General features: G+C 54.7%; 55 protein-coding genes, 1 tRNA gene and 1 pseudogene (1 of these 57 only partly in view). 32 read left to right on the top strand and 25 right to left on the bottom strand.

Features of this window, described 5'->3' with window-relative positions; all coding sequences use genetic code 11:
* The 3 genes in view from lldR to trmL are tightly spaced (at most 38 nt apart) and all read left to right on the top strand, a layout consistent with a single transcriptional unit that may run on beyond the window.
* Positions 1-99, top strand: the end of a protein-coding gene (lldR, locus tag ACHHZ6_RS16700; RefSeq protein WP_182273087.1) for a transcriptional regulator LldR. 675 nt of this gene lie to the left of the window's left edge; the window shows 99 of its 774 coding nt (coding positions 676-774); its start codon lies beyond the left edge, outside the window; the stop codon is at positions 97-99.
* Entirely contained in the window at positions 96-1283 is a 1188-nt protein-coding gene (gene lldD / locus ACHHZ6_RS16695; RefSeq protein ID WP_182273088.1) for an FMN-dependent L-lactate dehydrogenase LldD, read from the top strand. The genes lldR and lldD overlap by 4 nt, the downstream gene beginning before the upstream one ends.
* A gap of 38 nt (positions 1284-1321) precedes the next feature.
* The gene (gene trmL / locus ACHHZ6_RS16690; RefSeq protein WP_182273089.1) at positions 1322-1795 is read left to right on the top strand and encodes a tRNA (uridine(34)/cytosine(34)/5-carboxymethylaminomethyluridine(34)-2'-O)-methyltransferase TrmL; all 474 of its coding nucleotides are present in this window, start codon (positions 1322-1324) and stop codon (positions 1793-1795) included.
* 54 nt (positions 1796-1849) lie between these two features.
* Here the strand turns inward: trmL and cysE are convergent, their stop codons facing one another.
* From cysE to ACHHZ6_RS16665, 5 genes are all read right to left on the bottom strand, one after another.
* Positions 1850-2671 carry a serine O-acetyltransferase gene (gene cysE / locus ACHHZ6_RS16685; RefSeq protein ID WP_182273090.1) on the bottom strand — a complete coding sequence of 274 codons (822 nt, stop codon included), beginning with the start codon at positions 2669-2671 and terminating at the stop codon, positions 1850-1852.
* A 78-nt stretch (positions 2672-2749) separates the two neighbouring features.
* Positions 2750-3769, bottom strand: coding sequence for an NAD(P)H-dependent glycerol-3-phosphate dehydrogenase (gene gpsA, locus ACHHZ6_RS16680; protein ID WP_182273091.1), 1020 nt, complete (start codon positions 3767-3769; stop codon positions 2750-2752).
* Complete coding sequence (secB, locus tag ACHHZ6_RS16675) at positions 3769-4236, bottom strand: protein-export chaperone SecB (RefSeq protein WP_003860835.1); 468 nt, start codon at positions 4234-4236, stop codon at positions 3769-3771. The genes gpsA and secB overlap by 1 nt, the downstream gene beginning before the upstream one ends.
* Before the next feature lie 32 nt (positions 4237-4268).
* Complete coding sequence (gene grxC, locus ACHHZ6_RS16670) at positions 4269-4520, bottom strand: glutaredoxin 3 (RefSeq protein WP_014068373.1); 252 nt, start codon at positions 4518-4520, stop codon at positions 4269-4271.
* 11 nt (positions 4521-4531) lie between these two features.
* Positions 4532-4963, bottom strand: coding sequence for a rhodanese-like domain-containing protein (locus ACHHZ6_RS16665; RefSeq protein ID WP_182273092.1), 432 nt, complete (start codon positions 4961-4963; stop codon positions 4532-4534).
* A 248-nt stretch (positions 4964-5211) separates the two neighbouring features.
* Between ACHHZ6_RS16665 and gpmM the strand changes: the two genes are divergently transcribed.
* From gpmM to ACHHZ6_RS16650, 3 genes are read left to right on the top strand one after another with little or no spacing between them, the layout of a single operon-like run.
* Positions 5212-6756 (top strand): 2,3-bisphosphoglycerate-independent phosphoglycerate mutase, encoded by a 1545-nt coding sequence (gene gpmM, locus ACHHZ6_RS16660; RefSeq protein WP_182273093.1) that lies wholly within the window; start codon positions 5212-5214, stop codon positions 6754-6756.
* Between the two features lie 33 nt (positions 6757-6789).
* On the top strand, positions 6790-8049 hold the full coding sequence (gene envC, locus ACHHZ6_RS16655) for a murein hydrolase activator EnvC (protein ID WP_230857881.1): 1260 nt from the start codon (positions 6790-6792) through the stop codon (positions 8047-8049).
* A gap of 3 nt (positions 8050-8052) precedes the next feature.
* Positions 8053-8985 (top strand): divergent polysaccharide deacetylase family protein, encoded by a 933-nt coding sequence (locus ACHHZ6_RS16650; protein ID WP_182919213.1) that lies wholly within the window; start codon positions 8053-8055, stop codon positions 8983-8985.
* A gap of 33 nt (positions 8986-9018) precedes the next feature.
* On the opposite strand, the gene ACHHZ6_RS16645 is transcribed toward ACHHZ6_RS16650, so the two are convergent.
* The 6 genes from ACHHZ6_RS16645 to kbl form a co-directional block, all read right to left on the bottom strand.
* Positions 9019-9933, bottom strand: coding sequence for a capsular polysaccharide synthesis protein (locus tag ACHHZ6_RS16645; protein ID WP_232105438.1), 915 nt, complete (start codon positions 9931-9933; stop codon positions 9019-9021).
* Between the two features lie 15 nt (positions 9934-9948).
* Entirely contained in the window at positions 9949-10797 is an 849-nt protein-coding gene (locus ACHHZ6_RS16640) for a glycosyltransferase (protein WP_395122755.1), read from the bottom strand.
* Positions 10798-10868: 71 nt separating this feature from the next.
* A complete protein-coding gene (locus ACHHZ6_RS16635) occupies positions 10869-12131 on the bottom strand; it encodes an O-antigen ligase family protein (protein WP_330165449.1) in 1263 nt (420 codons plus the stop codon).
* 65 nt (positions 12132-12196) lie between these two features.
* The gene (locus ACHHZ6_RS16630) at positions 12197-13777 is read right to left on the bottom strand and encodes a phosphoethanolamine transferase (RefSeq protein WP_395122754.1); all 1581 of its coding nucleotides are present in this window, start codon (positions 13775-13777) and stop codon (positions 12197-12199) included.
* A gap of 178 nt (positions 13778-13955) precedes the next feature.
* Complete coding sequence (gene tdh, locus ACHHZ6_RS16625) at positions 13956-14981, bottom strand: L-threonine 3-dehydrogenase (RefSeq protein WP_395122753.1); 1026 nt, start codon at positions 14979-14981, stop codon at positions 13956-13958.
* 9 nt (positions 14982-14990) lie between these two features.
* The gene (kbl, locus tag ACHHZ6_RS16620) at positions 14991-16187 is read right to left on the bottom strand and encodes a glycine C-acetyltransferase (RefSeq protein WP_395122752.1); all 1197 of its coding nucleotides are present in this window, start codon (positions 16185-16187) and stop codon (positions 14991-14993) included.
* A gap of 340 nt (positions 16188-16527) precedes the next feature.
* Between kbl and rfaD the strand changes: the two genes are divergently transcribed.
* The 5 genes from rfaD to ACHHZ6_RS16595 are packed head-to-tail and all read left to right on the top strand — an operon-like array spanning position 16528 to position 21711.
* Positions 16528-17460, top strand: a complete 933-nt coding sequence (gene rfaD / locus ACHHZ6_RS16615) for an ADP-glyceromanno-heptose 6-epimerase (RefSeq protein ID WP_182273100.1) — start codon at positions 16528-16530, stop codon at positions 17458-17460.
* Between the two features lie 12 nt (positions 17461-17472).
* A complete protein-coding gene (gene rfaF, locus ACHHZ6_RS16610) occupies positions 17473-18519 on the top strand; it encodes an ADP-heptose--LPS heptosyltransferase RfaF (RefSeq protein ID WP_182919210.1) in 1047 nt (348 codons plus the stop codon).
* A gap of 3 nt (positions 18520-18522) precedes the next feature.
* Positions 18523-19509, top strand: a complete 987-nt coding sequence (gene rfaC / locus ACHHZ6_RS16605) for a lipopolysaccharide heptosyltransferase RfaC (RefSeq protein WP_182273102.1) — start codon at positions 18523-18525, stop codon at positions 19507-19509.
* Positions 19502-20605: a putative lipopolysaccharide heptosyltransferase III gene (rfaQ, locus tag ACHHZ6_RS16600; RefSeq protein ID WP_182273103.1), complete on the top strand. Its 1104-nt coding sequence runs from the start codon at positions 19502-19504 to the stop codon at positions 20603-20605. The genes rfaC and rfaQ overlap by 8 nt, the downstream gene beginning before the upstream one ends.
* A complete protein-coding gene (locus tag ACHHZ6_RS16595) occupies positions 20602-21711 on the top strand; it encodes a glycosyltransferase family 4 protein (protein WP_395122751.1) in 1110 nt (369 codons plus the stop codon). Before rfaQ ends, ACHHZ6_RS16595 begins: the two co-directional genes overlap by 4 nt.
* Here the strand turns inward: ACHHZ6_RS16595 and ACHHZ6_RS16590 are convergent.
* A complete protein-coding gene (locus tag ACHHZ6_RS16590; RefSeq protein ID WP_395122750.1) occupies positions 21690-22793 on the bottom strand; it encodes a glycosyltransferase family 4 protein in 1104 nt (367 codons plus the stop codon). The two genes, ACHHZ6_RS16595 and ACHHZ6_RS16590, sit on opposite strands and share 22 nt — an antisense overlap.
* 157 nt (positions 22794-22950) lie before the next feature.
* On the opposite strand from ACHHZ6_RS16590, the gene ACHHZ6_RS16585 reads away from it, so the two are divergent.
* The 4 genes from ACHHZ6_RS16585 (at position 22951) to coaD (ending at position 26529) form a co-directional block, all read left to right on the top strand.
* Positions 22951-23934, top strand: a complete 984-nt coding sequence (locus tag ACHHZ6_RS16585; RefSeq protein WP_182919205.1) for a glycosyltransferase — start codon at positions 22951-22953, stop codon at positions 23932-23934.
* 67 nt (positions 23935-24001) lie between these two features.
* Complete coding sequence (gene waaA, locus ACHHZ6_RS16580) at positions 24002-25276, top strand: lipid IV(A) 3-deoxy-D-manno-octulosonic acid transferase (RefSeq protein ID WP_182273107.1); 1275 nt, start codon at positions 24002-24004, stop codon at positions 25274-25276.
* Positions 25276-26046, top strand: coding sequence for a glycosyltransferase family 2 protein (locus ACHHZ6_RS16575; RefSeq protein ID WP_395122749.1), 771 nt, complete (start codon positions 25276-25278; stop codon positions 26044-26046). The genes waaA and ACHHZ6_RS16575 overlap by 1 nt, the downstream gene beginning before the upstream one ends.
* Positions 26047-26049: 3 nt before the next feature.
* Positions 26050-26529: a pantetheine-phosphate adenylyltransferase gene (gene coaD, locus ACHHZ6_RS16570; protein ID WP_182273109.1), complete on the top strand. Its 480-nt coding sequence runs from the start codon at positions 26050-26052 to the stop codon at positions 26527-26529.
* A 39-nt stretch (positions 26530-26568) separates the two neighbouring features.
* On the opposite strand, the gene mutM is transcribed toward coaD, so the two are convergent.
* The 4 genes from mutM to radC all read right to left on the bottom strand — a co-directional run bounded on the left by mutM (position 26569) and on the right by radC (position 28763).
* Positions 26569-27378 carry a bifunctional DNA-formamidopyrimidine glycosylase/DNA-(apurinic or apyrimidinic site) lyase gene (gene mutM, locus ACHHZ6_RS16565; RefSeq protein ID WP_182919204.1) on the bottom strand — a complete coding sequence of 270 codons (810 nt, stop codon included), beginning with the start codon at positions 27376-27378 and terminating at the stop codon, positions 26569-26571.
* A 74-nt stretch (positions 27379-27452) separates the two neighbouring features.
* On the bottom strand, positions 27453-27620 hold the full coding sequence (gene rpmG / locus ACHHZ6_RS16560; protein WP_003024094.1) for a 50S ribosomal protein L33: 168 nt from the start codon (positions 27618-27620) through the stop codon (positions 27453-27455).
* Positions 27621-27642: 22 nt separating this feature from the next.
* The gene (rpmB, locus tag ACHHZ6_RS16555) at positions 27643-27879 is read right to left on the bottom strand and encodes a 50S ribosomal protein L28 (protein ID WP_002436699.1); all 237 of its coding nucleotides are present in this window, start codon (positions 27877-27879) and stop codon (positions 27643-27645) included.
* Positions 27880-28097: 218 nt separating this feature from the next.
* Complete coding sequence (radC, locus tag ACHHZ6_RS16550; protein WP_182273111.1) at positions 28098-28763, bottom strand: DNA repair protein RadC; 666 nt, start codon at positions 28761-28763, stop codon at positions 28098-28100.
* Positions 28764-28936: 173 nt separating this feature from the next.
* On the opposite strand from radC, the gene coaBC reads away from it, so the two are divergent.
* The 3 genes from coaBC (at position 28937) to slmA (ending at position 31300) form a co-directional block, all read left to right on the top strand.
* A complete protein-coding gene (coaBC, locus tag ACHHZ6_RS16545) occupies positions 28937-30148 on the top strand; it encodes a bifunctional phosphopantothenoylcysteine decarboxylase/phosphopantothenate--cysteine ligase CoaBC (protein WP_182274596.1) in 1212 nt (403 codons plus the stop codon).
* Positions 30126-30584 carry a dUTP diphosphatase gene (dut, locus tag ACHHZ6_RS16540; protein WP_182273112.1) on the top strand — a complete coding sequence of 153 codons (459 nt, stop codon included), beginning with the start codon at positions 30126-30128 and terminating at the stop codon, positions 30582-30584. Before coaBC ends, dut begins: the two co-directional genes overlap by 23 nt.
* 119 nt (positions 30585-30703) lie before the next feature.
* A complete protein-coding gene (gene slmA / locus ACHHZ6_RS16535; RefSeq protein WP_182273113.1) occupies positions 30704-31300 on the top strand; it encodes a nucleoid occlusion factor SlmA in 597 nt (198 codons plus the stop codon).
* 81 nt (positions 31301-31381) lie between these two features.
* On the opposite strand, the gene pyrE is transcribed toward slmA, so the two are convergent.
* Both pyrE and rph read right to left on the bottom strand, forming a co-directional pair.
* A complete protein-coding gene (pyrE, locus tag ACHHZ6_RS16530) occupies positions 31382-32023 on the bottom strand; it encodes an orotate phosphoribosyltransferase (protein ID WP_152082717.1) in 642 nt (213 codons plus the stop codon).
* 68 nt (positions 32024-32091) lie between these two features.
* The gene (gene rph, locus ACHHZ6_RS16525; protein WP_182273114.1) at positions 32092-32808 is read right to left on the bottom strand and encodes a ribonuclease PH; all 717 of its coding nucleotides are present in this window, start codon (positions 32806-32808) and stop codon (positions 32092-32094) included.
* A gap of 125 nt (positions 32809-32933) precedes the next feature.
* Here rph and ACHHZ6_RS16520 point away from each other — a divergent pair, with 125 nt between their 5' ends.
* Positions 32934-33797 carry a YicC/YloC family endoribonuclease gene (locus ACHHZ6_RS16520; RefSeq protein WP_182273115.1) on the top strand — a complete coding sequence of 288 codons (864 nt, stop codon included), beginning with the start codon at positions 32934-32936 and terminating at the stop codon, positions 33795-33797.
* Between the two features lie 29 nt (positions 33798-33826).
* Here the strand turns inward: ACHHZ6_RS16520 and ACHHZ6_RS16515 are convergent, their stop codons facing one another.
* On the bottom strand, positions 33827-34831 hold the full coding sequence (locus tag ACHHZ6_RS16515; protein WP_395122748.1) for an NAD(P)-dependent alcohol dehydrogenase: 1005 nt from the start codon (positions 34829-34831) through the stop codon (positions 33827-33829).
* 102 nt (positions 34832-34933) lie between these two features.
* On the opposite strand from ACHHZ6_RS16515, the gene ACHHZ6_RS16510 reads away from it, so the two are divergent.
* Positions 34934-35842, top strand: coding sequence for a LysR family transcriptional regulator (locus ACHHZ6_RS16510; protein WP_182273124.1), 909 nt, complete (start codon positions 34934-34936; stop codon positions 35840-35842).
* Positions 35843-36046: 204 nt separating this feature from the next.
* The gene (locus tag ACHHZ6_RS16505) at positions 36047-36664 is read left to right on the top strand and encodes a trimeric intracellular cation channel family protein (RefSeq protein ID WP_182273125.1); all 618 of its coding nucleotides are present in this window, start codon (positions 36047-36049) and stop codon (positions 36662-36664) included.
* A gap of 2 nt (positions 36665-36666) precedes the next feature.
* Here ACHHZ6_RS16505 and ligB read toward each other — a convergent pair whose 3' ends face one another.
* Positions 36667-38337, bottom strand: coding sequence for an NAD-dependent DNA ligase LigB (ligB, locus tag ACHHZ6_RS16500; RefSeq protein WP_395122747.1), 1671 nt, complete (start codon positions 38335-38337; stop codon positions 36667-36669).
* A 251-nt stretch (positions 38338-38588) separates the two neighbouring features.
* Here ligB and gmk point away from each other — a divergent pair, with 251 nt between their 5' ends.
* From gmk to recG, 5 genes are read left to right on the top strand one after another with little or no spacing between them, the layout of a single operon-like run.
* Positions 38589-39212 (top strand): guanylate kinase, encoded by a 624-nt coding sequence (gmk, locus tag ACHHZ6_RS16495; RefSeq protein ID WP_182273127.1) that lies wholly within the window; start codon positions 38589-38591, stop codon positions 39210-39212.
* A 54-nt stretch (positions 39213-39266) separates the two neighbouring features.
* Positions 39267-39542, top strand: coding sequence for a DNA-directed RNA polymerase subunit omega (rpoZ, locus tag ACHHZ6_RS16490; protein WP_000135058.1), 276 nt, complete (start codon positions 39267-39269; stop codon positions 39540-39542).
* A 19-nt stretch (positions 39543-39561) separates the two neighbouring features.
* Positions 39562-41676: a bifunctional GTP diphosphokinase/guanosine-3',5'-bis pyrophosphate 3'-pyrophosphohydrolase gene (spoT, locus tag ACHHZ6_RS16485; RefSeq protein ID WP_182919190.1), complete on the top strand. Its 2115-nt coding sequence runs from the start codon at positions 39562-39564 to the stop codon at positions 41674-41676.
* 4 nt (positions 41677-41680) lie between these two features.
* Complete coding sequence (trmH, locus tag ACHHZ6_RS16480) at positions 41681-42370, top strand: tRNA (guanosine(18)-2'-O)-methyltransferase TrmH (RefSeq protein ID WP_182273129.1); 690 nt, start codon at positions 41681-41683, stop codon at positions 42368-42370.
* Between the two features lie 3 nt (positions 42371-42373).
* A complete protein-coding gene (gene recG / locus ACHHZ6_RS16475; RefSeq protein ID WP_182273130.1) occupies positions 42374-44455 on the top strand; it encodes an ATP-dependent DNA helicase RecG in 2082 nt (693 codons plus the stop codon).
* Between the two features lie 2 nt (positions 44456-44457).
* On the opposite strand, the gene gltS is transcribed toward recG, so the two are convergent.
* Positions 44458-45660 (bottom strand): sodium/glutamate symporter, encoded by a 1203-nt coding sequence (gltS, locus tag ACHHZ6_RS16470; protein WP_182919189.1) that lies wholly within the window; start codon positions 45658-45660, stop codon positions 44458-44460.
* A 224-nt stretch (positions 45661-45884) separates the two neighbouring features.
* On the opposite strand from gltS, the gene xanP reads away from it, so the two are divergent.
* Together xanP and ACHHZ6_RS16460 are read left to right on the top strand one after the other, a co-directional pair.
* Entirely contained in the window at positions 45885-47276 is a 1392-nt protein-coding gene (xanP, locus tag ACHHZ6_RS16465; RefSeq protein WP_182273131.1) for a xanthine/proton symporter XanP, read from the top strand.
* A gap of 119 nt (positions 47277-47395) precedes the next feature.
* Entirely contained in the window at positions 47396-49111 is a 1716-nt protein-coding gene (locus tag ACHHZ6_RS16460) for an AsmA family protein (protein ID WP_395122743.1), read from the top strand.
* 54 nt (positions 49112-49165) lie between these two features.
* Here ACHHZ6_RS16460 and yicI read toward each other — a convergent pair whose 3' ends face one another.
* Together yicI and ACHHZ6_RS16450 are read right to left on the bottom strand one after the other, a co-directional pair.
* A complete protein-coding gene (yicI, locus tag ACHHZ6_RS16455; protein WP_395122741.1) occupies positions 49166-51484 on the bottom strand; it encodes an alpha-xylosidase in 2319 nt (772 codons plus the stop codon).
* Between the two features lie 12 nt (positions 51485-51496).
* Positions 51497-52888, bottom strand: coding sequence for a glycoside-pentoside-hexuronide family transporter (locus ACHHZ6_RS16450; protein WP_395122739.1), 1392 nt, complete (start codon positions 52886-52888; stop codon positions 51497-51499).
* Positions 52889-53176: 288 nt separating this feature from the next.
* On the opposite strand from ACHHZ6_RS16450, the gene ACHHZ6_RS16445 reads away from it, so the two are divergent.
* Positions 53177-53271 (top strand) — tRNA-Sec (locus ACHHZ6_RS16445).
* Between the two features lie 93 nt (positions 53272-53364).
* Positions 53365-53991, top strand: coding sequence for a DUF6680 family protein (locus ACHHZ6_RS16440; protein ID WP_395122737.1), 627 nt, complete (start codon positions 53365-53367; stop codon positions 53989-53991).
* Between the two features lie 5 nt (positions 53992-53996).
* Here the strand turns inward: ACHHZ6_RS16440 and ACHHZ6_RS16435 are convergent, their stop codons facing one another.
* Positions 53997-54188 carry a toxin-antitoxin system HicB family antitoxin gene (locus ACHHZ6_RS16435; RefSeq protein WP_395122735.1) on the bottom strand — a complete coding sequence of 64 codons (192 nt, stop codon included), beginning with the start codon at positions 54186-54188 and terminating at the stop codon, positions 53997-53999.
* A 128-nt stretch (positions 54189-54316) separates the two neighbouring features.
* Between ACHHZ6_RS16435 and ACHHZ6_RS16430 the strand changes: the two genes are divergently transcribed.
* Both ACHHZ6_RS16430 and ACHHZ6_RS16425 read left to right on the top strand, forming a co-directional pair.
* Complete coding sequence (locus ACHHZ6_RS16430) at positions 54317-54658, top strand: SymE family type I addiction module toxin (protein ID WP_182273140.1); 342 nt, start codon at positions 54317-54319, stop codon at positions 54656-54658.
* 58 nt (positions 54659-54716) lie between these two features.
* Positions 54717-55745: pseudogene (locus ACHHZ6_RS16425) on the top strand (virulence RhuM family protein).
* Here ACHHZ6_RS16425 and ACHHZ6_RS16420 read toward each other — a convergent pair.
* Positions 55735-56190: a GNAT family N-acetyltransferase gene (locus ACHHZ6_RS16420; RefSeq protein WP_395122733.1), complete on the bottom strand. Its 456-nt coding sequence runs from the start codon at positions 56188-56190 to the stop codon at positions 55735-55737. The pseudogene ACHHZ6_RS16425 and the gene ACHHZ6_RS16420 sit on opposite strands and share 11 nt — an antisense overlap.
* Positions 56191-56418 lie beyond the last annotated feature (228 nt).

Genomic DNA, 56418 nt, shown 5'->3' with positions numbered 1-56418 from the left:
CACACCACCATTAAACGCTTCGATGAAGATCAGGCCCGACAGGCGCGTATTACCCGTCTGCCTGGCGACAACGATATTTCCAGGGAGAACAAAGCATGATTATTTCCGCAGCCAGTGACTATCGCGCCGCGGCGCAGCGCATTTTGCCGCCATTCCTGTTCCACTATATCGACGGCGGTGCGTATGCCGAACATACCCTGCGCCGCAATGTGGAAGATCTGTCAGACGTGGCCCTGCGCCAGCGCGTGCTGAAGAATATGTCCGATCTGAGCCTGGAGACAACGCTGTTTAATGAAACGCTCTCCATGCCGGTGGCCCTCGCCCCCGTCGGTTTGTGCGGCATGTACGCCCGTCGTGGTGAAGTGCAGGCGGCCGCAGCGGCAGATGCCAAAGGGATCCCCTTTACCCTCTCCACCGTTTCCGTCTGCCCGATTGAAGAAGTCGCCCCCACCATTAAGCGCCCGATGTGGTTCCAGCTGTATGTCCTGCGCGATCGCGGCTTTATGCGTAACGCACTGGAGCGCGCCAAAGCAGCAGGGTGCTCAACGCTGGTCTTTACCGTCGATATGCCAACACCAGGCGCACGCTATCGTGATGCCCACTCCGGTATGAGCGGCCCGAATGCCGCCCTGCGCCGCTACTGGCAGGCTGTGACTCACCCGCAGTGGGCGTGGGATGTTGGCCTGAACGGGCGTCCGCACGACCTGGGTAATATTTCAGCCTATCTGGGTAAACCGACCGGGCTGGAAGATTACATCGGCTGGCTGGCGAATAACTTCGATCCGTCAATCTCCTGGAAAGACCTGGAGTGGATCCGCGAATTCTGGGACGGCCCGATGGTGATCAAGGGGATCCTCGATCCGGACGATGCCCGCGACGCCGTGCGCTTTGGTGCGGACGGTATTGTGGTGTCAAACCATGGCGGACGTCAGCTTGATGGGGTGCTCTCTTCTGCGCGCGCGCTGCCGGCCATTGCTGACGCAGTGAAAGGCGATATCGCCATTCTGGCCGACAGCGGTATCCGCAGCGGGCTGGACGTGGTGCGCATGATAGCGCTCGGTGCAGACAGCGTATTGCTGGGGCGCGCGTACCTCTATGCGCTGGCCACCCACGGCCAGGCGGGCGTGGCAAACCTGCTGAACCTGATCGAGAAAGAGATGAAGGTGGCGATGACGCTGACCGGCACGAAAACGATCGGTGAAATCAGCCAGGATTCACTGGTACAGGAGCTGAGTAAATTACCTGCATCGCTGGCAGCGCTTGCTCAGGGGGACGCAGCGTAATGAAAGTGCTATGCTGCCCGCGCAATTAAGGGGGCAGCATGCTTAACATCGTTTTATTCGAACCAGAAATTCCACCGAACACCGGCAATATCATTCGCCTGTGCGCCAACACCGGGTTTCGCCTGCATATCATCGAGCCGATGGGGTTTGCGTGGGACGACAAACGTCTGCGCCGCGCGGGGCTGGATTATCATGAATTTACTGCCGTGGTTCGTCATCACGATTACGCCGCATTTCTGGAAGCAGAGAAACCGCAGCGCATGTTCGCCCTGACCACTAAAGGCACGCCAGCACACAGCGCCGTAAGCTATCAGGACGGTGATTATCTGATGTTTGGCCCGGAAACCCGTGGTCTGCCAGCAACCATTCTGGACGCCTTGCCCGCGGAACAAAAAATCCGGATCCCGATGATGCCGGACAGCCGCAGTATGAACCTGTCAAATGCGGTGTCGGTCGTCGTGTATGAAGCATGGCGTCAGTTGGGTTACCCTGGCGCGGTACTACGCAGCTAATTTCTCGGGTGGCGCTGCGTTAATCGATACGATTGCAGCGCCTCAGGCGTGTTCTCAAATACCGTCGCCGTATTCAAAGGTATGGCGAATACCATTGAAGTGCTGATCCATATCCATCGACGGTTTATCACTGTCTGGCTTGCCGACAATACGCGCCGGTACACCCGCGACAGTCGTGTGCGGTGGAACGGGCTGCAGTACCACGGAACCCGCGCCGATCTTCGCGCCGCGTCCGACTTCGATATTGCCGAGGATTTTCGCCCCTGCACCAATCATCACCCCTTCACGAATTTTCGGATGACGATCGCCGCTGGTTTTACCGGTACCGCCCAACGTGACCGACTGCAGAATTGAGACGTCATCTTCAATCACCGCCGTTTCACCGACCACAATACCGGTGGCGTGGTCGAGCATGATCCCACGGCCAATTTTCGCTGCTGGGTGAATATCCACCTGGAAGGTGACGGAAACCTGGTTTTGCAGGAAGATAGCCAGCGCGCGGCGGCCTTCGTTCCACAGCCAGTGGCCGATGCGATAAGCCTGTAAGGCGTGGAAACCTTTCAGATACAGCAGCGGCGTGGAGTATTTATCCACTGCCGGGTCACGCGTGCGCACGGCCTGGATATCGCAGGCAGCGGAGGCGATCATTTCAGGGTCTGCGGCGTAGGCCTCTTCCACCACTTCACGAATAGCGATAGCAGGCATGATGGAGGAAGCCAGTTTGTTGGCGAGCATATAGCTCAGGGCGCTGCCGAGGTTTTCGTGCTTGAGTAGCGTCGCGTGATAGAAGCTGGCCAGCATAGGCTCGCAGTCGGCCAAAGCCCGGGCTTCGGCTTTAATATTGTTCCAGACGATATCCAGTTCTTCACACGGCATTGCATACTCCAGACGATATGTTAATGACCAGCCAGTTCTGCGCTGGCTGGGTCATATAGCTAACAAGGATCCCTGCGACTAGTTGCTGCTGCGCTCGTCCTTGCGCGCACGACCTAATAAGGTCAATGCTGCCTCGCGCGCATTTTTTCCGCAATACAATACCTGATAAATTTCCTCGGTTATTGGCATTTCGACACCAAAACGGTGTGCCAATTCGCGGACTTCTTTGGTATTGCGGTAGCCTTCAACCACCTGACCAATCTTCTCCTGCGCGCCTTTCACATCCATGCCCTGTCCGAGCATCATGCCAAAACGGCGGTTACGCGACTGGTTGTCGGTACAGGTCAGTACCAAATCGCCCAGACCAGCCATCCCCATAAAGGTGGCCGGGTCAGCGCCCAGCGCCGCACCAAGACGGGACATCTCGGTCAACCCACGGGTGATCAGCGCCGTACGTGCATTCGCGCCAAAACCAATACCGTCTGACATCCCGGCACCAATAGCAATCACGTTCTTCACCGCACCGCCCAGCTGCACACCGATAAAATCGGGGTTGCTGTAGACACGGAAGCTCTTGCCGCAGTGCAGCAGATGCTGAAGATCGTCAGAGAAAGTCGGGTCGGTTGATGCCAGCGAGATTGCCGTCGGCAGGCCGGCAGCCAGCTCTTTAGCAAACGTCGGTCCGGAAATAACGGCCAGCGGAATGGCATCGCCCAGCGCTTCACGAGCAACGTCCTGCAACAGGCGTCCCGTTTCAGCTTCCAGCCCTTTCGTCGCCCACACAATGCGCGCATCCGGGCGCATCAGCGGCTTAATCTGACGCAGGACTTCGCCAAACACATGGCTCGGCACCACAATCAGAATATTGCGACTGGCCGCCAGCGCGGTCGCAAGGTCGCTTTCCAGGTGCAAAGAGTCAGGGAACGGAACGTCCGGGAGAAACGCCACGTTGCAGCGGTCGTGTTGCAACGTCGCGACATGTTTAGGGTCGTGGCCCCACAGGACCACGTCGTGACCATTTCTTGCCAGCGTGATGGCAAGAGCGGTGCCGTATGAACCGGCACCGATCACAGTCATTGACGCATTAACAGTGCTCATCAGGCATCCTGATGTTGTTCAGCACCTTCGCCAGCCTGCTGCTGCAGATAGTTCATGAACAGCGCATCAAAGTTTACAGGTGCCAGGTTCAGTTGCGGGAAAGTACCGCGAGAAACCAGGCTGGTGATGCATTCACGCGCATACGGGAACAGGATGTTCGGGCAGTATGCACCCAGGCAATGCGCCATCTGGTTACCTTCGATGCCGCCGATGGAGAAGATGCCACCCTGTTGTACTTCGCACAGGAATGCAGTTTCTTCGCCCAGAGAAGCAGTAACGGTCACACGCAGTACGACTTCGTACACATCATCCGCCAGCTGAGTGGATGCGGTATCAAGATCAAGTTTAACCTCTGGCTGCCAATCTTTCTGGAAAACGTGTGGCGCATTTGGCGCTTCGAAAGAGACATCCTTGGTGTAGATGCGCTGGATCTGGAAAGTCATTTCGGTGTTGTTTTGTTCTGACATGGAAAAACCCTTTTTAATTGTCCTAAAGTCTCTTAGCGCAGCAGGGGATCGAGTCCACCACGCGCGTCGAGCGCATACAAGTCATCACAGCCGCCAATGTGCTGCGCATCAATAAAAATCTGCGGAACCGTCGTGCGACCACTACGTTGAATCATCTCTTCGCGTTTTGTTGCGTCACCATCGATCGGCAATTCCTGGAACGTTACGCCTTTGCTGTTCAGCAGCGCTTTCGCACGGTGGCAGAACGGGCAGGTCGCTTTGGTGTAGATCTCAATATTGGCCATCACTGAACTCCTTATTTACCGCGAACCAGAGGAAGGTTTTCCCCGCTCCAGCCGGAAATGCCTTCTTTCAGTACAGAGACGTTTTCGAAGCCTGCTTTATGGAGCGCGCTGGCAGATTCCTGCGCCTGCATGCCGGTACCGTCCACAACGATAATTGGCTGGGCTTTATGCTTATCCAGCTCACCGATGTTGTTCGCTTTGATTTCAGCAGGCAGCAGGTTGATAGCACCTGCAATGTGACCTTTACGGAAATCGTCACGCTGACGCAGATCGACAATCACCGCCTCTTCTTTGTTGATCAGACGCGTCGCTTCACCACGGGTGATCACCTTAATTTTAGACGTCAGCCCCTTAAAGGTGGTGAACAGGACAGCGGCCAGCAGGCCAATCCACGCGATGCTCAGAACCGGGTGGCGGCTAACAAATTGCATAATTTCTTGCATGGGGGGTAACAACTCCCGACTAAGTGATTAAAAAAACCAGGACAGGAGTATACCTGTGCGTTGTGGCAAATACAGCCAGCGACAATAAGCTAATCCATTTTCTGCGGCATGCCACGAAAAAAAAGCCTCAAAATAACCGGGGAACTGCCTTGCCCCTACGCATTCTTTGATCTTCTGCGGCTATTTTATCGATTCAGCTGTAGTAAAATTACGCAAATTTTTTGTCTCTTGAGCATGAGGTTGTCGCAATGTCGGTTTCTAAAAAACCTATGGTACTGGTGATTCTGGATGGCTATGGCTACCGCGAAGATCAGCAGGATAACGCCATTTTCAACGCCAAAACCCCGGTCATGGATGCACTGTGGGCAAAACGTCCCCATACCCTGATTGATGCGTCGGGCCTGGAAGTGGGTCTGCCGGATCGCCAGATGGGTAACTCCGAAGTCGGTCACGTTAACCTGGGCGCAGGTCGTATCGTCTATCAGGATCTGACCCGTCTGGACGTTGAAATCAAAGAACGAGCGTTCTTCGCCAACCCGGTGCTGTCTGGTGCAGTGGATAAAGCCGTTACTGCGGGTAAAGCTGTACACATCATGGGCTTGCTCTCCGCTGGCGGCGTTCACAGCCACGAAGATCACATCATGGCAATGGTTGAGCTGGCAGCAGAACGCGGTGCTGAAAAAATCTATTTGCATGCGTTCCTGGATGGCCGCGATACGCCACCACGTAGCGCAGAAGGTTCACTGAAAGCCTTCGAAGATAAGTTTGCTGCACTGGGTAAAGGCCGTGTGGCGTCCATCATTGGCCGCTACTACGCGATGGATCGCGACAACCGCTGGGATCGCGTTGAACAGGCCTATGACCTGATGACGCTGGCAAAAGGTGAATTCCAGTTTGCGACTGCCGTTGCAGGTCTGGAAGCGGCTTACGCACGTGATGAAAACGACGAATTCGTGAAAGCGACCGTTATTCGTGCTGAAGGTCAGGCCGATGCCGCAATGGAAGATGGCGATGCGCTGATCTTCATGAACTTCCGTGCTGACCGCGCGCGTGAAATCACCCGCGCATTCGTAAATAGCGATTTCGACGGTTTCACCCGTAAAAAAGTGGTGAAACTCGACTTCATCCAGCTGACTGAATACGCAGCAGACATTAAAGCTCCGTGCGCTTACCCACCCGCGTCGCTGGCAAACACCTTCGGCGAATGGATGGCGAAGAACGATAAAACGCAGCTGCGTATTTCCGAAACCGAGAAATACGCGCACGTCACCTTCTTCTTTAACGGCGGTGTAGAAGAGCCGTTCAAAGGCGAAGATCGCATTCTGATTAACTCTCCAAAAGTGGCGACCTACGATCTGCAGCCAGAAATGAGCTCTGCCGAGCTGACCGAAAAACTGGTGGCGGCAATCGAAAGCGGCAAGTATGACACCATCATCTGTAACTATCCGAATGGCGATATGGTTGGTCATACCGGCGTGATGGAAGCCGCAGTTAAAGCCGTTGAAGCGCTGGATCACTGTGTTGAGCAGGTAGCAAAAGCGGTTGAATCCGTTGGCGGCCAGCTGCTGATCACCGCTGACCACGGTAACGCCGAACAGATGCGCGACCCGGCAACCGGTCAGGCACACACTGCCCATACCAACCTGCCTGTTCCGCTGATTTATGTGGGTGATAAAGCCCTGAAAGCGGTGGAAGGCGGCAAGCTTTCCGACATCGCGCCAACTATGTTGACGCTGATGGGTATGGAAATCCCTGAAGAGATGACTGGCAAGCCGCTGTTCATCGTGAAATAATCGATCCCCATGAGGGGAAAGGCGATTTTTTCAATCACATGGGCCGTGAAGCCGCTTAGGTTATCAGTCAGGCCTTTGCTTTACGCCAGCGCACTCAGCGCTGGCGTATTGCTGTGCGCCGCATCCGCCCACGCGGACGATCGCGACCAGCTAAAATCCATTCAGGCCGATATCGCCGCCAAAGAGCGGGCGGTACGCCAGCAGCAGCAGCAGCGCTCCTCACTCCTTGCGCAGCTTAAGCAGCAGGAAGAGGCCATCTCCGCCGCCGCGCGTAAGCTCCGTGAAACGCAGAACACGCTCGCCCAGTTGAATAAACAGATCGACGATATGAACGCGTCGATTGCCAAACTGGAACGCCAGCGTGATGCGCAGGAACGCAATCTTGCCGCGCAACTTGATGCCGCTTTCCGCCAGGGTGAACACACCGGTCTGCAGTTAATCCTGAGCGGCGAAGAGAGCCAGCGCGGCCAGCGTTTGCAGGCTTACTTTGGTTATCTGAACCAGGCGCGTCAGGAGACGATCGCGCAGCTGAAACAGACCCGCGAAGAAGTCACCACCCAAAAAGCCGAGCTGGAAGAGAAGCAGAGCCAGCAGCAGACGCTGCTCTACGATCAACAGGCGCAGCAGGCGAAGCTTGAGCAGGCACGTAACGAGCGTAAGAAAACGCTTTCCGGCCTGGAGTCCTCCATTCAGGAAGGCCAGAGCCAGTTAAGCGAAATGCGCGCCAACGAATCCAGGCTGCGCAACAGCATTGCGCGTGCGGAAGCGGCGGCCAAAGCGCGCGCCGAAAAAGAAGCCCGTGATGCACAGGCTGTTCGCGACAAACAGCAGGAAGCCTCCCGCAAAGGGACCACCTACAAACCAAGTGAAAGCGAACGTTCCCTGATGTCGCGTACCGGCGGCCTGGGCTCACCTAATGGTCAGGCTTTCTGGCCCGTTCGCGGTTCTATTCTGCATCGTTATGGCGAACAGCTGCAGGGTGAACTACGTTGGAAAGGGATAGTTATCGGTGCGTCTGAAGGTAGCGAAGTGAAAGCCATCGCCGATGGCCGCGTGATCCTGGCCGACTGGCTGCAGGGCTACGGGCTGGTGGTGGTGGTTGAGCACGGTAAAGGTGATATGAGTCTTTACGGTTACAACCAGAGCGCACTGGTCAGCGTGGGCACTCAGGTACGCGCCGGCCAACCCATCGCCCTTGTAGGCAGCAGTGGCGGTCAGGGCCGCCCGTCACTCTATTTCGAAATTCGTCGTCAGGGTCAGGCGGTCAATCCACAACCGTGGTTGGGAAGATAAGCTTTGCTTCAATTTCGTCGAATTATGCTCTCCGTCGCCAGCGCACTGGCGCTGGCTGCACCGGTATACGCGGGTAAACTCGCCATTGTGATTGATGACTTCGGTTATCGTCCGCAAACAGAAAACCAGGTGCTGGCGATGCCGTCAGCCATCTCTGTCGCCGTTCTCCCTAATGCACCACATGCGCGTGAGATGGCGACCAAAGCCCACAACAGCGGCCATCAGGTGCTTATCCATCTGCCAATGGCTCCGCTCAGCAAACAACCGCTGGAAAAAGACACCCTGCGCCCGGAGATGAGCAGCGATGAAATCGATCGCATCATCCGCGACGCTTACAATAAAGTTCCGTATGCCGTGGGCCTGAACAACCACATGGGCAGCGCGATGACATCCAGCCTGTTTGGCATGTTGAAAGTGATGCAGGCTCTGGAGCGCTATAACCTCTATTTCCTGGACAGTATGACCATCGGCAACAGCCAGGCCATGCGTGCCGCGCAGGGGACAGGCGTGAAGGTGATTAAGCGCAAGGTGTTCCTGGATGATACCCAGAACGAAGCGGACATCCGCATGCAGTTCAATCGTGCCGTGCAACTGGCCCGGCGCAATGGCTCGGCAATTGCCATCGGCCACCCGCATCCGTCTACCGTTCGCGTTCTGCAACAAATGTTGCCAACCCTGCCGTCCGATATCACCCTGGTGCGTCCGGGCGATCTGCTGAATGAACCGCAGGTTGATACGTCGACGCCGAATCTGGGGCAACCCGTCCCCACAGCACCACGTAACCCGTTCCGTGGTGTGAAGAGCTGCTTGCCGAAAAAACCGCCTGAACCAGTCTACGCGACCCGTTTCTTCTCCGTTATTGGCGAAAGCATCAGTGAAAGCACGCTGGTGAAATACGTCCAGCATCAATGGCAGGGATGGGGTAAAAAACCCTGATAGCAACAAGCCACCGTTAAGGTGGCTTTTTTGTCACTCAGGATGGAAGGAACCGTCCAGGATCTGGCTATAAACCGTTGGCTGACCGTTGTCCGAAGTGCGGTATTGTTCTTTGTGCGAAAGCTTATAAATGCCTACAGGATCATTATTCAGCACCACCATTGCCGCCCTGTCGGGTTTAGCCGAGATGTACTGGCGGATCAAAAAGCGGTTATTCCCGGTGACCGGCTGTCGATCCATCACCTGGCGAAGCTGCGGATACCTCTCACGTGCGTACAAGAAGCTGTAATCAATGAGGAAGTATTCAATCAGAGAATTGTGGTGCTGCCAGTAGCGATACAGGATATCCCGAACCAGCTTCACCAGCGAATTCCCCTTCCGGGCAGCAAGAAAATAGGCCGTCCAGTAACCCTGACTCAGCGCATTTTCAGGTGAATCAAAACGCAGTGATGAGAAGGCATTTTCATAGAACGACTCCGGTACCGGCTTCGTCATAAATACGGTGGCATCCATCCAGATCCCCCCGTACTGATACAGTAATGAACAACGAACAATATCGGAATATTGCGCCTTACTGATAAGCCCGGCCTGGTATTTGGTTTTGATATGTTCCGGGAGGGTGAGATAGTCAGGGATGTTCTCATCCGTCAGGATAATGACCTGCGCTTCTGGCGCATTACGCTGCACGGAAGCAATGCAACGCTTCACCAGCCCGGGTGCGCTATCAAGCCCCTGGAACCAACAGATCCAGATAATACGCGATTGCGCCGGTTCCGCTGCGTCTGCAGCATCAGGCTGGACCTTCAGATCGTCAATAACGCTAAAAATCGTCTCTTTTTTCTTCTGCTCAAAATGGCTGGCCGCACGCTGAAAAAGAGAAAAACCCGTTTTTTTGTGCCAGCGACGGGTTTTCTTGATGAGTTTATTCGTTACATTGAGATTCATCATTTCACCTTATCAAACTCAGAACAGTTCTTTTAACGTACGGCGAAACAGTTTCATTTTTAACTTGGCGTCTTTTTTATGCCCGCGTAATAAGCAGTTCATGCGCGTCGATTTAAACCCCCGGAACGACATGAGCTGAAAAAGGTTATTACTGCGCGTAACTTCAGACATATGCTGGCGATATTTAAAATAGAGTTTACGGTACGCATTATACTTTTTAATTTGCGACGTAATTCGGTTACTGCCGTGTTCAGCATCCACCATTGCCGTACTGAAACTGTATTTAATACCAGGGCCATATTTAAGGATCAATTTAATCCAGACATCACGATCCTGTTGCTGTTTGATCTCAGGGGAAAATCCGCCCACACCTAACAGCTTTTCTTTGGTCGTCAGTACCTGATTACCCACCACGTTTTCACACAGAATATCCTGTAACTCTATGATTCTTTTATCATCTGTGTCCGGGTAGGTACGGTGGTTTTTGTCCAGTCTGGCAGGGGTATCCGTCACGAAGGCATAGTTGTCATCGTAGCGCTCGGCGAGCTTTGTCAGGCGTTCTGGCAGGAAATAGTCATCATCATCCAGACCCGTTACAAACACCCCGTGCGAGAGCGCATAACCCCGGTTCCGGCTGAAGTTAGAACCGCTGTTCTTTTCATTACGTTCATAGGTGAAATGGACAAAACGCGCGTCACACTCCGCTCTCATCTGCTCGATGAGCTGCGCAGTTTTTTCGTCAGAACAATCATCAACAATAACCAATTCTACCGCAGAGTACGTCTGAGCAATAACTGAACGAATGGCACGTTCCAGTAAGTCCTCTCTGTTGTAAGTGGTGATGATTACTGAAATCAGTTCGTTCATGGCATGCTCGTCTGGTAAATGACATTTCTCCACCAGGAGAATACCTTTTTCCCGGTGGAGAATCAAAACGGTTACTTAATGACCGTGCGGTGTTTGTTCTGCTCCAGGAAAACAATCGACATTATCAGTGTAAGCATCCAGGCAACAGGTGTTGTTTTTGAATAAAGCATCACACCGCTCAGCCCGAACATAATTATCGAGACCAGGAACGCGAAAAGAATAATGCTTTTTTGTTTCCGCAATGCATACCAGCCGAGCGATATCACAAACAGAATATACAGAATTAATCCTGACGGACCTTTTAAGGACAGTGTTTCTACCACTTCATTATGTAGATGACCTTGAATATAGCCCAGCGCACCACTCAGACTCGGATCACGTTTTATTTCAGCCACTATTTTCGCATTGCGCTCATCAGTTGACTGCCACAGGTAGTTATCTTTAGCGGCAGCAAGCCCTGTTTTCCACATGGCAAAACGCGCCCCTACAGACGTTACGCTGTTGTTCTTATCATAGGCCACAATATCGCTGTTGAGGTCGTTATATCGTTGTTGCAAACTGTTTTTCATCATAAACGCCCCCGCCAGTAATGCGATCAGAAAAACAGCGACACCTTTCCAGGGAATATGCTTTTCCTTATAAAGTTTGACCATCAGCAGACCAAAGAAAATAATGGGATAGGTCAAAATAGCGGCCCGTGTTTCTGTCGCGACTAACACCAGGAAGGTCACGAAAAAATGGCCCAGGATGAAAAGCTCTTTCCATCTGGATGAGCTGTGCTGCAGCACCAGTATGGTGTAGAAGGAGATGAAAGCAATCGTATAGGCGGCCCCTGTTGCATCAGCCCCTCCAGCCAGAGACAGCGTCACCCTTGTGTTTTCAAGGAAGAGATACTGATAACCCGCATAGATAACAACCATTATCTGTACGGCAATGGCCAGCAACATATGAATTGTATTGTTGCCTATTTTTATCTGATGTCTGTTCACAAAGACGAAGATAGAGAACGCACCAAACAGCAATATTTTCCCCACTTCAAGGTATGCCCGATATGAGTTTATCGCCGTGCTGTTATCCACCTTATACATCCGATACCACACCAGATCGCAGATACCGATGACCAGCAGCACAAGACAGAGCCAAAATGCATCATTCTTTTTGAAGTTCCTGATATCCAGCAGGAAAATAACAAGTGCAGTGACACCCGCCACACCCAAAATTTTGGCAGAAAGATTGGGAGAAACGACAACGCAGCCGAAAGCTATCACGCACAGTCCAAAGAGTAATTGCAATAACGCAAACTGGACCTTATCTCGTTTTACACTAATCATCATGATTCCATTTACCAGAAGACATCGCAGGCTAACACACCGCTAAAAACAAGTTTATCGCGTCTGTGTTAACGAATATTGCGCCACTCATAGGACTTACCTGTCGTGTCCAGCACGGACACATTTTTATCATAACCGGCAAGCCAGGACTGTACAGTGTGAACAGGCTCTCCCTGGCGATGGATCCCAAGCCACAGTTCCGCGAGGGTATTAACATCATCAGCCGACCAGACGGTATTGTAGTCTCCGGTATATTTATGAGCAGAATCAACCTGATGCCCATACCAGATAAACACGGGAATATGCAGAGCCTCTCTCGGCGGATTGACATTCCCGTGGGAGTAAACCACTGCACGCTGCGGGTCGCGAATCAGGCCATGATCGGAGAAATACATTACCGATGAACGTGAGCTTTCCAGCATGTTAAACACTTTGCCCATCACCGTATCTGTGTACCGCACGGAGTTGTCATAGCAATCATCAGCCTCGCTCCCTCCGGTTAACACCGCCTGATTAGCCGGGAAACGTCGGCAGGCCGGTTCATGGCTACCATTTAAATGCAATACGATGATTTTTTTGCCCGGTTTCTTCAGTGCATCGCCCAGCAAGGGCAGCAGGCCTTCATCGTATCCCCCTTCCACCCACTCATGCTGTTTGGTATTCATGGCAATACCGGTGATAACGTTATTATGCGCACCGCCTTTGCCCTGACGGCTAAACCAGTAGGTGTCATACCCTGCTTTATTGGCGATATTAATGACGTTATCGCCATAATTACGGGGATCGCGCGCACCTACCGTATCCGCCGTCATGGCTAATGGCACCGCCATGATCGTGACAGGGGCAGGCGTTACGGCATTGCGGAACAGTAAAAGCTGCGACTGGTATTTCACCAGCTCAGGTGTGGTATCGCGTTGATAACCATAGATACCCATATTTGCCGTACGCTCGGACTCACCGATGATCAGCACATAGTTGTCGATACCGGTATCCGACAGGGTGAGTTTGTAATCAGGAATATTGTTGCCGATATTGGCCACCACCGCGTTATCTTCAATCGCCTGCATAAAGACTTTTGCCGTGCTGACAGGCGTCGCCTGAATTACACGCTGCGCCAGACTCTCAACGCTGCTTTTCCTGAGTTGGTGCTGCAGCGCCTGGCCATAAAAAGCAAGCAACGTCGCGGCCAGCGCAATAGCAGGCCAGCGACGAAAACGGGGTGCAACAGGCCACATTCCTGTATTCGCGGTATAAATAAACAGCGCGGACAGCGCGACAAACGTCAGGCAGTCACGCCAGTACAACCCGAGCATCGAACTGGCTTCACCCGGCGTGGTATTGAGCACACTTAACGCAAATCCATAACTAAACGCTGAGTCGAAATTATTCCATGCATATAACTGCAGCGTAATATCCGCTGCGATCGGAATGAGTAAAACAGCCGCCAGTATATTTCTGATTAATTTGTTATTAAGACATTTGAGCGTCAGTAATATCAGCAGAAATACCAGCGTTCGGTTAATCACCGCATTATATTTGGCATTAATAATATTAACACCAATGATTATTAGCAGGGAAATTACCACAGTAAAAAAAGCGGCAAGCCTTGAAGGGGTATCAACCAACTTTTGCGAAAACAGTGTGGACATAATGACCTGATTAGACTGACAAAAATCTTTCCTGACGTAATCATTATGACTGCAAGAATGAACGTGCGGAGAAGACAAAATGGAGAAAAATTCGCCAGAAGTTAACAAGTAACCCCTGGAAAGTCAAACCGCTAAAAAGCGTAAAGGCACCCGTCGGCGCGGGTGCCTGGAGGCAGGTTTAATCCCAGTTAAGGATAACTTTCCCGGACTGACCGGAACGCATCGCGTCAAAGCCTTTCTGGAACTCATCGACGGAGAAACGATGAGTAATAATCGGCGACAGATCCAGGCCGGACTGGATCAGCGCGGCCATCTTGTACCAGGTTTCGAACATCTCACGGCCATAGATACCTTTGATGAACAGCCCCTTAAAGATGACTTTATTCCAGTCGATGGACATATCTGACGGTGGGATACCCAGCATCGCAATACGGCCGCCGTGGTTCATGGTATCGAGCATGGTGCGGAACGCCGGTGGCGCACCGGACATCTCCAGACCAACGTCAAAACCTTCGGTCATGCCCAACTCTTCCATTACATCGCTCAGGCTTTCTCTGGAGACATCGACCGCGCGGGTTACGCCCATTTTGCGCGCCAGGGACAGACGGTATTCATTCACATCAGTAATCACAACATTACGCGCGCCCACGTGCTTCGCGACCGCTGCTGCCATAATACCAATTGGGCCTGCGCCGGAAACCAGCACGTCTTCGCCGACCAGATCGAAGGAGAGAGCCGTGTGTACCGCGTTACCAAACGGGTCAAAGATGGACGCCAGATCGTCAGAAATGTTGTCCGGGATTTTGAACGCGTTGAATGCCGGGATCACCAGATATTCCGCGAAGCAGCCAGGACGGTTGACGCCCACGCCGATGGTGTTACGGCACAGGTGCGTGCGTCCGCCACGGCAGTTACGGCAGTGGCCGCAGGTAATATGGCCTTCACCGGAGACGCGGTCGCCAATTTTAAAACCTTTCACTTCCTGGCCAATACCGACCACTTCGCCGACATATTCGTGACCAACCACCATGGGTACCGGAATGGTTTTCTGTGACCACTGATCCCAGTTGTAGATATGAACGTCAGTGCCGCAAATGGCGGTTTTACGAATTTTGATCAGCAGATCGTTATGACCGACTTCCGGCTCCGGCACGTCGGTCATCCAAATCCCTTCTTCCGCTTTCAGTTTGGATAACGCTTTCATCACACGTCCTCAGGCAATTACGCCCAGCTGTTTGCCGATGCGGGTAAAGGCTTCCACCGCACGTTCAATTTGTTCAGGCGAATGCGCCGCAGACATCTGGGTGCGGATACGCGCCTGACCTTTTGGTACCACCGGGAAGAAGAACCCGGTAACGTAAATCCCTTCTTTCTGCAGCTCGCGGGCAAAGTTCTGCGCTACCACTGCATCGCCCAGCATCACCGGAATGATCGCGTGGTCAGCACCGGCCAGGGTAAAACCTGCGGCGCTCATTTTTTCACGGAACAGACGCGCGTTTGACCACAGACGGTCGCGCAGCTCAGCGCCTGACTCCACCATCTCCAGCACTTTGATGGAGGCGGAAACGATGGCCGGAGCCAGGGAGTTGGAGAACAGGTACGGACGGGAGCGCTGGCGCAGCCACTCAACTACCTCTTTGCGCGCGGCGGTATAGCCACCAGACGCGCCGCCGAGCGCTTTGCCCAACGTACCGGTAATGATGTCCACACGGCCCATCACGTCACAGTATTCGTGGGAACCACGGCCATTTTCGCCAACAAAGCCCACAGCGTGAGAATCATCGACCATCACCAGCGCATCGTATTTATCGGCCAGATCGCATACGCCTTTCAGGTTGGCAATCACGCCGTCCATCGAGAACACGCCGTCGGTGGCAATCAGAACATGACGAGCACCGGATTCACGCGCTTCTTTCAGACGTGCTTCCAGCTCAGCCATATCGTTGTTGGCATAGCGGAAGCGCTTCGCTTTACACAGACGCACGCCGTCGATGATGGAGGCGTGGTTCAGGGCGTCGGAGATAATCGCATCTTCTGCGCCGAGCAGGGTCTCAAACAGACCGCCGTTGGCGTCGAAGCAGGAGGAGTACAGAATGGCATCTTCCATACCTAAGAAATTCGCCAGCTTTTTCTCAAGCTGCTTGTGGCTGTCCTGCGTACCGCAAATAAAGCGCACGGAGGCCATACCAAAACCGTGGGTGTCCATACCGTTTTTTGCAGCGGCAATCAGCTCAGGGTGATTCGCAAGACCTAAGTAGTTGTTCGCACAAAAGTTGATCACATGGCTGCCATCGGCAACAGTGATGTCCGCCTGCTGAGCAGACGTGATAATCCGCTCTTCCTTGAACAACCCTTCCGCACGTGCGGTGTCCAGGTCGTTGTTTAACTGTTTGTAAAAATCACCACGCATTGCAATTCTCCAGACTCGGCAAATTTCGGCACATATTACCCAAACCTATAGTTCATGACGAGATGACACATTATCTCTTCTCGTTTTTGCAGCATAAATCACGTGTAGTCTTTTTACACATACACAAAATCATTCACGTTGCATCAAGGCGGCAAGAGAAGAAATCCCCGGGAGCATAGATAACTATGTGACCGGGGTTTCTGAACGCAGCCAACGCCGAGGCGGCGTGAAGGATGAAGTGTATGTCGGTGAATGGCTGTAGGGTCGCCATACTAATGATATGATAGAAACATTAGCGTCCGGGATTGTCCCCGGACTCCACACTTCAAAGGTTACAGTTATGATTATCGTTACCGGCGGCGCGGGCTTTATCGGCAGCAATATTGTTAAGGCTCTCAATGACAAAGGCATCACCGACATCCTGGTGGTGGACAACCTGAAAGACGGCACCAAATTTGTAAACCTGGTGGATCTGAACATTGCTGACTACATGGATAAAGAAGACTTCCTTATCCAGATTATGGCAGGTGAAGAGTTCGGCGAGATCGAAGCTATCTTCCATGAAGGTGCATGCTCTTCCACCACCGAGTGGGATGGCAAGTACATGATGGACAACAACTATCAGTACTCCAAAGAGATCCTGCACTACTGCCTGGAGCGTGAAATTCCGTTCCTGTACGCCTCTTCTGCGGCAACTTATGGCGGTCGTACCTCTGACTTCATCGAATCCCGCGAATATGAACAACCGCTGAACGTCTACGGTTACTCTAAATTCCTGTTCGACGAGTACGTGCGTCAGGTGCTGCCAGAAGCGAACTCCCAGATTGTCGGCTTCCGTTACTTCAACGTTTACGGGCCGCGTGAAGGTCACAAAGGCAGCATGGCAAGCGTGGCATTCCACCTGAACACCCAGCTGAATAATGGCGAAAGTCCGAAACTGTTCGAAGGCAGCGACAGCTTTAAGCGTGACTTCGTCTACGTCGGTGACGTTGCCGCCGTGAACCTGTGGTTCTGGGAAAACGGCGTCTCCGGCATCTTCAACCTGGGCACAGGCCGCGCGGAATCCTTCCAGGCGGTGGCTGACGCAACGCTGGCATACCACAAGAAAGGCAGCATTGAGTACATTCCATTCCCGGATAAACTGAAAGGCCGCTACCAGGCATTCACGCAGGCCGATCTGACCAACCTGCGTGCTGCGGGCTACGACAAGCCGTTCAAGACCGTTGCCGAAGGCGTAACGGAATATATGGCCTGGCTGAACCGCAACGCGTAAGGCAAGCAACCGATGAGAATACTGGTGGTTGGCCCGTCCTGGGTGGGCGACATGATGATGTCGCAAAGTCTCTATCGCACGCTCAAGGCGCGCTATCCCCAGGCGATAATCGACGTGATGGCACCCGCGTGGTGCCGTCCGCTTTTATCGCGGATGCCGGAAGTGAATGAGGCGATCCCGATGCCGCTCGGCCACGGGGCGCTGGAAATCGGCGAACGCCGCAAGCTCGGCCATAGCCTGCGTGACAAGCGCTACGACCGCGCTTACGTGCTGCCTAACTCCTTCAAATCGGCCTTAGTGCCCTTCTTTGCCGGCGTACCGCATCGCACTGGCTGGCGCGGTGAAATGCGTTACGGCCTGCTGAACGACGCGCGCGTGCTGGATAAAGCCGCCTGGCCGCTGATGGTGGAACGCTACGTGGCGCTGGCCTACGACAAAGGCGTGATGCGCAGCGCGAAAGACCTGCCGCAGCCGCTTCTGTGGCCGCAGCTACAGGTTCACGAGGGTGAGAAATCCCAGACCTGTAATGCATTTGGCATTTCGTCTGAACGCCCAATGATCGGTTTCTGCCCTGGCGCAGAGTTCGGCCCGGCAAAACGCTGGCCGCACTATCACTACGCCGAACTGGCGAAGCAGCTGATCGACGAAGGCTACCAGATTGTGCTGTTCGGTTCGGCGAAAGACCACGAGGCGGGCAACGAAATCCTTGCCGCACTCAGTACCGAACAACAAGCCTGGTGCCGCAATCTGGCGGGGGAAACCCAGCTGGAGCAAGCGGTGATCCTGATTGCCGCCTGTAAAGCCGTGGTCACCAACGACTCCGGCCTGATGCACGTTGCCGCCGCGCTAAACCGCCCGCTGGTTGCGCTGTACGGCCCAAGCAGCCCGGACTTTACGCCGCCGCTGTCGAATAAAGCACGCGTCATTCGCCTGATCACGGGCTACCATAAAGTGCGTAAAGGCGATGCAGCTGAAGGTTATCACCAGAGTCTGATCGACATTACGCCGCAACGCGTTCTGGAAGAACTCAACGACCTGCTGTTGAGCGAAGAAGGATAACGAATGCGGGTATTGATCGTTAAAACCTCTTCGATGGGTGATGTGCTGCATACGCTGCCCTCGCTGACGGATGCCATGCAGGCCATTCCCGGCATTCGTTTTGACTGGGTGGTGGAAGAAGGCTTCGCGCAGATCCCCACCTGGCATGAAGCGGTCGACCGTGTGATCCCGGTGGCTATCCGCCGCTGGCGCAAAGCGTGGTTCTCCGCACCGATTAAAGCTGAACGTAAAGCCTTCCGCGATGCGGTACAGGCTCAGCATTACGATGCCATCATTGACGCGCAGGGGCTGGTCAAAAGCGCCGCGCTGGTGACGCGTCTGGCGCACGGCGTAAAGCACGGCATGGACTGGCAAACCGCCCGCGAGCCGCTGGCGAGCCTGTTCTATAACCGTCGGCACCATATTGCTAAACAGCAGCACGCCGTGGAACGCACCCGCGAGCTGTTTGCCAAAAGCCTCGGCTATGCGAAACCACACATGCAGGGCGATTACGCCATTTCTCAGCATTTTCTTCACGGTTCGCTGCCTGACAACGCGCCGTATCTGATTTTTCTCCACGCGACCACCCGGGACGATAAACACTGGCCGGAAGCACACTGGCGCGAACTGATTGGCCTGCTTGGCAACGCGGGACTGCGCATCAAACTGCCGTGGGGTGCACCGCACGAAGAGGCACGAGCCAGACGCCTGGCAGACGGGTTTGATTACGTGGACGTTCTGCCGCGCATGAAGCTGGATGGCGTGGCACAAGAGCTGGCAGGTGCCGCGGCAGTGGTTTCCGTCGATACGGGCTTAAGCCACCTGACGGCCGCGCTGGACAGACCTAATATTACGCTTTACGGCCCAACGGACCCGGGTCTTATCGGCGGCTACGGAAAAAATCAATATGTCTGCCGCCCGGAACATTCATCGCAGCTGAGCGACCTCAGTGCCGCTGCGGTATTTGCGCAATTAGAGCCTTTGCTGGCAGCAGAGAGAGCTTATGTCTGATTTTTTCTCAGCGGAGCGCCCACCAAAGCGCGTGCTGATCATTAAATTGCGTCACCACGGTGACGTTCTGCTTACCTCGCCGGTGTTTACCGTGCTGAAAAAGAACTGGCCGGACGTGGAAGTTGACGCGCTGGTCTATGACGACACGCAGGCGATGCTGACCAGCCACCCGCATATCGACCAGGTGCATACCATTGGGCGCAACTGGCGTAAAAAGGGCTGGTTTGAACAATTCCGTCTCTACCGTGCGCTGCTGAGTACCCTGAAAGGCCGTCAGTACGATGTACTGATTAACCTGACCGAACACTGGCACGGCGCACGTCTGGCGCGTCGCCTGAAACCGCGCGTCTCCGTGGGCTTTCGGCCTGATAAACGCGGTGGCCTGGCACGCCGTCGCTGGGTGAAATCCTTCACCACGCTCTACCCGGCGATTCAGGACAACAGCCGCCATATGGTCGAGGTGAACCTGGATGCCCTGCGCCGGATCGGCATTCACCCCCAGTCCGATGAAGATAAGCACACCCTGTTTGTACCGGGCGACGCGGCGGAAGCGTCTGTCGCCGAAAAACTGGCCGGATTCGGGCTCCAGAGTAAATCCTATATTCTGGTGCATCCAACGTCGCGCTGGATGTTTAAGGCCTGGGATATCAAAAAGCTGGCGGCCACCATCGATAACCTGGCGGCTCGCGGCCTGCCGATTATCCTCTCCGCTGCACCGTCAAAAGACGAGAAGGCCTACATGGATGAGTTGCGTGCCGCACTCACCCAGCCGGTGTTTGATTTAAGCGGTCAGCTGAACCTCAAAGAGCTGGGCGCACTGATGAAACACGCGCGGGTTTACTTCGGCGTGGACTCCATGCCAATGCACCTCGCGAGTGCCGTCGGTACGCCGACCGTTGCCATCTTCGGCCCAACCGGAGCCATTAAATGGGCACCGTGGGGCGTTAATTATCGCGTGATCGTTGCCGGGTTTACCTGCCAGCCGTGCGGTAAAGCGGGTTGCGGCGACGGCGGTGTCTCTGACTGCATCACGGCCATCACGCCGCAGCAGGTGCTGAGCGCCATCGACACAATGCTCCTGGAAAATCCTGCATGAAGCTGGCGATAGTCCGACAGACTTACAACCCCAACGGTGGTGCGGAGCGTTTTGTCTCCCGTGCGCTGAACGTGCTGGCACAGGACACGTCGCTCGACGTCACGCTGATCGCCCGCCAGTGGGAAGATGCTTCCGGCTGGAAAACGCTGACGGTGAACCCACCGTTTCGTAACCGCATCGCGCGGGAATCTGGTTTTGCCGCCGAAGCCGCCGCGCATTTCGCACAGTTCGATATTGTGCAAAGCCACGAGCGCATCCCGGGAGCAACCATCTTCCGCGCAGGCGATGGCGTTCACGCCACCTGGCTTGAGCAGTATGGCCGCATTCTGTCGCCACTGGCGCGCTGGGCGCAGTCGCTGAGCCGCTATCACCGCTATATTTTGCAGGCGGAAGCACAGATGTTTACCCATCCGCAGCTGCGCAAGGTGATCTGTAATTCGAAAATGGTGCGCGATGATATCGCCCGTCGTTTTGCCCTGTCGGATGACAAGCTGACGGTGATTTACAACGGCGTGGATACTGCGCATTTCAGCCCGGATGTCCGCGCGCTGTCGCAGCGCGATACGCTCGGTATCCCGCAGCATGCGCCGGTTCTGGCGTATGTCGGTTCCGGATTTAGCCGTAAAGGTGTGGCCACTGCGCTACGCGCCATCGTGCCTCATCCTGAGGTCTGGCTGCTGGTTGCCGGACGCGATAAGCATGCGCGTAAGTTTGAAAAGCTCGCCCGAACGCTGGGCGTGGCGTCACGGGTGCGTTTCCTCGGCCCGGTGGCAGATGTCCGTGAGGTCTACGGCACGGCTGATGCCCTGATCCTGCCGACGCTCTACGACCCGTTCCCGAATGTCTGCGTGGAAGCGCTGGCCTGCGGTCTGCCGCTGCTTACCAGCCACGGCTGTGGTGCTGCAGAGTGGATTGAAGAGGGCAAAAACGGCTGGGTATGCGACGCGCTGGATAGCGAAGGCTACCAGCAGGCCATCACTCAATGGCTGAAAGGCCGCAATCAGGGTGTCGATTATTCCGCTGCCGCACGCGCAACAGCGGAACCGTATACCCTGGACAGAATGGCCAAAGAGCTGCAGGCGCTTTATCGCGATTTACTGCGCTGAGCCGCATCGGAGAAAACCTTCTCCATCGCGTCCAGCATACATTCGCGGGTAAAGTGGGTGCTCAGGTAATCATACCCCTGCTGCGCCAGCGTCTCGCGGAGGGTGGCATCGTCACAGAGCTTCACAATTGCATCGCACAGCGCGTTTTCATCGCGCTGTGCGATCAAAATCCCCGTCTGACCATTAATCACCGCATCTCCCGTACCACCTGCGTCAGTGGCAATAGTGGCAATGCGGGAGGCTAATGATTGCAGCACGCCCTGCGGCACACCTTCCATATCGTGAGACGGGCTGAGCGCAATATCAAAGGCCGGGAACCAGCGTTCAGGGTCGCTGCGATGCCCCGCCATCACCACGCGCTGCTGCAACCCCAGACCCACAACCTCCTGCTCCAGCGTCGCTTTATGCGGCCCTTCACCGACAATCGCCAGTTTGAGGTGCGGGTTGTCGATCTTCGCCAGCGCGCGCAGCAAAACGCTGTGTCCTTTGTTCGGACGCAGGTGCGATACCACGCCAAGCCAGAAGTCATCCTGCGATAGCCCACAGTGCGCACGCGCCTCGTGCTTATCCCCCGGACGGAAACGCTGCGTATCCACGCCGCTTGGCACCGACGTGCTCTGGGACATCGGTACGCCAATATTCGCCACCTGGTGACGCAGCGCTTCGCCAGTCGTTACGATATGCGCGCAGGCGGTGCGAAACAGCCAGCGGGTGGTCCAGTTATTACGCGGCACGCCTGAGGCATGGCGGGTACGCACCAGCGGCACCGGGTTTGCGAGCGTCAGGTTCGCCAGTGCCACCAGCCAGGTATCGGCAGAGTTATGGCTATTGATGACATCAATGGACTGACGGTTAGCCTTCAGCCAGCGGCGCAGCAACTGCAGGTTTTTAAGGTTCTTACGCTTTAACGGCATGGTGACAACCGTTAACCCGGCATCACGCGCCAGCGCATGCAGCGGCGCGGTTTCCGGACAAAGAATGGTCACCTGATGGCCACGCTGAATCATCCCTAGCGATTCATTAATAATGCGCAGAGGCTGTCCGCCTTTGCCGCCGTCTGCTTCAGTGTGAACAATATGCATACATTTCCTGTTAAGAATCTCGCCAGCGTGACGCTAATTTGCCGCCTGACGGGATCTTTGTCCCTCCAGGCATATGTTTTTAGTATCCACCAGATATAATACAGCACGAATGGTATCACCAATATGGGTGGCCTGCCCTGAACACAACGGAGAAAGCATGTCCGACAAACCTTTATTGAGCCTTGTGGTCGCCGTCTATAACGGTGAAAAATTCCTGAGTGCATTTTTCGACAGCATCAAAGCTCAACATCTGGACAGTCTGGAGCTGGTCGTTGTGAACGACGGGTCAAATGACAACTCTGCGGCCATCATTGCGCAATACGCCAGTGAATTCCCGTTCTACAAGGTGATTGACCAGGCCAACCAGGGCGTATCCGCAGCCCGCAATACCGGCCTGGCAGAAGCGACGGGCGAGTATGTTGCATTCCCGGACATCGACGATGTGATCTATCCGGGCATGTATCCGCGCCTGCTTGAGATGGCTAAAAAGAACGATCTCGATGTCGCGACCTGCAACGGCACCTATATTTACGATGACGGAAGACCGTCAAAGAAAATCTTCCCGTCAGACAAACTGCAATCTACCGACGTGCTGGACGGCCCAACGTGGCTACAGCGCGCGCTGGCATCACGTAAATTCCTGCACGTCACCTGGCTGAATATTTATCGCCACGCGTTCATTAAAGAGCAGGGCTTCACCTTTGAACATGGCCTGCGTCATCAGGATATTCCGTGGACGACCGAAGTGCTGCTGACCGCCAGACGCGTGCAGTACACCGACGAAACCTTCTACGACTACCTTATTCACTCCGCCTCGGTGTCACACACGCCGGGTACGGATGACTCGCGCATGCGTAACGCACGCCACTACATGAAAATCCTTGAGATGCTGGATGTTATCAACCAGCGCTACCCGGATACCGTGCGCCGGGTTCCGGCTTGCCAGTGGCAAATCGCGAAAGAGGGGCTGGGCATTCTCCACGCCATTAACAACATTGGCGATCTCAGCAAAAAACGCGAAATCATCCGCGAACTGTTCGACCGGGGGATCTGGGCACTGATCTGGAAAAACGCCCGTGGGCTGCGCCAGCACTGGCGACTGGGCCGCCGTTATTTCCGTTTAAAACGGTATCTGGCATAAGAGATAGCTTTACCTGGCTTAAATGCTTAGAATTTGCCCGCCGAAACTAAAAAAAACGGATAATCGCTTGGAATTGTTGTATACCGCCCTGCTCTACATCATTCAGCCACTGGTGTGGCTGCGACTGTTGCTTCGTAGCCGTAAAGCGCCTGCGTATCGTAAACGCTGGGCTGAACGCTATGGTTACTGCCGCAATAAAGTCGCCCCGGACGGTATTTTGCTGCATTCCGTTTCTGTTGGCGAAACGCTGGCGGCGATCCCGCTGGTTCGCGCCCTGCGCCACCGCTATCCGTCACTGCCTATCACCGTCACCACCATGACGCCGACCGGCTCTGAGCGCGTGATGTCCGCATTCGGTAAAGACGTTCATCACGTCTATCTGCCTTACGATCTGCCCTGCGCCATGAGCCGTTTCCTGGACACCGTTCGCCCGAAGCTTGTGATCGTGATGGAAACTGAACTGTGGCCAAATATGATTTCCGCCCTGCATGCCCGTAAAATCCCGCTGGTGATTGCCAACGCCCGTCTCTCAGAGCGGTCGGCGAAAGGCTACGGCAAGCTGGGTAAATTTATGCGTCGCCTGCTCAGTAAGATCACGCTGATTGCTGCGCAGAACGAAGAAGACGCGGCGCGCTTTCTCTCTCTGGGCCTGAAACGCAACCAGCTTGCGGTGACGGGCAGCCTGAAGTTCGATATTTCCGTCACGCCTGAACTCGCCGCCCGTGCGGTGACGCTGCGCCGCCAGTGGGCACCGCGTCGTCAGGTCTGGATTGCCACCAGTACCCACGACGGTGAAGAAGCGGTCATCCTGCAGGCTCACCGTACGCTGCTGGAAAAATTCCCTGATTTATTGCTGATCCTGGTTCCTCGCCATCCGGAGCGTTTTAAAGATGCCCGTGAAATGGTGCAAAAAGGCGGTTTCAGCTTCACCCTGCGCAGCAGCGGTGAGATCCCGTCCGGCAGCACCCAGGTGGTGATTGGCGATACGATGGGCGAACTGATGCTGCTGTACGGCATTGCTGACCTCGCTTTTGTCGGTGGCAGTCTGGTCGAGCGCGGTGGTCATAACCCGCTGGAGCCTGCCGCGCATGCCATTCCGGTGCTGATGGGGCCACACACGTTTAACTTCAAAGATATCTGCGCTAAATTGCAGCAAGCCGATGGTTTAATTACCGTAACCGACGCGGATTCGGTGGTGAAGGAGGTTTCGACCCTTCTGACCGACGAAGATTACCGCCTGTGGTATGGTCGTCATGCCGTCGAAGTGCTGCATCAGAACCAGGGCGCACTGACCCGTCTGCTGCAACTTCTGCAACCTTATCTGCCTCAGCGGAGCCACTAATGTCAACGCGTCTGTCGGTCGTGATGATCGCCAAAAACGCCGCCGACCTGCTTCCGGACTGCCTGGCTTCTGTCGCCTGGGCTGACGAAATTGTCCTGCTCGATTCCGGTAGCACGGACAACACGGTGGAGGTCGCCCGCGCAGCGGGTGCAAAAGTGTATACCAACACCGACTGGCAGGGTTATGGCATCCAGCGCCAGCGCGCGCAGGAGTACGCCACCGGTGATTACGTGCTGATGCTCGACACCGACGAGCGCATCACGCCGGAATTGCAGCAAGCCATTCAGACCGTGCTCGCCGCACCTCATCCTGGCGCGGTATACAGCATTGCGCGTCGTAACTACTTCCTCGGTCGTTTTATGCGCCACAGCGGCTGGTATCCTGACCGCGTGATGCGCCTGTATGAGCGCGAGCAGTATCAGTACAACAATAATCTGGTGCACGAATCCCTGGCCTGTGACAACGCTCAGGTGATCCCCCTGACGGGCGATCTGCTCCACCTGACCTGCCGGGATTTCGCCAGTTTCCAGCGTAAACAGCTCAACTACGCCACCGCATGGGCACAGGAACGCCACCAGCGCGGCAAGAAGGCCACGCTGACCGGTATTTTTACCCACACGCTGGGCGCGTTTCTGAAAACGCTGCTGCTGCGCGGTGGGGTGCTGGACGGAAAACAGGGCTGGCTACTGGCGGTGGTGAATGCCCAGTATACTTTTAACAAATACACCGAGCTGTGGGCGCTCTGCCGCGGCTACTCAGAGAAAACGTGAGCCATGAGCACAAAAGCGATTTATCCGGGTACCTTCGATCCGATCACCAACGGTCATCTTGATATCATCACCCGTGCGACGAGCATGTTCGACAAGGTGATTCTGGCGATTGCCGCCAGCCCCAGCAAAAAGCCGATGTTCAACCTCAACGAGCGCGTTGCGCTGGCTACCGCGGCGATCTCGCACCTGCCGAACGTTGAAGTGGTAGGGTTCAGCGACCTGATGGCCAATTTCGCCCGCACCCAACAGGCCAATATCCTGATCCGTGGTTTACGCGCGGTGGCTGACTTCGAGTATGAGATGCAGCTGGCGCACATGAACCGCCACCTGATGCCGGAGCTGGAAAGTGTGTTTCTGATGCCATCCAAAGAGTGGTCGTTTATCTCCTCCACGCTGGTGAAAGAGGTGGCTCGTCATCACGGCGATGTGACCCATTTCCTGCCAGTGAATGTCCATCAGGCGTTGATGGAGAAACTGAAGTAAATCTTTTGCCCGGTGTCGCTGTGCTTGCCGGGCCTACGCTTACTTCTGGCACTGACGGCAGTAGAACGTGGCACGCTGGGCGTGTTTCGTTGCAATAATTGGCGTTCCGCAGACTCTGCACGGCTCGCCTTTACGGCCATACACCTGCAACTCCTGCGCAAAATACCCCGGCTTACCGTCGCTCTGCAGGAAGTCCTTCAGCGTCGTCCCCCCCTGCTCAATTGAACGCAGCAGCACCGCTTTAATCACCCTGACCAGCAGTTCGCACTCCTGTGCCGACAGCGAAGAGGCCAGCCGATCGGGATGGATCCCGGCAGCAAACAGCGATTCACTGGCATAAATATTCCCCACGCCGACCACCAGCTTGTTATCCATCAGCCAGGGTTTGATCGGGGTTTTCTTCTTCGCACACTTCGCTTTCAGGTATTCCGCGTTAAAGGCCTCTGAGAGCGGCTCTGGCCCCAGATGTGCCAGCACGCTATGTCCTTCAAGCTCTTTGGTCCATAGCCACGCGCCAAAGCGTCGTGGGTCGGTATAACGCAGCACTTTACCGTTACTCATCACCAGATCGACGTGGTCGTGCTTTTCCGCAGGCAGTTCTTCAGTAAGGATGCGCAGGCTCCCGGACATCCCCAGATGGATGATGATCCAGCCATCTGGCAGCTCCAGCAGCAGATACTTGGCACGGCGCTGGACGCTGAGAACGGGTTTGTCGCTCAGGGCATGGATCTCATCGGAAACCGGCCAGCGGAGACGACCATTTCGGATAACAGCATGAAGAATGGTCGCGCCGACCAGATGGGGCTCAATACCGCGACGGCTGGTCTCTACCTCAGGTAATTCAGGCATGGTTCCTCCGTTGAGAGATGCAGAATGCAAAAAACCCCGCAGTTGCGGGGTTTTTCAATACAAGGAGACTAAAATTATTTAATTTTAGCTTCTTTGTACAGTACGTGCTGGCGTACAACTGGATCGAATTTTTTCAGTTCCAGTTTTTCCGGCTTAGTACGTTTGTTCTTCGTGGTGGTGTAGAAGTGACCTGTACCAGCAGAAGAAACCAGCTTGATTTTCTCGCGAATACCTTTAGCCATGATTTATTTCCTCTTTAAGTACTTAGTACTTTTCGCCACGGGCACGCAGTTCGGACAGAACTGTATCGATGCCTTTCTTATCAATTACACGCATACCTTTAGCAGATACGCGCAGGGTGACAAAACGCTTCTCGCTCTCAACCCAGAAACGGTGAGAGTGCAGGTTCGGCAGGAAACGGCGTTTAGTCGCGTTCAGTGCGTGGGAACGGTTGTTACCGGTCACCGGACGCTTGCCAGTAACTTGGCAGACTCGGGACATGTCTATTCTCCAAAAATCAAATTAGCTCGAGCTTCGTATGGGGTATCGGCGCCTCGTCAGGCTTTACAGCCCGGTCATCGCATAGTTCTAAGTGAACTCTCGATTGCCAGGCCCAAATGCCAAACCCGAGATTCTCAAAGGTGGCGTAGTATACGCTGACTCGGCGGTGTGCTCAAGTCCCGAACAGACAAAGATCCCGATGGATCGCGTGAAATGGTCTAAATCCAACCATGTTCTGCAAAAGAAATGTACTCTCCGCGGCCAATTATCAGATGGTCCAGTACACGAATGTCCATGAATTGACAGCATTTGATAATGCGTTCGGTGATTTCTTTGTCAGCTCTGCTCGGTTGTGCACAGCCAGAGGGGTGATTATGCGCGAGGATCACGCCGGCTGCATTCACTTTTATCGCTTCCCGCACAATTTCACGCGGATGAACCTCAACATGGCTCAATGTTCCCGAAAACAGGTGACTATGTTTCAGTATCCGGTTCCTGTTATCGAGAAAGATCACCATAAAGATCTCGCGCTCCGCATCCGCCAGTTGGCTCTGCAGGAATTCACGCGCGCCTTCTGGCGTCAGAACCGGATCTTCTTCTTCCAGACGGACATTGTAAAAACGCCGTGCCAGTTCGGCAATGCCTCTTAACTGAGCGTACTTCGCGACCCCAATCCCCTCAACGTGTCGGAACGCCTCCAGTTCAGCCGTCAGCAAACCGTACAGTGAGCCAAAGTGGTCTATCAAATCGTTTGCCAGCGTAAACACCGTCTTCCCTTGCGTCCCGGTGCGCAAAAAGAGTGCCAGCAGTTCGTCATCTTTTAACAACGTGACGCCATAGCGCAGCAGTTTTTCACGCGGTAGCAGCAGTTCAGTCTCTTCCATGTGCTGTCTCCTTATGTTTGCCATTATGCTGCCACAGGTACATCCGGTGCTCGACGGCCATGTTTCGTTCTTGCGTAACGCCTCGCAAAGTGACTGAAGGACAAAAGCACCCCGATTTTTGGATTGTGATAAAATGCCCGCTCTCTGGTGAAACCCAACAGGAAAGAATCATGATGAGCCTGGCCGGTAAAAAAATCGTTCTTGGCGTGAGCGGCGGTATTGCTGCCTATAAAGCGCCGGATCTGGTGCGTCGTCTGCGCGAACGCGGGGCCGACGTGCGGGTCGCGATAACTGAAGGCGGCAAAGCCTTTATCACTCCTCTGAGCCTGCAGGCCGTTTCAGGGTACCCGGTATCTGACAGCCTGCTTGATCCAGCCGCGGAAGCCGCGATGGGTCATATCGAGCTGGGGAAATGGGCAGACCTGGTTATCCTTGCCCCCGCCACGGCAGATTTAATCGCCCGTGTAGCCGCGGGTATGGCGAACGATCTGGTCTCGACTATTTGCCTGGCGACGCCTGCCCCTGTCGCCGTCGTGCCCGCCATGAACCAGCAGATGTACCGCAATGCCGCCACCCAGCACAATCTGGAGACGCTGTCCTCTCGCGGCTTGTTGATCTGGGGGCCGGACAGCGGCAGCCAGGCCTGTGGCGATATTGGCCCAGGGCGCATGCTTGACCCACTGGCTATCGTCGATATGGCCGCCGCTCATTTTTCGCCTGTCAACGATCTGCAACATCTCAACATCATGATTACCGCGGGCCCAACGCGTGAGCCGCTGGACCCGGTGCGTTACATTACTAACCATAGCTCCGGTAAGATGGGCTTTGCCATTGCTGCCGCAGCGGCAAAACGCGGTGCGAACGTCACGCTGGTGAGCGGCCCGGTCTTGTTGCCTACCCCTCCATTTGTGCAGCGCATTGATGTCACTACCGCACTGGAAATGGAAGCCGCTGTACAGGCACATGCGCAAAATCAGCAGATTTTTATCGGCTGTGCCGCCGTCGCCGATTACCGCGCCGAGACAATTTCTGATGCCAAAATTAAAAAGCAAGGCGATGAATTAACACTAAAAATGGTGAAAAACCCGGATATCGTTGCCGGCGTTGCCGCACTGAAAAGCCATCGTCCTTACGTTGTTGGGTTTGCCGCAGAAACGAATAATGTGGAAGAATATGCCCGGCAAAAACGTACCCGCAAAAACCTCGATTTGATTTGCGCGAACGACGTATCGCTGGCCACACAAGGATTTAACAGCGACAGCAACGCACTGCACCTTTTCTGGCAGGATGGAGATAAAGTCTTACCGCTTGAGCGCAAGGAACTCCTGGGCCAACAATTACTGGACGAGATCGTTACCCGTTATGATGAAAAAAATCGACGTTAAGATTCTGGACCCGCGTGTTGGCGAGCAATTCCCGCTGCCAACCTATGCCACCTCCGGCTCCGCCGGTCTTGACCTGCGCGCCTGTCTCGATGACGCCGTAGAACTGGCTCCGGGTGCAACCACCCTGATCCCGACCGGTCTGGCGATTCACATTGCTGACCCATCACTCGCAGCGGTGATCCTGCCACGTTCTGGCCTGGGTCATAAACATGGCGTCGTGCTGGGTAACCTGGTCGGCCTGATCGACTCTGACTATCAGGGTCAACTGATGGTTTCCGTCTGGAACCGCGGTCAGGACAGCTTCACCGTCGAACCCGGTGAGCGCATCGCACAGATGGTATTCGTACCGGTGGTGCAGGCCGAATTTAATCTGGTGGCAGATTTTGACGCTACCGACCGTGGCGAAGGCGGCTTCGGCCATTCCGGGCGCAAATAATCGCCCGACTGTTACGCATCTCACAGCGCCATAATGCAATAACAAACCGCAAACCGTAGTTTGCGGTCGCTGTGTGGATGCCAGCCTGGCAGTGCTTATTTTCAGGGGTATTTTGTAACATGGCAGAAAAACAAACCGCGAAAAGGAACCGTCGCGAAGAAATACTTCAGTCTCTGGCTCTGATGCTTGAATCCAGCGATGGCAGTCAACGCATCACCACCGCAAAACTGGCGGCCTCTGTAGGCGTGTCGGAAGCGGCACTGTATCGCCATTTTCCGAGCAAAACCCGGATGTTCGACAGCCTGATCGAGTTTATCGAAGACAGCCTGATCACACGCATCAACCTGATTCTGAAAGATGAAAAAGACACCAGCGCGCGTCTGCGTCTGATTGTGCTGTTGATTCTGGGCTTTGGCGAACGTAATCCCGGTTTAACCCGTATCCTGACCGGCCACGCGCTGATGTTCGAACAAGACAGGCTGCAGGGTCGCATTAACCAGCTTTTTGAGCGTATTGAAGCCCAGTTGCGACAGGTACTGCGCGAGAAGAAAATGCGTGAAGGTGAAGGTTACAACACCGATGAAACGCTGCTGGCGGGCCAGCTGCTGGCGTTTTGCGAAGGGATGCTCTCCCGCTTTGTGCGCAGTGAATTCAAATACCGACCAACGGACGATTTTGACGCCCGCTGGCCGTTAGTGGCTGCCCAGTTGCAGTAACACTGTTGCCGGATGGCGTCTTCGCCTTATCCGGCCTACGGTTATGTAGGCCCGGTAAGCGCAGCGCCACCGGGCAGTACATTACACGCCAAACTCTTCCCGATATTTACGCACTGCTGCCAGATGGTCTGCCATCTCTGGCTTCTCTTCCAGGTACGCGATCAAATCTTTCAGTGTGATAATCGACGTCACTTTGCAGCCGTAATCACGTTCCACTTCCTGAATTGCAGAAATTTCGCCGCGACCACGCTCCTGGCGATCCAGAGAAATCAGTACACCTGCAAGCGTAGCGCCGTTAGCCTGGATAATCTCCATCGATTCACGAATAGCAGTGCCTGCGGTGATCACATCGTCCACCAGCATAACGCGGCCCTGCAGCGCACTGCCCACCAGATTGCCGCCTTCGCCGTGGGTTTTGGCTTCTTTACGGTTAAAGCAGTATGGCACATCGCGATCGTGGTGCTCCGCCAGCGCCACCGCCGTAGTGGTCGCAATCGGAATGCCTTTATAAGCCGGGCCAAACAGCAGGTCGAAATCGATCCCGGAATCCACCAGCGCTTCGGCATAGAAACGGCCTAACAATGCCAGATCGCGCCCGGTATTAAACAGCCCGGCGTTGAAGAAATAGGGACTTTTACGCCCGGATTTCAGCGTAAATTCGCCAAACTTAAGTACCTGCTTGTTAAGCGCAAACTCAATAAACTGGCGCTGATACGATTTCATGGATTCGCTCCTTTGGTTTTTTCTGTCTTACAGGCAAAAAAAAGGCGACTCACTGGTCGCCTTTAAAATCAATTTTCTAACGCCGCTTTCTGCGTCGTTACAATGGATTCGATTCCCCCTCGGGCCAGCGCCAGCAAGGTGAGAAGCTCTTCGTGGGTAAACGGCTCGCCTTCCGCTGTGCCCTGCACTTCAATAATGCGACCGTCTTCGGTCATTACCACGTTCATGTCGGTCTCGGCTGCGGAATCTTCAACGTATTCCAGATCGCACAGCGCTTCACCGTTAACGATACCGACGGAAACCGCCGCAACCATCCCTTTCATTGGGTTCGTTTTCAGCTTACCGGCAGCAACCAGTTTGTTCAGTGCATCGGCCAGCGCCACACATGCGCCGGTAATCGACGCCGTACGCGTGCCGCCATCAGCCTGGATCACATCACAGTCCAGAGTAATGGTGAATTCGCCCAGGGTTTTCAGATCAACGGCTGCACGCAGTGCACGCGCGATCAGACGCTGGATCTCCATAGTACGGCCACCCTGTTTACCCTTTGCCGCTTCGCGGGCGTTACGGGTATGGGTTGCACGTGGCAGCATGCCATATTCCGCAGTGATCCAGCCCTGGCCCTGGCCTTTCAGGAAGCGAGGAACGCCTTCTTCGATAGAGGCAGTACACAGTACCCTGGTGTCACCAAACTCAACCAGCACGGAGCCTTCAGCGTGTTTTGTATAGTTACGGGTCAGGGTGACGGGACGCACCTGATTGGCGCTACGACCTGCTGGACGCATGATGAATTCTCCGGCTTGAAACGAATGTGGCTGCGCATTATACGGATAAAGGACGCTTATTCCTATCCTGAGAAGCCCCTGAAAGCTATAATCCCCCCATCTCTCCTTTAAAAACGGGAATGTCTATGATCCGCAGTATGACCGCCTACGCCCGGCGTGAAATCAAGGGTAGCTGGGGTAGCGCTACCTGGGAAATGCGCTCGGTAAACCAGCGCTATCTGGAAACGTATTTCCGTATGCCGGAGCAGTTCCGCAGTCTTGAGCCTGTGGTGCGTGAGCGTATCCGTACTCGTCTGACACGCGGTAAAGTGGAATGTAACCTGCGCTTTGAGCCGGATGCCAGCGCACAGGGTGAGCTGATCCTCAACGAAAAACTGGCGAAGCAGCTCGTCAATGCCGCGAACTGGGTCAAAATGCAGAGCGATGAAGGTGAAATCAACCCGGTTGATATTCTGCGCTGGCCTGGCGTGATGGCCGCTGGCGAGCAGGATCTGGATGCAATTACTGCGGAAATTCTTGCAGCTCTCGACGGCACGCTGGATGACTTTATTGTTGCCCGCGAAACCGAAGGTCAGGCGCTGAAAGCGCTGATTGAGCAGCGTCTTGAAGGCGTTAGCACCGAAGTGGCTAAAGTTCGCACCCATATGCCAGAAGTGCTGCAATGGCAGCGCGAACGCCTGGTCGCGAAACTGGAAGAAGCTGAAGTTCAGCTGGAAAACAACCGTCTGGAACAAGAACTGGTACTGATGGCGCAGCGTGTGGACGTGGCCGAAGAGCTGGATCGTCTGGAAGCGCACGTTAAAGAGACCTACAACATTCTGAAGAAGAAAGAAGCGGTAGGCCGTCGCCTCGACTTTATGATGCAGGAGTTCAACCGGGAGTCGAACACCCTGGCCTCGAAATCGATCAATGCCGACGTCACCAATTCCGCCATTGAGCTGAAGGTGCTTATTGAGCAGATGCGCGAGCAGATCCAGAATATCGAGTAAATCTCTGAAAGCCCCTGACGGGGCTTTTTTTATAGCGTAATCACAATCTTACCGAATGGGCCACTCTCCAGGTGAGCCAGCGCTTCGGGTAGCTGTTCCAGCGTCCAGGTACTGTCGATAACAGGCTTCAGATGTGTCGCATCTACCGCCCGGACGAGATCGGTTAATGCCCGGCGATGCCCAACACCAATGCCCTGAATCACGGCAGATTTCATTAACATCGGTACGGCAGGAACACCAATCTCTGTTCCTTCTAACACTCCAATCAACGAAACCCTTCCTCCGGGAGCAACGGCGGCGACAGAGTGTGCAACGTTACCGCCACCAACCGTATCCACAACATGATCGATGCCCCGACCACGGCTCAGCGATAACGCCTGTTCCACCCAGTCACCCTGATGACGATTTATGACGAAATCAGCCCCCAGCGCTTTCGCGCGGTCCAGTTTAGCGTCACTGGAAGAGGTGACATAAACCGTTGCCCCCTGCGCTTTGGTAATTTGCAGGGCGAACAGAGCCACACCGCCTGTCCCCTGAACCAGAACGGAATCTCCGGCTTTTAACTGCCCCTGTTCAACCAGGGCAAACCAGGCGGTTAATCCTGCACAGGGCAGCGTACTGGCCTCGATATCGCTGAGACTCTCCGGGGAAGCCACCAGCCAGTTTTCGTTCACCACAATTTGCTGAGCCAGCATACCAGGATAGGCACCACCGAGCGCAGCCCCGTGGGGTTCGACTGCGCTGCCGGGACGTTTACCGTCTATCCAGTCGGGCGAAAAAGAGGAAATGACCCTGTCGCCAGGCTGAAAGCGGCTCACCTGTTCACCAACAGCCTCAACAACACCTGCCATATCTGACGCAGGCGTTAGCGGAAAAACGGCAGGCATTGCCCCCTCAACAATCAACTTATCACGGTAGTTCAGTGCAACCGCGTTAACACGAACCCGGACGTCAAACGGCCCCGGTTCTGGCTGAGCTTGTGTATCCAGAATAAGGTTGTCGCGCCCGGCTGACTGCATTGTCCAGTACTTCATCTTTTTCTTCCTGTGTCGTCTGACAGATGACACAAGGATAGCGTTGCAATTTACTCACCAGTGCTGATACTTTTTCCTCATATTGGTGCTTCAGGAGCGACAATGCTTAACCGGTTTGATGGTATTGACCTTTTCCTGCAAGTTGTTGAAAGCGGTAGTTTTGCCCGGGCAGCGGAGCGACTACACCTGTCGCGTTCTGCCGTAGGTAAGAGCATCGCGCGGCTTGAAAGCAGGCTGGGTGTCAGGTTATTCCTGCGCACCACACGCAGCCAGACGCTAACGGCTGAAGGCTCACTATTGCTTGAACATGCCCACCGCGCGCACAGCGAAATGGAGGCAGCACAAGCACTTCTGGAAAGCGGCAAACAGATCCTGCGCGGTAAATTACGCGTCTCCTTGCCCGTACTGTTCGGACGTCGCTGCGTCGCCCCGGTTTTACTGGAACTGGCACGAGAGCACCCCGAGCTGGTACTGGAGCTTTCTTTCAGCGATCGCGTGATTAATCTGGTGGATGAAGGGTTTGATTTCGCGGTGCGTAACGGCCAGCTGGAAGACAGCACCGACCTCATTGCCCGCCCACTTTCCTGGCACGACATGCGCCTGTGTGCAGCACCGTCATATCTCGCCCGATATGGCACCCCGGCTTCACCAGATGAACTTATGCAGCATCAGGCTATTTTTTACCTGAACAAAACCAGACCGCTGGAATGGCAGCTCACCATCAATGGTCAAATCGAACGTTTCAAACCTGAAGGGCGGCTCTACATGGACGATCTGGACGCCATTGCCGACGCCGCAGAAGCCGGGGACGGCATTGCCTGGCTTCCTTACTGGCTCATTAACGAACGCCTGCACAGTGGACGCTTAGTTCAGATCCTTCCTGACACCGCCGGTGTCCGGCTTCCTATTCATGCCGTCTGGCCAAAAACGCGCTGGCTGCCGCTGAAGGTTCGCATGGCTGTCGATCGCTTACGTGAGCAACTCCCACAACGCATTGCATTAAAAGATTAGTTTTTATAAGTAAAACTCAAAACAAACACTTGTCGAAATGACATTATTTAATGTCATTTAATCTTTATAAAACAAAGAAATAAGACAAATAAAAACAAAACAAACACATTATAAATATTAATCCTTAATCGTTTACCTTAGAAAAACTCAATCGTGATCGTGCGCACAAATCGCTAACCTCCACGCCTTCACACCGGAGGTTATATGCTGCTTCACATTCTTTATCTCATTGGTATCACCGCAGAAGCCATGACCGGCGCACTCGCAGCCGGACGTCGCCGTATGGACACCTTCGGCGTGATTATTATTGCCACAGCGACCGCACTGGGCGGCGGTTCCGTGCGCGATATCCTGCTTGGTCATTACCCGCTCGGTTGGGTTAAAAACCCTGAATACGTCATTATCGTGGCAACTGCCGCTGTATTAACCACCATTGTTGCTCCCGTTATGCCGCACCTGCGTCGTCTGTTCCTGGTGCTTGATGCACTTGGTCTTATTGTCTTTTCTATTATTGGCGCACAAATCGCGCTCGATATGGGTGAAGGCCCGGTTATCGCCACTATTGCAGCGGTAGTAACGGGGGTGTTTGGCGGCGTGCTGCGCGATATGTTCTGCAAACGTATTCCACTGGTTTTCCAGAAGGAACTGTATGCTGGTATCTCCTTTGCTGCTGCCGTGCTCTATATCGCCCTGCAGCATTATGTTTCTAACCACGATGTGGTGGTCATCTCCACGCTGCTGTTCGGCTTTACGGCCCGTATGCTGGCGCTGCGCCTGAAGCTCGGGCTGCCCGTTTTTCACTACAAACACAGCGCGCACTGATGTCAGAACCCGTTGATGTGCTGCTCAGCCAGCCACTTAGCCAGCACATCAACCTGGGGCGCGTGGATCCAGTTCACGATTTGCCGCGCCTTCTCCTCTCCCGTTCCCGGTAAAGCACGCCAGTCAGCGGCATTACGCTGACTCATCGCTTGCCACGACAGCCCTCCTGCAGCATTCAGCGTCGCTTTGGTTAGCGGAACTCCCATCGCCGTGATCCAGCGGATAAAGGGCTGCTCACGCACCAGATTAAAACGATGCCAGAGCGCTAACCCGCGTGCGGCAGAAAAACCCGGCGTGGCCTGAAGCTGCGCCTGCGTTAATAACAACCATGAAAAGATATGCTCAAAATGGTGTACCTGGTGAAGTGTCCGCCAGCCTGACTCCCCCAACCCTTCAATATCCAGCCCTTGTTTTGAACTGAGCCACGTCAGCCGGGCAAAGAACTGCGCCATACAGTCCGGCGAGGCATAAAAGCAGGTCAGCGAATGATAATCAGAGGCCGGAGGCTGCGGTTTTTGTCTGTCCGACCCACGCCAGACCACCTTGTCAAACCGGGGAATCCCCTGTCCGGCCAGGCTCACCAGCACCTGATCGCCAGGAGCAATATCCAGCTGTTGCCAACGCCCCACCGACCCCAGACTCACCCGCTGCACATGCTTATCATCCAGTTGCACCGGTTCCAGCGTTGCCACAACGGACACCTTTCCCGTTCGCCCCACAGTAAACTGGATCCCTTTCACCTCAGCCACCTGTGCGACAGGTGAATATTTCCACGCAACGACCCAGCCTCCCTCCCCGGGTAACCAGCCTTCACCCGGTGGTTCATCAGTAGAACGCACCACAATGCCATCCGTGGCAAAGGGTAACGCGGTGGTTTGCCACGCTAAACGCTGCATCTCCACAGCATCAACAGACACTACAGGTTGGGTATAACGTGCCGTCAGGGTAAATCCTGCTTTTGCTAACTCAGCCAGCGCGTTCTGCATCTCTTTCGGCCCATCCGGCCAGGCCCAGATAAACACGCCGATCTGGCTCAGAAGCGAATTATCCGTTTGCCGCATCATCGCACCCGCCACTTTTGCGCGTGCATTCATCCCGCCCATCTGGCGCTGGATGTGGTTGTCGCGCAACCAAAAAAGCTCGCCCTGAAGCACGCTATTCGCCAGCGTTCCGGCCAGGGTTTGTGGTATTGAAGGTATTAAATGAACCTGCGCCGTCCAGTCTTCACCTTTTAGCCCATCACCACGACTGATGGCCTGGATGAGCTTTCCGTTGCGGTACACCAGCGTCACTGCCACGCCATCCACTTTGGGCTGCATCCAGAGGTTGCGCCGGGTATGCATCCACTGGCGAAGCTCATCTTTACTCGCCACTTTATGCACCCCCGTATGGGCGACAGGATGTTTTACGCTTCCCGCCAGTGCGGGAAGTGTTTCCCCGGAAAGCTCACTGCCAAAACAGTGCTGCCATTGTTTTAACCGTGCGTTAAGCTGATCATAAACCTCGTCATTAACCTCGCTCACGCCCTGTTTCCAGTAGACATCATCCCAGCGTTTGATTTGCGCGCTTAACGCCGAAATTTCTTTCTCTGCTTTTGCCTGTGACCACACCGGGCACACCGCCACACCATAGCCACACCACAACAGCAGTAACCCGCTTATCCATCGCCACATTGCTACCCCTCCTTTACGTTGCAGGAGGTATACCCCGACGTCCGAAACAACGCTAACGGCAACATTTCACTCTGCGAGACGCTATCCAGGGTTTATTTTTGTTGCTGCAAAGCGCAGGTAAAACCTGAAAACGGCACGCAAAATTCAATAATCCAGGGGAAAAAGTGTGACAAAGGCTACGTCACACAGCGGTGACGTGTATAATAAGCCCGTATGTAGGACTTCTTCGCTAACACATACAAAAGACTCTCATGGCTCAAGGCACGCTTTATATTGTTTCTGCCCCTAGTGGCGCGGGTAAATCCAGCCTTATTCAGGCACTGTTAAAAACCCAACCGTTGTACGACACACAGGTTTCTGTTTCTCACACCACGCGTCAGCCGCGTCCGGGTGAAGTGCACGGTGAACACTATTTCTTTGTGAATCACGACGAATTCAGGGCGATGATTAGCAGAGATGCGTTTCTTGAACACGCGGAAGTTTTCGGTAACTACTACGGTACCTCGCGTGAAACCATTGAGCAGGTTCTGGCAACAGGCGTGAATGTGTTCCTGGATATCGACTGGCAGGGCGCACAGCAGATTCGCAAGAAAATGCCTGATTCGCGCAGTATCTTTATTTTACCGCCATCGAAAGACGAGCTGGATCGCCGTCTGCGTGGCCGTGGCCAGGACAGCGAAGAAGTGATCGCGAAGCGTATGGAACAGGCAGTTGCAGAAATGAGCCATTACGCGGAATATGATTACCTTATTGTGAATGATGATTTTGATGCCGCGCTGAGCGATCTCAAAACCATTCTTCGCGCAGAACGCCTGCGTATGAGCCGCCAGAAGCAGCGACATGACGCATTAATCACCAAACTGTTGGCAGACTGAACCCACTTTCAGTATCATGCCCAGTCATTTCTTCACCTGTGGAGCATTTTAAGTATGGCACGCGTAACTGTTCAGGACGCTGTAGAGAAAATTGGTAACCGTTTTGACCTGGTGCTGGTCGCCGCGCGTCGCGCTCGTCAGATGCAGGTAGGCGGTAAAGATCCGCTGGTACCGGAAGAAAACGATAAAACCACCGTTATTGCACTTCGCGAAATCGAAGAAGGTCTGATCAACAACCAGATCCTCGACGTGCGTGAGCGCCAGGAGCAGCAAGAGCAGGAAGCCGCAGAACTGCAGGCCGTAACCGCCATTGCTGAAGGTCGTCGTTAATTAAACCTGCGGGTCGCCCTTGTATCTGTTTGAAAGCCTGAATCAACTGATTCAACACTACCTGCCGGAAGACCAGATTAAGCGTCTCCAGCAGGCGTATCTCGTTGCACGTGACGCTCACGAGGGCCAGACACGTTCAAGCGGTGAACCCTATATCACGCACCCGGTAGCGGTGGCCTGTATTCTGGCCGAGATGAAACTCGACTACGAAACGCTGATGGCTGCCCTGCTGCATGACGTGATTGAAGATACCCCCGCCACCTATCAGGACATGGAACAGCTGTTTGGCAAAAGCGTTGCCGAACTGGTGGAAGGGGTCTCTAAGCTTGATAAGCTGAATTTCCGCGACAAGAAAGAGGCGCAAGCCGAAAACTTCCGCAAGATGATTATGGCGATGGTGCAGGATATCCGCGTCATTCTCATCAAACTCGCTGACCGTACCCACAACATGCGCACGCTGGGCTCACTTCGCCCGGATAAACGTCGCCGCATTGCCCGTGAAACCCTCGAAATCTACAGTCCGCTGGCGCACCGTTTAGGTATCCATCACATTAAAACCGAGCTGGAAGAGCTGGGTTTTGAAGCGTTGTACCCGAACCGCTACCGCGTGATTAAAGAGGTGGTGAAAGCCGCACGTGGTAACCGCAAAGAGATGATTCAAAAGATCCTCTCTGAAATCGAAGGGCGTTTACAGGAAGCGGGAATTCCGTGCCGCGTCAGCGGTCGCGAAAAACATCTGTACTCCATCTACTGCAAAATGGTGCTCAAAGAGCAGCGTTTCCATTCGATTATGGATATCTACGCATTCCGCGTGGTTGTTCATGACGCCGATACCTGTTATCGCGTGTTGGGCCAGATGCACAGCCTGTATAAACCGCGTCCGGGGCGCGTTAAAGATTACATCGCCATTCCAAAAGCGAACGGCTATCAATCTTTGCATACCTCGATGATCGGGCCACACGGCGTACCTGTTGAGGTGCAAATCCGCACCGAAGACATGGACCAGATGGCAGAGATGGGTGTCGCAGCGCACTGGGCTTATAAAGAGCACGGTAGCGAAAGCAGCACTACTGCACAAATCCGCGCCCAGCGCTGGATGCAAAGCCTGCTGGAGCTGCAGCAGAGTGCGGGTAGCTCGTTTGAATTTATCGAGAGCGTTAAATCCGATCTCTTCCCGGATGAGATTTACGTTTTCACCCCAGAAGGGCGCATTGTCGAACTGCCTGCGGGTGCTACACCGGTCGACTTCGCTTACGCCGTGCATACCGATATCGGCCATGCCTGCGTGGGTGCGCGCGTCGACAGACAGCCTTATCCGTTGTCTCAGCCGCTCTCCAGCGGTCAGACGGTGGAAATTATTACCGCACCGGGCGCACGTCCGAACGCGGCCTGGCTGAACTTTGTCGTGAGCTCCAAAGCGCGCGCTAAAATCCGTCAGTTGCTGAAAAACCTCAAGCGTGATGACTCCGTCAGCCTGGGACGCCGCCTGCTCAACCACGCGTTGGGTGGTAGCCGTAAGCTGGCTGAAATCCCGAAAGAAAACATCCAGCGTGAGCTGGAGCGTATGAAGCTCGCTTCGCTTGATGATCTGCTGGCAGAGATTGGCCTCGGCAACGCCATGAGCGTGGTGGTGGCGAAGAACCTGCAACAGGGCGATACCTCTGCGGTTCCGACAACAACACCAGGCCACGGCCACCTGCCGATAAAAGGCGCGGACGGGGTGCTTATCACCTTCGCAAAATGTTGCCGTCCAATTCCTGGTGACCCAATTATTGCGCACGTCAGCCCAGGCAAAGGTCTGGTTATTCACCACGAGTCCTGTCGTAACATCCGTGGCTACCAGAAAGAGCCTGAGAAGTTTATGGCGGTCGAGTGGGATAAAGAGACAGCGCAGGAATTTATCGCCGAAATTAAGGTGGATATGTTCAACCACCAGGGTGCGCTGGCGAACCTGACGGCGGCAATCAATACGGCGTCTTCCAATATTCAGAGCCTGAACACGGAAGAAAAAGATGGCCGCGTGTACAGCGCCTTTATTCGTCTGACCGCCCGTGACCGCGTGCATCTGGCGAACATTATGCGCAAGATCCGCGTCATGCCGGACGTTATCAAAGTCACCCGAAACCGAAACTAGATTAATGAATTCAAAACGTTACGAGCGGATCTGCGAAATGCTCGCCAGGCGTCAGCCTGACCTGACAGTCTGCATGGAGCAGGTCCATAAACCTCATAACGTCTCTGCTATTGTCCGTACCGCAGACGCCGTCGGCGTGCATGAAGTCCACGCCGTCTGGACGGGCACTCGCATGCGTACGATGGTGTCCGCCGCTGCGGGCAGTAACAGCTGGGTTTCTGTCAAAAGCCATCAAACCATCGGTGAAGCGGTATCACATCTGAAAGATCGCGGTATGCAGGTTCTTGCAACCCACCTTTCCGACAAAGCCGTGGATTTCCGTGAGATCGACTATACCCGCCCGACCTGCATTTTGATGGGTCAGGAAAAAACCGGGATCACTCAGGAAGCGCTGGAGCTGGCAGATCAGGACATCATCATCCCGATGATCGGTATGGTGCAATCCCTGAACGTATCCGTCGCCTCTGCGCTCATCTTGTATGAAGCGCAGCGCCAGCGTCAGAACGCCGGGATGTACGAGCGCAGCAACAGTATGCTGCCGGAAGACGAACAACAGCGCCTGCTGTTTGAAGGCGGTTATCCCGTACTGGCTCGCGTCGCGAAGCAGAAAAAATTACCTTACCCCCACGTCAATGCGCAGGGCGAAATCGAAGCCGATGCAGAGTGGTGGTCTACCATGCAGTACGCAGGATAAAACATGAAAGGCCGCCTGCTGGATGCCATACCGCTCAATACGCTGACGGGCGTGGGTGCGGCGCAAAGCAGTAAACTGGCCAAAATTGGCCTGCACACCCTACAGGATCTCCTGCTTCACCTCCCCCTGCGTTACGAAGACCGCACCCAGCTGTATAAGATTGGCGATCTCCTTCCTGCACTCTACGCCACCGTTGAAGGCGAAGTGCTGAACTGCAACATCACCTTCGGCGGACGCCGGATGATGACCTGCCAGATCAGCGACGGCACCGGCATTCTCACCATGCGCTTTTTCAACTTCAGCGCGGCGATGAAAAACAGCCTCGCCACGGGCCGCAGGGTACTGGCTTATGGCGAAGCCAAACGCGGCAAATATGGCGCAGAGATGATCCACCCGGAGTACCGCGTGCAGGGCGATCTCAGCACGCCAGAGTTGCAGGAGACGCTCACCCCGGTCTACCCGACGACTGAAGGGATCAAGCAGGCGACACTGCGTAAGCTCACTGACCAGGCACTGGAGCTGCTCGATACCTGCGCCATTACCGAACTGTTACCGCCTGAGCTGGCACAGGGGATGATGAGCCTGCCGGAAGCGATGCGCACCCTGCACCGCCCACCACCGTCACTGCAGCTTAGCGATTTAGAAAGCGGTAAACACCCCGCCCAACGGCGTCTTATCCTTGAGGAATTACTGGCTCATAACCTGAGCATGCTGGCACTTCGCGCGGGCGCGCAGCGTTTTCATGCCCAGCCGCTCAGCCAGCGTGATGAGCTCAAAGATAAGCTGCTGGCCTCGCTGCCGTTTAAGCCGACCGGCGCACAGGCACGTGTGACCGCTGAGATTGAACGTGATATGGCGCTTGATGTGCCGATGATGCGCCTGGTACAGGGTGATGTAGGCTCCGGTAAAACACTGGTTGCCGCCCTGGCCGCCCTGCGCGCGATTGCTCACGGTAAGCAGGTGGCACTGATGGCACCGACCGAACTGCTGGCCGAACAGCATGCAAACAATTTCCGCAACTGGTTCGCCCCGCTTGGCGTGGAAGTGGGCTGGCTCGCCGGTAAGCAAAAGGGCAAAGCGCGCCTTGCGCAACAGGATGCCATCGCCCGCGGTGATGTGCAGATGATTGTCGGCACGCATGCTATTTTCCAGGAACAGGTGCAGTTTAACGGCCTTGCGCTGGTGATTATCGACGAACAGCACCGTTTCGGTGTGCACCAGCGTCTGGCGTTGTGGGAAAAAGGTCTGCAGCAGGGCTTTCATCCGCATCAGCTGATCATGACCGCCACGCCAATTCCACGCACCCTGGCGATGACCGCCTATGCCGATCTGGATACCTCCACCATCGACGAACTGCCGCCAGGCCGTACGCCAGTCACGACCGTCGCCATTCCGGACACGCGGCGCAGCGATATCATTGACCGCGTGCGCAATGCCTGCACACACGAAGGGCGTCAGGCGTACTGGGTTTGTACGCTGATTGAAGAGTCTGAACTGCTGGAAGCACAGGCTGCAGAAGCAACGTGGGAAGAGTTAAAGCTGGCGCTGCCAGAGCTGAACGTTGGGCTGGTTCACGGACGCATGAAGCCCGCCGAAAAACAGGCGGTGATGCAGTCATTCAAACAGGGTGAGCTTCATCTGCTGGTTGCCACAACGGTTATCGAAGTGGGCGTGGACGTGCCGAACGCCAGCCTGATGATCATTGAAAACCCGGAGCGTCTGGGGCTTGCACAACTCCACCAGCTCCGTGGCCGCGTGGGACGTGGCGCGGTGGCATCGCACTGTGTGCTGCTCTACAAAGCCCCACTCTCTAAAACCGCGCAAATGCGCCTGCAGGTGTTACGCGACAGCAACGACGGCTTCGTGATTGCGCAAAAAGACCTGGAGATCCGTGGCCCGGGTGAACTGCTGGGCACACGCCAGACGGGTAACGCCGAATTCAAAGTGGCAGACTTACTGCGCGATCAGGCCATGATCCCCGAAGTTCAGCGCCTCGCACGCCATATTCATGAACGCTACCCCGAACAGGCGGCAGCGTTAATTGAGCGCTGGATGCCGGAAACCGAGCGCTATTCCAACGCCTGATATCAGGCAAACATCGGTAGCATCAGGTAAAGTTTGATCACCAGTGCGTTGACGATATCAATGAAGAACGCACCGACCATCGGTACCACCAGAAACGCCATATGAGATGGCCCAAACCGCTCGGTGATCGCCTGCATGTTCGCGATAGCCGTTGGCGTTGCCCCCAGGCCAAACCCGCAGTGCCCTGCCGCCAGTACCGCCGCATCGTAGTTTTTACCCATCATGCGCCAGGTCACGAATATGGCATACAACGCCATAAACAGAGCCTGAACCGCCAGAATCGCCACCATTGGCAGCGCCAGGGACGCCAGCTCCCAGAGTTTGAGGCTCATCAGCGCCATCGCCAGGAACAGCGACAGGCAAACGTTGCCAAGCACCGACACGGCGCGTTCAAACACGCGGTAGAAGCCCATCACCGCCAGACCGTTACTGAGGATCACCCCGATAAACAGCACACAAACAAACGTTGGCAGTTCAAACATGGAGCCCGCCAGCCATTGCGCAACCACTTTGCCCACGGTCAGGCAGATGGCAATCATGGCGATGGTTTCAATCAACACCAGCGACGTGATATTGCGCCCGACATCCGGCTTTTCAAACGCTGTGGGGACTAGCTCATCGTCTGGTCTGCCGTCTGGCGTAGCAGAATGCTTCACCAGATAACGCGCCACCGGGCCGCCAATCAACCCGCCCAGCACCAGGCCGAAGGTTGCGCAGGCCATCGCCACTTCCGTTGCGTTTTCAAAACCATAACGCTCGATAAACAGCTTACTCCACGCCGCTCCGGTACCGTGTCCACCGGACAGAGTAATTGACCCAGCCAGCAGGCCCATTAGCGGATCCAGCCCCAGCAGCGTCGCCATGCCGATACCAATGGCGTTTTGCATCAGCAGCAACCCGACCACCACAATCAAAAACACGCCGAGCACTTTACCGCCCGCACGCAGGCTCGCCAGGTTAGCATTAAGGCCGATGGTGGCAAAGAAGGCCAGCATCAGCGGGTCTTTCAGGGACATATCAAAATCGATTTCCCAGCCCATGCTTTTTTTCAGCACCAGCAGAGCCAGTGCCACCAGCAATCCACCGGCGACGGGTTCAGGAATAGTGTACTTCTTGAGAAGGGAAACGCTGTGTACCAGCTTGCGACCAAGCAGTAAAACCAGCGTTGCGGCAACAAGGGTCGACAACGTATCAAGATGAATCATAAAAGGCTCCTTTTGTGCGCGTGTTCCTTACACACGCGGCGTTATCCTGGCCGGTTTGCGCTCGTCATGAGCCACCGGCGGAAAAAGTGTAATTTTTTTTCCTCATGGGTTGTAGAAAAGCTGTCCGCAGTAGCAGATTTTCTTGTCATTTTTTGTTGGCAATCGTTTGCTTTTACCAGATGGTCAGATAAAATGCCCGCTTTTCCACCGTGGGATTGTCGTCGATGTCCGTTAACACCATAGAGTCTCCTGATGCGCAACCGATTGCGCAGAAGCAAAATAGCGAACTGATTTACCGCCTTGAAGACCGTCCACCGCTGCCGCAGACGCTATTCGCCGCCTGCCAGCATCTTCTGGCTATGTTCGTTGCGGTAATCACCCCCGCGCTGCTGATTTGCCAGGCACTCGGTTTACCGGCTCAGGACACACAGCACATCATCAGCATGTCTCTCTTTGCCTCCGGCGTGGCCTCGATTATTCAAATTAAAGCGTGGGGTCCGGTGGGATCTGGATTGTTATCAATTCAGGGCACCAGTTTTAACTTTGTGGCACCGCTGATCATGGGCGGTACGGCACTGAAAACCGGTGGTGCGGATGTCCCGACCATGATGGCTGCGCTCTTTGGCACGCTGATGCTGGCAAGCTGCACGGAAATGGTTATCTCCCGCGTTCTTCACCTGGCACGCCGCGTGATCACCCCGCTGGTATCCGGCGTGGTGGTGATGATTATCGGCCTGTCGCTGATTCAGGTCGGCCTGACCTCCATCGGCGGGGGTTATGCGGCCATGAGCGACCACACGTTCGGCGCACCGAAAAATCTGCTGCTGGCGGGTGTGGTGCTGGCTATCATTATTCTGCTTAACCGTCAGCGTAACCCTTACCTGCGCGTGGCCTCGCTGGTGATCGCAATGGCGGCCGGTTATCTGCTGGCATGGGCACTGGGTATGCTGCCGGAACACACGGCATCCACAAACACGGCACTGATCACCGTCCCCACTCCGCTCTACTACGGCCTGGGCATTGACTGGGGTCTGCTGCTGCCACTGATGCTGGTCTTTATGATCACCTCGCTTGAAACCATCGGGGATATCACGGCCACCTCTGACGTTTCTGAGCAGCCGGTTTCCGGCCCGCTATACATGAAGCGCCTGAAGGGCGGCGTGCTGGCGAACGGGCTGAACTCGTTTGTCTCTGCGGTCTTCAACACCTTCCCGAACTCCTGCTTCGGCCAGAACAACGGGGTGATCCAGTTGACCGGCGTTGCCAGCCGTTACGTCGGTTTTGTGGTTGCGCTGATGCTGATCGTCCTCGGCCTGTTCCCGGCGGTGAGCGGCTTTGTCCAGCACATCCCTGAACCGGTACTGGGCGGCGCGACGCTGGTGATGTTCGGGACGATTGCGGCCTCAGGCGTGCGTATCGTCTCCCGCGAGCCGCTGAACCGTCGCGCAATTATGATTATTGCGCTGTCACTGGCCGTTGGTCTGGGCGTTTCCCAGCAACCGCTGATCCTGCAGTTTGCTCCGGACTGGGTGAAAAACCTGCTCTCTTCCGGCATCGCGGCAGGGGGTATCACCGCTATCGTACTGAACCTCGTTTTCCCGCCTGAAAAAAATTGATCGTCATCACGGCAGGCTGTCAATGCCTGCCGTGACATCTTATTACGCCATTCCCGCCTTGAGGATTGCGCATAAATCGTGCATAACTCCTTTATGTGCGTTTTGCGGGATGGAAGACCATGAAATTTATTGGAAAGCTACTCGTCTATCTTCTGGTAGCCCTGCTCATTGTGGTGCTGGCGCTCTATATCCTGCTCCAGACCCGCTGGGGCGCGTCACAGGTCAGCAGTTGGGTAACGGTGAATACCGATTACGAACTCAATTTTGACCTGATGGATCACCGCTTTTCATCGCCTTCCCACATCATTCTGGAAAACGTCACCTTTGGCCGTGATGGCAAACCCGCCACGCTGGTTGCGAAAAAGGTCGATATTGGTTTAAGCAGCCGCCAGTTTACCGACCCGCTGCATATGGACACCATCACCCTGTCTGATGGCACGCTGAACCTCTCTCCGCAAACCGCACCGCTGCCCTTCCAGGCAGACCGTCTGCAACTGGACAACATGGCCTTTAACAGCCCCAATACAGAGTGGGATTTAAGCGCCCAAAAAGTCACGGGTGGCGTCAGCCCGTGGCAGCCTGAAGCAGGTAACGTGCTGGGTCAAAACGCACAAATCCAGATGAGCGCAGGCTCACTCACCCTCAACGGTGTTCCGGCCAGTAATGTGCTGATCCAGGGCCAGATCAACGGCAAAGAGGTGGTGCTGAATACCATCGGGGCCGATATGGCGCGCGGCTCGCTCACGGGCTCTGCCCTGCGCAACGCGGATGGTAGCTGGATCATCGACACCCTGCGCCTGAATGAGACCCGCCTGCAGAGCGATAAGTCGCTGATGGATTTCTTCACTCCCATTACCACACTGCCCTCCCTGCAGATTGGGCGGCTGGAAGTCACCGATGCCAGCCTCCAGGGGCCGGACTGGGCGGTTACCGACCTCGATTTAAGCCTGCGTAACATGACGCTGAGCAAAGGCGACTGGCAGAGTCAGGAGGGACGTTTGTCCATGAATGCCAGCGAATTTATCTATGGCTCAGTGCATCTTTTCGACCCGATCCTGAATGCGGAATTCTCCCCGCAGGGCGTGGCGCTGCGCCAGTTCACCTCACGCTGGGAAGGCGGTATGGTGCGCACCTCCGGCAACTGGCTGCGCGACGGTAAAGCGCTGGAGCTGGACGATGCCGCCATCGCGGGTCTGGAATACACCCTGCCACAGAACTGGAAAACGCTGTGGATGGATCCGCTACCCGAATGGCTAAACAGCGTGACGCTGAAAAAATTTGGCCTGAGTCGTAACCTGGTGATTGATATCGACCCGGCCTTCCCGTGGCAAATTACCTCTCTTGATGGTTACGGCGCGAACCTGCAGGTGGTAAAAGACCGGCGGTGGGGCGTTTGGGGTGGCAGCGCCACATTGAACGGCGCGGCGGCGACGTTTAACCGCGTGGACGTGCGTCGCCCGTCGCTGTCGCTGAATGCCAACGCGTCAACGGTTAATATCACCGAGCTCAGCGCCTTTACCGAGAAAGGGATCCTGGAAGCTACCGCGACGGTTTCACAACTGCCACAGCGACAAACCACCGTGAGCCTGAACGGGCGCGGTGTGCCGCTGAATATCATTAACCAGTGGGGCTGGCCAGCATTGCCTGTTACGGGAGATGGCAATATTCAACTGACCGCGACTGGCAGCGTGCAGGCAAACGCCCCACTGAAGCCAACGGTAAACGGCAAGCTGAGCGCGGCAAATATGGATAAACAGCAGGTACAGCAGGTGATGACCGGTGGCGTGGTGACAACCGTTCCGGCGGCTCCGCCCTCACCCCAGCCCTCTCCCTAACAGGGAGAGGGAGTAAACCATTCCCTCGCCCCTTTGGGGAGAAGATGAGGGGGCTCAGAGATGGATCACAATCTCATTCCCCTGCGCTTTCACCACCACGCCCCACTCGCTACCGGCATGGGAACCACCTTTCACTTCGCTGACCTGCTGCACGTTACGCAAACAGACCGACCAGTTTTGCGCCTCGCCTTCGCCCTGGAGGATCACCGTGTCGCCCTGGCGTGTCGCTTTCAGCGTAAATACCACCGAACCGTCCGCCGCAGGCACTTCGCTGATTGCCGTTGCGCCATCGCTCAGGTTAAACAGCTGGAAGGTTGTGCCCTCGTTCCACGCATAGTCCGGTTTCTGGTTATTATTGCCCAGCGCCAGCAGGGTGTTGTCACGCACGTAGACCGGCAGGCTCTGGAAACCATGCTGCTGTTTATGCCAGCGGCTGCCCTGGATTTCATCGTTGTGCCACAGGTGCGTCCAGCGTCCTTCCGGCAGGTAGAACTGCACGTCACCCGCTTCGGAGAATACCGGCGCAACCAGCACTGAATCCCCCAGCATGTACTGGCGGTCGAGGTAATCGCACGCTGGATCGTCCGGGAACTCCAGTATCATCGCACGCAGCATCGGCGTGCCGCACTCGCGCGCCAGCGCCGCCTGACGGTACAGGTACGGCATCATCTGGCATTTCAGCTGGGTGAAGTGACGTACGACGTCGCAGGACTCGTCATCATACGCCCACGGCACACGGTAGGATTTGCTGCCGTGCAGGCGGCTGTGGCTGGAGAGCAGCCCGAACGCACACCAGCGTTTGTAAACGTGCGCCGGAGCCGTGTTTTCGAACCCGCCGATATCGTGGCTCCAGAAACCAAAGCCGGACAGGCCAATCGACAGCCCGCCGCGCAGGCTTTCAGCCATTGATTCGTAGTTGGCATAGCAGTCGCCGCCCCAGTGAACCGGGAACTGTTGCGCCCCGACGGACGCCGAGCGGGCAAACAGCACCGCTTCATCGTCGCCCACCGTCTCTTTCAGCACGTTCCACACCAGCGCGTTATAGATGTAGGCGTAGTGGTTGTGCATCTTCTGCGGGTCAGCGCCGTCAAACCACTGGACATCCGTCGGGATGCGCTCACCGAAATCGGTCTTGAAGCAGTCGACACCGATATCCACCAGGCCTTTCAGCTTGCTGGCATACCACTGGCACGCTTCCGGGTTGGTGAAGTCATAAATTGCCAGCCCCGGCTGCCACTTATCCCACTGCCACAGGGAACCGTCCGGGCGCTTGAGCAGGTAGTCCTTCTCTTTCAGCTCCTGGAATACTGGTGATTTCTGGCCGATGTACGGGTTGATCCACACGCAGACCTTCAGCCCTTTCGCTTTCAGGCGGCGGATCATGCCTGCCGGATCCGGGAAGGTCACCGGGTCCCATTCAAAATCGCACCACTGGAACGCCTTCATCCAGAAGCAGTCGAAGTGGAATACGTGCAGCGGCAGGTTGCGCGCGGCCATGCCGTCGATAAAGCTGTTCACCGTGGCTTCGTCGTAGTTGGTGGTGAACGAGGTGGTCAGCCACAGGCCGAACGACCACGCGGGCGGCAGCGCCGGACGCCCGGTGAACTGCGTATAGCGGTTCAGCACCGCTTTTGGCGTCGGGCCGTCGATCACGAAATATTCGAGAGACTCGCCTTCCACGCTGAACTGCACTTTGGAGACTTTCTCGGAGCCGATTTCAAACGACACATTTTCCGGGTGGTTGACCAGCACGCCGTAGCCACGGTTGGTGAGGTAGAACGGGATGTTTTTGTACGACTGTTCGGTACTGGTACCACCATCACGGTTCCAGGTTTCGACCGTCTGGCCGTTGCGCACCAGCGCGGTAAAGCGTTCGCCCAGGCCGTAGACCGTTTCACCCACGCCCAGATCCAGACGCTCAAACATATAGTTGCGATCGGTGTTGCCGTCCTGCACGTAGCCGTTATTTTTCAGCTGGCTGCCAGTCAGGCGCTGGCCATCGCGCAGGAAATCCAGCGCCCAGAACTCACCTTTGGTGACGCGCACGCTGATATTGCCACTTTTCAGCTCGGCAAATTCCGCGTTATTTTCAATCTCAACCTTCACGTCTTTCAGGACATTCAGTGGATAGTGTGGGCCGTTATTCAGTGCGCCCTGGAAGTGCTCAATGCGCACCCCAACAATCCCTTCCTGCGGGGCAAACAGACGAACCGTGAACATCAATGTATCGAGCTGCCAGGTCCGTTCGCGCACGTCTCGCGGTGCAACCCAGACCACCAGGTCATTGCCCTGTTGCTCCACGTCGAACACCTGCACCGGGCAGGTCACCTCCAGACCCGGTTGAATAAGCCAGTTTCCATCACTGATTTTCATGCTCTCATCCTCTTAGTTCTGTAATTCTTTGCTGATCGACAGGTTTTCAAATTCCTGCTGATTGCGGTGCGCGCCCTGCGCCAGCTCGCCCATGATTCTGGTCAGGAAGGGGGTTTTCAGCGTGTAATAACGTTTGGCGATGATGGCGCTCAGCACGTAGCAGGCCGCCGGAACCAGCGTGAACAGACCGATAATGATGCTGATGGTGGCACTGTTCTGGGTTTTGGCTGCGGCGTCATAACCGCCACCTGCCAGCATCCAGCCAATCAACGCGCCGCCCAGTGCCAGGCCCAGCTTCAGCACGAACAAGGTGCCTGCAAAGCTGATGCCGGTCAGGCGTTTGCCGTTGGTCCATTCGCCGTAATCGACGGTGTCGGACATCATCACCCACTGGATTGGCGTCACCAGCTGGTGCAGCACGCCAATGACGAAGATAAAGGCGAACATCACCACGCTGGCATGCATTGGCACGAAGAACATCGCCACGCTGACCACTGCCAGAGCGGCATTAGTCCACCAGAAGATGCTGACTTTGCATTTCCAGTCGGTAAGCGGTTTTGCCAGCGCAGAGCCGATCAGGTTGCCGACACAGTAGGTGGTGAGGAACGCGACGAAGATTTCCGGCGAGCCCATGATCCAGGTGCAGTAGTACATCATCGCCCCACCGCGCACGCAGACGGCGAGGATATTGAGGATGGTGAGCACACCCACGATGCGCCACTGGTCGTTGCGCCAGATGTCGCGCAGATCTTCCCGCATGGAGGTGGTGCTCGGCGGCACCTGGATACGCTCTTTAGTCGTGAAGAAGCAGAAAGCCAGCATCAGGAACGCCACCACCGACAGCACGGCGATCCCGCCCTGGAAGCCAAAGGCTTTATCTTCGCCGCCAATCAGGTTCACCAGCGGCATCATCAGCACCGTGGAGAGCATGCCGCCTGCCGTTGCCAGCACAAAGCGCCAGGACTGCAGGGAGATACGCTGCGTCGGATCGTTGGTAATGACGCCACCCAGCGCGCAGTAAGGGATGTTGACCACGGTATAAAGTAGGGTCAGCAGCGTGTAGGTCACCGCGGCATAAATCAGTTTGCCGTTGTGGCTGAGGTCTGGCGTGGTGTACGCCAGCACGCAGACGATGCCGAACGGGATGGCCCCGAACAAAATCCACGGGCGGAACTTGCCCCAGCGGCTGCGGGTGCGGTCGGCAATCAGACCCATGCACGGGTCGGAAATGGCATCCAGCGCACGCGCCAGCAGGAACATGGTACCGACAAATCCGGCGGGAATGCCGAAGATATCAGTATAGAAAAACATCATGTACAACATGACGTTATCAAAAATGATGTGGCTGGCGGCATCACCCATACCGTAGCCAATCTTCTCTTTTACGGACAATACGTCGCTCATCTTTTTTATCCTTCACGCTGTAGGAGGCGCTGAAACCGGTTTCTCGTTTTTAAACCATTGTTTCAGGAGCGGGTATTGCGTTTTCTGGTTAGCCGATTACGTTTCTTGTTTTTTGTGATCGCGGTAAAAGTCACTCAGCACGAAGGTCTAACTTGAGGATTTTCTTAGGAATTAACTGAAATGACCGTGTGCAGGTCAAAAGAGAGGTGAAAAAAGTGTGTTTTGGTATGTGGTAAATGCCTGAAAGTAGCTATAATGCGCCCCGCCTCCATGTAGCAATGCAGGCGCGGAAGATCGTCATCTCCGGTGAGGTGGCTGGACTTCAAATCCAGTTGGGGACGCCAGCGTTCCCGGGCAGGTTCGACTCCTGTGATCTTCCGCCAAAAGTTTCTATAATTCTAAAGATCCTTTCATTTTATTCTGTAGTGTTTCTTAAAGCATTTAACATATCAAAAAACCTCAACTAGGAATGTTACATGAATATATCATTTGGTATGGAATCGAAAGATATTATTATGACAATTGCAGTTATAGTAGGTCCAGTTCTTGCTGTTCAAATACAGAAAAGATTGGAGCTATTTAGGGAAAGGAAACAAAGCCGCCTATCAATCTTCAGAATTCTAATGTCGACAAGAGCCCAAAGACTGCATAGGGAACATGTACAAGCATTAAACATGATTGATATAGAGTTTTACGGAAGAAAAATCCCCATATTAAAAATTAGATACCAAACTAAAAAAGAACAAGCTGTGACGCATGCTTGGAAAAGTTACAACAGCCATTTAAATAAGATAAATGACTACCCAGACATTAATATCTGGATATCAAAATCAGATGATTTATTTACTGAATTACTCTATGCTCTTTCACAAGCAATGAGTTACGATTTTGATAAAGTTCAATTACAAAGAGACTGTTACAGACCGGTAGCACATGGTGATTTAGAAACAACACAAGCAAATATTTTGAAAGGGCTAGAAAAAGTTTTCTCCGGTGAAAAATCTTTACCTATGTTTATAACCAATGCCCCTTTAAATAACTCAAACCAAGGCGATGAAATCGTTTCTGAAGATCCAATAGATTTCAGTCCAGAAACTCGCTGATATATTTATGCTTTTGGTTGAATTCCTCTGGATCTTAACGCCTCTCTCGCCAGCTCCTTCAACCAACTGGCGAGACTCACCCCTTCCTCAGCCGCCACTGCATCCAACTGTTCCTTCAATGCCGGATCAATACGCATTTTAAACTGCGGAGACTGCCCACCGCCTTTTGGTTTTTTTTCGCGCGATATGATTGACATGAGGCCACCTATCCATCTACTCTGACACATATAGGAGGCCACCTAACCCCCCCCCTTTACTTGCAACGCCCCGATGTGCGGGAACACAAACGGAGCGTCTAACCTCACCAACTATCAAGGAGTTGATTATGGCTGATTCGCATTCTACCCCAGACACCGACCAATCCGGAACCGAGCGTTCGTTAATTGTGGGATACCGCCCGAATGTTTTCGACAAATCCACGCCCAATATTATTCTTTCCGGCAAGTGGTTACGCGCGGCGGGGTTTGATACCGGGCATCAGGTGACGGTGAAGGTGATGAAAGGGTGCATCGTTCTGGTGGCGTATAGCGAGAATGAGCAGAGGTTGCTGGACGAATACAAACGGACGAAGGCAAAGCTCATTCAGATAGAAGAAGCGCTTGCAGCGATTCAAACTCAACTTCCTGGAAAGCTCCTCGCAAAATCAGTAACAACTCCCCGGGCTTAGCGGCTATTTCTGGCATACTACGAGCGTAAAGACATACACCTTAAAACGCGGAGGCAGCATGACATATGAAGAATTAATAAATTCGCCAGCAGGTGAATTTGTCATGTTTGCCAGCGGGGATGGAAAAGTACGTATCGAATGCCGATTTGAAAGCGATACTTTGTGGCTTTCACAGGCCATGATCTGCGACTTATACAGCAAGGCCAAAGCAACGATCAGCGGGCATATCAAGAATATCTTTGATGAGGGAGAGTTGGTCGAAAATTCAGTTGTTCGGTTTTACCGAACAACTGCCAGCGATGGTAAAACCTACAATGTTCAATACCTTAGCCTGCCCGTCATTCTCGCCATCGGCTACCGTGTCCGCTCCACGCGAGGCACACAGTTCCGCCAGTGGGCCACCCAGACGCTGCAGTAATACCTGGTAAAAGGCTTCGTCATGGACGATGAGCGGCTGAGGAATCCGCCCGTTGGTTCCTCCGCCGTACCCGATTATTTCGATGACATGCTGGAACGCATTCGCGACATTCGGGCCAGCAAACGCCGGGTTTATCTACGGGTCAGGGAGATTTTTGCATTAGCGGCTGACTATCAGCCCTCGCTTAAAGAAACCACGCAATTCTTCCAGACCATCCAGAATAAACTGCATTTTGCCTGCACAGGCCACACCGCTGCGGAGTTGATTCACCAACGCGCAGACGCCAGTCAACCGCATATGGGGCTGACCCACTATAAAGGCGAAGAAGTCCGTAAAAGCGATGTCACCACCGCCAAAAATTATCTGTCCCAGGATGAAGTGAACGAGCTTAATCGCGTCGTTAATATGTGGCTGGATTTTGCCGAAGATCAGGCCAGACATCGCCAGCAGGTATTTTTACGAGACTGGCAAACCAGACTCGATCAGTTCCTGCAATTTAACGACCGGGACGTTTTAGACGGGGCAGGTAAAATCAGCAAGAAAGCGGCTGATGAAAAGGCGTGTTCGGAATACAGTCAGTTTGAAAAAAAACAGCGCCTGCTTAAAGAAGCCGAAGGAGAAAAAGATATCGTCGGCTTATTAAAATGGGATAAGCAGGCTAAGCGCTAACCTCGGTATTTCCACTCAACCGCATATGCAGCAACGGAAACGGATTACCCTGCCCGTCCAGTTCCGAGCGCCCTACCTGCTCAAACCCCATATGGCGATAAAACGCCACGCCCTGCGGGTTTTGCTCGTTCACATCCACTTCATTCGCACTGAACTCTGCGATGGCGTATTTCAGCAGTAATTTGCCGACGCCCTTACCCCGGCTTACGTCGTCGACAAACAGCATTTCAATGCGGTTTTCATCAACGCCCAAAAAGCCATGAATAACGCCGGTTTCATCGCGGGCAATGGCGACGTTGAGGTTTGGCAGATACACGTTGAGCAATAACGGACGCAGTGCCGCAATATCGCTTTCCTGTAAAAAGTGGTGGGTGGCGCGAACGGAGGATCCCCAGATTGCGACCAGACGTTCGAAGTGTGAGGGAAGTGCGGTTTCTATTTTCATGAGGGGGATCATGTGCGGATAACCACGTTAATTCAAGTCTATCCCGGTTGCCTGTTCCCCCTCACCCCATCCCTCTCCCTCAAGGGAGAGGAGGTATTCTGTGAAGTGGTCTACTTAATTTGGACACGACCTGAGGTTCTTTGTCTTTCCATCTCGGCAGGTGTTAACCCTCCGTTGTTTTTATGCGGCCTTACCCGGTTGTAATACCCACTCAGGTACTGAACCACA

It is taken from the genome of Enterobacter cloacae complex sp. 2024EL-00214 (assembly GCF_043945575.1).
GTDB classification, from domain to species: domain Bacteria; phylum Pseudomonadota; class Gammaproteobacteria; order Enterobacterales; family Enterobacteriaceae; genus Enterobacter; species Enterobacter cloacae_P.
This window is presented reverse-complemented; position numbering and strand designations above follow the sequence as displayed.

Excerpts from the sequence above, each read along its gene's own strand:
- pyrE (WP_152082717.1), bottom strand. The coding sequence starts at position 32,023 with ATGAAATCGTATCAGCGCCAGTTTATTGAGTTTGCGCTTAACAAGCAG.
- rfaQ (WP_182273103.1), top strand. The coding sequence starts at position 19,502 with ATGTCTGATTTTTTCTCAGCGGAGCGCCCACCAAAGCGCGTGCTGATC.
- grxC (WP_014068373.1), bottom strand. The coding sequence starts at position 4,520 with ATGGCCAATATTGAGATCTACACCAAAGCGACCTGCCCGTTCTGCCAC.
- trmL (WP_182273089.1), top strand. The coding sequence starts at position 1,322 with ATGCTTAACATCGTTTTATTCGAACCAGAAATTCCACCGAACACCGGC.
- coaD (WP_182273109.1), top strand. The coding sequence starts at position 26,050 with ATGAGCACAAAAGCGATTTATCCGGGTACCTTCGATCCGATCACCAAC.
- ACHHZ6_RS16590 (WP_395122750.1), bottom strand. The coding sequence starts at position 22,793 with ATGCATATTGTTCACACTGAAGCAGACGGCGGCAAAGGCGGACAGCCT.
- ACHHZ6_RS16630 (WP_395122754.1), bottom strand. The coding sequence starts at position 13,777 with ATGTCCACACTGTTTTCGCAAAAGTTGGTTGATACCCCTTCAAGGCTT.
- xanP (WP_182273131.1), top strand. The coding sequence starts at position 45,885 with ATGTCCGTTAACACCATAGAGTCTCCTGATGCGCAACCGATTGCGCAG.
- ACHHZ6_RS16520 (WP_182273115.1), top strand. The coding sequence starts at position 32,934 with ATGATCCGCAGTATGACCGCCTACGCCCGGCGTGAAATCAAGGGTAGC.
- yicI (WP_395122741.1), bottom strand. The coding sequence starts at position 51,484 with ATGAAAATCAGTGATGGAAACTGGCTTATTCAACCGGGTCTGGAGGTG.
- kbl (WP_395122752.1), bottom strand. The coding sequence starts at position 16,187 with ATGCGTGGTGATTTTTACAAACAGTTAAACAACGACCTGGACACCGCA.
- ACHHZ6_RS16515 (WP_395122748.1), bottom strand. The coding sequence starts at position 34,831 with ATGAAGTACTGGACAATGCAGTCAGCCGGGCGCGACAACCTTATTCTG.
- ACHHZ6_RS16575 (WP_395122749.1), top strand. The coding sequence starts at position 25,276 with ATGTCAACGCGTCTGTCGGTCGTGATGATCGCCAAAAACGCCGCCGAC.
- rpoZ (WP_000135058.1), top strand. The coding sequence starts at position 39,267 with ATGGCACGCGTAACTGTTCAGGACGCTGTAGAGAAAATTGGTAACCGT.
- ACHHZ6_RS16420 (WP_395122733.1), bottom strand. The coding sequence starts at position 56,190 with ATGAAAATAGAAACCGCACTTCCCTCACACTTCGAACGTCTGGTCGCA.
- rfaC (WP_182273102.1), top strand. The coding sequence starts at position 18,523 with ATGCGGGTATTGATCGTTAAAACCTCTTCGATGGGTGATGTGCTGCAT.
- rfaF (WP_182919210.1), top strand. The coding sequence starts at position 17,473 with ATGAGAATACTGGTGGTTGGCCCGTCCTGGGTGGGCGACATGATGATG.
- cysE (WP_182273090.1), bottom strand. The coding sequence starts at position 2,671 with ATGCCGTGTGAAGAACTGGATATCGTCTGGAACAATATTAAAGCCGAA.
- ACHHZ6_RS16430 (WP_182273140.1), top strand. The coding sequence starts at position 54,317 with ATGGCTGATTCGCATTCTACCCCAGACACCGACCAATCCGGAACCGAG.
- trmH (WP_182273129.1), top strand. The coding sequence starts at position 41,681 with ATGAATTCAAAACGTTACGAGCGGATCTGCGAAATGCTCGCCAGGCGT.
- ACHHZ6_RS16640 (WP_395122755.1), bottom strand. The coding sequence starts at position 10,797 with ATGAACGAACTGATTTCAGTAATCATCACCACTTACAACAGAGAGGAC.
- slmA (WP_182273113.1), top strand. The coding sequence starts at position 30,704 with ATGGCAGAAAAACAAACCGCGAAAAGGAACCGTCGCGAAGAAATACTT.
- gpsA (WP_182273091.1), bottom strand. The coding sequence starts at position 3,769 with ATGAGCACTGTTAATGCGTCAATGACTGTGATCGGTGCCGGTTCATAC.
- ACHHZ6_RS16460 (WP_395122743.1), top strand. The coding sequence starts at position 47,396 with ATGAAATTTATTGGAAAGCTACTCGTCTATCTTCTGGTAGCCCTGCTC.
- ACHHZ6_RS16510 (WP_182273124.1), top strand. The coding sequence starts at position 34,934 with ATGCTTAACCGGTTTGATGGTATTGACCTTTTCCTGCAAGTTGTTGAA.
- coaBC (WP_182274596.1), top strand. The coding sequence starts at position 28,937 with ATGAGCCTGGCCGGTAAAAAAATCGTTCTTGGCGTGAGCGGCGGTATT.
- ACHHZ6_RS16585 (WP_182919205.1), top strand. The coding sequence starts at position 22,951 with ATGTCCGACAAACCTTTATTGAGCCTTGTGGTCGCCGTCTATAACGGT.
- ACHHZ6_RS16645 (WP_232105438.1), bottom strand. The coding sequence starts at position 9,933 with ATGATGAATCTCAATGTAACGAATAAACTCATCAAGAAAACCCGTCGC.
- lldD (WP_182273088.1), top strand. The coding sequence starts at position 96 with ATGATTATTTCCGCAGCCAGTGACTATCGCGCCGCGGCGCAGCGCATT.
- ACHHZ6_RS16440 (WP_395122737.1), top strand. The coding sequence starts at position 53,365 with ATGAATATATCATTTGGTATGGAATCGAAAGATATTATTATGACAATT.
- gpmM (WP_182273093.1), top strand. The coding sequence starts at position 5,212 with ATGTCGGTTTCTAAAAAACCTATGGTACTGGTGATTCTGGATGGCTAT.
- ligB (WP_395122747.1), bottom strand. The coding sequence starts at position 38,337 with ATGTGGCGATGGATAAGCGGGTTACTGCTGTTGTGGTGTGGCTATGGT.
- ACHHZ6_RS16505 (WP_182273125.1), top strand. The coding sequence starts at position 36,047 with ATGCTGCTTCACATTCTTTATCTCATTGGTATCACCGCAGAAGCCATG.
- rpmG (WP_003024094.1), bottom strand. The coding sequence starts at position 27,620 with ATGGCTAAAGGTATTCGCGAGAAAATCAAGCTGGTTTCTTCTGCTGGT.
- radC (WP_182273111.1), bottom strand. The coding sequence starts at position 28,763 with ATGGAAGAGACTGAACTGCTGCTACCGCGTGAAAAACTGCTGCGCTAT.
- dut (WP_182273112.1), top strand. The coding sequence starts at position 30,126 with ATGATGAAAAAAATCGACGTTAAGATTCTGGACCCGCGTGTTGGCGAG.
- tdh (WP_395122753.1), bottom strand. The coding sequence starts at position 14,981 with ATGAAAGCGTTATCCAAACTGAAAGCGGAAGAAGGGATTTGGATGACC.
- ACHHZ6_RS16450 (WP_395122739.1), bottom strand. The coding sequence starts at position 52,888 with ATGAGCGACGTATTGTCCGTAAAAGAGAAGATTGGCTACGGTATGGGT.
- rpmB (WP_002436699.1), bottom strand. The coding sequence starts at position 27,879 with ATGTCCCGAGTCTGCCAAGTTACTGGCAAGCGTCCGGTGACCGGTAAC.
- ACHHZ6_RS16635 (WP_330165449.1), bottom strand. The coding sequence starts at position 12,131 with ATGATGATTAGTGTAAAACGAGATAAGGTCCAGTTTGCGTTATTGCAA.
- gltS (WP_182919189.1), bottom strand. The coding sequence starts at position 45,660 with ATGATTCATCTTGATACGTTGTCGACCCTTGTTGCCGCAACGCTGGTT.
- mutM (WP_182919204.1), bottom strand. The coding sequence starts at position 27,378 with ATGCCTGAATTACCTGAGGTAGAGACCAGCCGTCGCGGTATTGAGCCC.
- rfaD (WP_182273100.1), top strand. The coding sequence starts at position 16,528 with ATGATTATCGTTACCGGCGGCGCGGGCTTTATCGGCAGCAATATTGTT.
- ACHHZ6_RS16595 (WP_395122751.1), top strand. The coding sequence starts at position 20,602 with ATGAAGCTGGCGATAGTCCGACAGACTTACAACCCCAACGGTGGTGCG.
- gmk (WP_182273127.1), top strand. The coding sequence starts at position 38,589 with ATGGCTCAAGGCACGCTTTATATTGTTTCTGCCCCTAGTGGCGCGGGT.
- recG (WP_182273130.1), top strand. The coding sequence starts at position 42,374 with ATGAAAGGCCGCCTGCTGGATGCCATACCGCTCAATACGCTGACGGGC.
- ACHHZ6_RS16435 (WP_395122735.1), bottom strand. The coding sequence starts at position 54,188 with ATGTCAATCATATCGCGCGAAAAAAAACCAAAAGGCGGTGGGCAGTCT.
- rph (WP_182273114.1), bottom strand. The coding sequence starts at position 32,808 with ATGCGTCCAGCAGGTCGTAGCGCCAATCAGGTGCGTCCCGTCACCCTG.
- secB (WP_003860835.1), bottom strand. The coding sequence starts at position 4,236 with ATGTCAGAACAAAACAACACCGAAATGACTTTCCAGATCCAGCGCATC.
- ACHHZ6_RS16665 (WP_182273092.1), bottom strand. The coding sequence starts at position 4,963 with ATGCAAGAAATTATGCAATTTGTTAGCCGCCACCCGGTTCTGAGCATC.